Below are 46407 nucleotides of genomic sequence, written 5' to 3' on the forward strand. Positions count from 1 at the left end.
ACACGCGAAACGCTCATCCAAAGCATCGAGCGTCATCACGGTGGAGCGGATCTCGATCGTGCCCTGACCCTCGCGTGGACCCATGCTCAGGTTCATTTACGCCATCTCGATATCCAGCCTGTACAGGCAGACCTCTTTCAGAAGCTTGCCGGCTATCTTCTGTTTCCAAATTCCATTCTTCGCTCGTCTGCGGCCCGTATAAAACGAGGCGCTGGCAAACAGGCAGATCTCTGGGGACAGGGTGTTTCCGGCGATTTGCCAATCCTGTTGTTGGTCATCACAGAAAGTGAAGATTTCGACCTCGCCCGGACCCTTCTGACAGCGCATGAGTATCTGAATTTCAAAGGCCTGGCTTTTGATTTTGTTATTCTGAACGACCATCCGACGTCTTATGCGCAGGATCTACAACACGCACTGGAAGCCCTTGTTCGGTCCTCCGGGCAGCCGGGTACAGTCCGTCTTCTTCGCGGCGCGCTTATGTCAGAAACAGTCAGAGACCTTCTGTTCTCCGTGGCTTATGTGGTGCTGACCGGTAAGGCAGGAAGCCTGCAACATCAGTTGACCCGTATTGAAGTCATGCGAAGCGTAAAAGTTTTGCAGGCCGCCATACGTCCCTGCCGCGCATACCGTGGAGCAGCGGAAACCCCCATCCTCCCTCAGCTTGAACTGCCAAATGGATATGGAGGCTTCACGTCTGACGGGAGGGAGTATGCTGTCATCATCCGTGGGAAAGCGCGTCCCCCTGCCCCTTGGGTCAACGTCATCTCCAGTCCTCATTTCGGGTTTCAGGTCTCCGCAGAAGGCAGCGGTTATACCTGGTCGGAGAACAGCAAGGAGAACCAGTTGACGCCTTGGTCTAACGACCCGGTCGTGAATCCAACTGGGGAAGCTTTCTATCTGTGCGACGAGGAAAAACGGCAGTTCTGGTCTCCTTTGGCAGCCGTTTGCCCAGATGACAGTGCTGTTTATGTTTGCCGACATGGACGCGGATACAGTCAGTTTGATCGGCACACCAACGATATCGCTTCGACCTTGCTACAATATGTGCCGCTTGAAGATCCGGTAAAAATTTCCAGATTGAAACTGACCAACACATCCTCCCGGCCCCGGACTTTGAGGGTCACGACCTATACCGAGTGGGTGCTGGGACAGTCCCGCAGTACGACTGCCCCTTTTGTATTTACAGAGCAGGATAATGACACTGGCGCGCTGTTTGTCAGGAACAAGTGGGGCGAGACGTTTGGTGACCGGGTCGCCTTTGCGGATATGTCGGCTCAGCAGACATCAAGCACGGATGACAGATGCACATTCCTGGGTCGAAATGGCACTATTTCTGCCCCTCAAGCCATTGTCCGGGGCGGCCCGCTTGAAGGTATTGTCGGGGCCGGAATTGATCCGTGTGCCGCCTTGCAGACTGTCATTACGCTTGAACCCGGAGAAAGCACCGAAATTGTCTTTCTGCTAGGTCAGGGGCAAAATTCAGACCATGCTCGTCAGATTGTTCGGCGATACAGAAATGCAAATCTGGATGCCGTTCTGGATGAAGTGCATCGCAGGTGGGAGGCGATTACAGGAGTCGTACAGGTTCATACGCCTGATCGCGCCATGGATATCATGCTGAACGGCTGGCTGCTGTATCAGTCCCTTTCCAGTCGCATCTGGGCACGGGCAGGCTTTTATCAGGCTAGTGGTGCTTATGGATTTCGAGATCAGTTGCAAGACGGAATGTCGCTCGTTCTGGCCGCTCCTCAACTGGTGCGGGAGCACCTTCTGCGGGCGGCATCCCGACAGTTTCCAGAGGGAGATGTTCAACACTGGTGGCTCCCTCAGAAAGGAAACGGTGTTCGCACAAGGATTTCTGATGATTGTGCGTGGCTTGCCTACACGGTCGCACACTATGTCCGAGTTAGTAGTGACGCGACCGTTCTGGATGAAGAAATTCCGTTCCTGGAGGCGGCAGTTTTGGCTGAGGGGGAGCATGAGCGTTTCCTCCAGCCTGACATAACGGACAGAACGGCATCTCTCTATGCTCACTGCGTTCTGGCCCTCGATCACAGTCTGCAAAGAGGAGTTCACGGTCTCCCGCTGATGGGAACCGGGGACTGGAATGATGGGATGAACCGAGTGGGCGAAGCAGGACACGGAGAAAGTGTCTGGCTGGGATGGTTCGTGCACGCCACGTTGGCAGCCTTCCTGCCGCTTGCTCAGGCCCGACAGGACACAGAACATGTGGCGAAGTGGACGCGGATCATGAAGGAGCTTGAACACGCGTTGGAAGCAGCATGGGACGGCTCTTGGTACCGGCGTGCCTATTTTGATGACGGCAGCCCTTTAGGCAGCCATGCAAACCCTGAGGGACGTATTGATGCCATAGCTCAGTCCTGGGCTGTAATTTCAGGGGCAGGATCTCCCGAGCGAGCAAAACAGGCCATGCACGCTGTTCAGGAACAGCTTGTCGATCTGAACCGGGAAATCATCATGGTTTTGACCCCACCCTTTGATATCTCAGAGCCTGACCCGGGTTATATTCGGGGCTATCCGCCGGGTATCCGAGAAAATGGCGGCCAATATACGCACGCAGCTCTATGGACAGTTATGGCAACTGCCCTTCTTGGAGACGGCGATGCGGCGCATGAGATGTTTTCAACGCTCAATCCTATTCACCACGCCCGCGATCAGGATGCGGCAGACCGCTACAAGGTTGAGCCATATGTCGTCGTCGCGGACGTTTATTCCTCCAGTCCTCATGTCGGCCGCGGAGGATGGTCCTGGTACACGGGGTCGGCGGGTTGGATGCAACGCGTCGGGGTTGAGACGTTACTGGGCGTGCAGATCGAAGGAAATCGACTGTCCCTCAATCCACGCATTCCTGCGGGGTGGTCGTCATATGAAGTTCGGGTGCGCTGGAAAACATCAGAATATCATATCCAGATAAAAAACCCTGATGGTGTCTGTGAAGGAGATCTTTTTGTCATCAACGGGGAAAAGATGGTTCCGCTAAAAAGTCCAATTTATATGATGGATGACGGCCTCATGCATCGCATAGACTGCGTGCTTACACTCATAAATAATTAAATTTTGGAAGACGTTGATCTAGGCCCAGTCAGGAGATTGAGGATAAATGGCCAACAGGTATCGTTTTCTCCTCTTTTCCCGCGCGCCAGAGAGATCAGCGTGTAGAAAGGGGGCATTTTCGTGGAGCACTAGCGTAATACATCACGCGGATATGACACAAAACGCTTTATAATCTTTATAAAATCTGGGGCATGATAGGGTTTTCGAACGGTGAGAGGGTTGCAAAATCTAGATTCTAAATTATTTATTTGCGCAAATAAAAAGGATGAATATCAATAATTCATGGATGCACGTTCTATTACCTGCTTTATAATTTCGGTGGACGTAATAAATTTATTGTAATACTATTGACCTTATCCTGAAAACTATTTGTATTATACAATATTAATGGTGACCAATTGCTCGTATGAAGCGGATTGATATTAGTCGGCATTGGAGGGAGGTGAGGTTAAAATTTTCCTTCTAGATGGAAATTATGCCGGAATCATATCAGAATGAACAGGGAAAATAAAAATTCTCTAATTATACTGAAATCATGCTTTTCTGCTTTAAAGACTGATGGTTCATCGCGGTGCGCCAAGACAGATGTCCGATATATTCTCAGGATTTTTCTATATTTGTCGTTTTACTATATATCATATAATTATAATTTAAGTTATCCATTTTTTTTGGTGTGATTGTGGTAGAATTAATATCCTCTTTAAGATTTTTATCATTGATAATATTGCTTTTTATTTATATAATTCATAAGTTGTATTATAATCTAAAATGCGATCAATTTTAATGTAAAAAAGTTTTATGTAAAACCTAAAATTATCTAGCACCGATATTAATAATTTTTCTTTAATTGAGGGGGCTGATGCCTAACCTATCACAGTTGGATACTGCAAGGTTTTACTCATTATGACGGTTTACGATAGACATTTATCCTGATAATATCGCAGTAGAACATATACTGATTTCAACATCGAAGCCGATAGTTGAAGTTATTACTGGAGCCGGCAGCGCTGATTATGGTTAACTCACCTTGTTTCTTGCCTTCACCGTCAAGAACAGAAAAAAATGATCAGTCACGTTCGCGAGTGGCTCTTTTCACGATATGTTCTAATAATTACATGCCTGCAGCGCGAGTTCTTATGGAATCTGTAGCGCGACTGCACCCTGAGTTTGAACTATTTGTTGGTCTCGCGGATAAAATGGTAGATTGGGATAGTCTTTATGACCTTCCTGCATCCATTATCGAAGCGCATACGCTTGATATTCCTAATTTTAATAGTTTTTCATTCCAATACGATATTATGGAATTCAATACCGCTATTAAGCCATTCCTTATGGAGTATCTTTTGGTTGAGCGTGGATTTGATCGAGTTTTTTATTTTGATCCGGATATTCTACTCTTCAATAGGCTTGATGTGCTGCTTGATCATTTTGATGGCGGCGCATCTCTGCTGCTTACGCCGCATCTGCATCGTCCAGCTGAAGGAGATGCTGATCCTGACGATATCACGATCATGCGAGCTGGCGTTTATAATCTTGGCTTTTTGGGAGCCTCCCGATCGGCGGAGACACTCGATGTGATCCGTTGGTGGATGAGACGCCTTCATCGCACCTGCATCAATGCCCAGGAACAAGGTATCTTTGTCGATCAGAAATTTATGGATTTGGCGCCTTGTTTTGCTCCTAATACTCATATCATTCATAATCGTGGCACCAATCTCGCTTATTGGAATTTAGCTCAAGTCACTTTCCAGCAGGAGGGGCCAATGTGGACTGCGGATGGTGAACCACTGATATTTTTTCATTTCAGCGGCTTCGATCCGCGCAATCAGAATTGCCTGAGCAAACACTGCCGTCATTTCCGAAAAAATATAACGCCGGCCCTTGCTAATCTTCTTGGACATTATTCCGAACTGCTTCTTTTGGCCGGGTACGGACAAGTTCCTGCGGCCTTGTACGCGTATGGATCTTTTAATAGTGGCACCCGCATTCCTGACCATGCAAGGCGCATGTTTAGAGAATATACTCCTGACTGGCCTTATGATCCATTTGAGAGTTACGAGGAATATCTTCATCAACCTTCTCCCAAAGGTAGTGTAGACAGAAAAAATCTCGTCTTTACTAATTTTCAGCATTATCTTTGGAATTTTTTTGATAATCAGCGGCTTAATCTTGATCCTGATCGGTCAGATCATCTCGCGAGTTTGACACACTGGTATGTGAAAGACGCCCGCTCTGAGCAAGGATTAGATCATCGCCTCATTGAGCCTGTTGCGTGCCGTTTTGGGCAGACTGCACCTTCTCGTGTAGCCAATGTGTCTCTTAAATCTGTAGGTCGCCCGGACATTTCAGTGGTGGGTTATCTACAGACTACAAGCGGAGTGGGAACTGTTGCTCGGCATACCCTTCAAAGTTTTGCTCTGTCTGGCCTCTCTGTTGAAGGAGTAGACATTGCTTTCGGAGTTGTCTCAGATCGCTCCGATATAAGTTGCGTTCATTTTCTAAACGACCGGGTACGTGGTTGCATTCAGCTTTACGCTAATATCAATGCAGATCAACTTCCCGCTGTTTTGAATTATCTTCAGCCTGACACAGAGCCTGGATATAAAATTAGTATGCCAGCTTGGGAGTTGGAGAAATTTCCGGAGGAGTGGCTGAGCGCTTTTGACGAGGTTGATGAAATTTGGGCGCAGACGCGCTGGATACAGCGCATGCTTGCAGGGCGGTTAAACAAACCCGTGGTTTACATGCCTGTTACACTCACACTCGATCTTCCGGTAAGCCAACCTCGGTCTAGCTACAAACTTCCTGAAGATGCATTCCTGTTTTACTTTTCGTTTGATTTTCTCTCCTTTATTGAACGAAAAAATCCGGAAGGTATTGTTGCGTCGTTCCGACAAATGCGCCAGCGTCACGGTAGTGCAAGACGTGCAGCTCTCGTCATCAAGACCATGAACGGCAATTTTGCAAAAGACCGTGAAGCAGCTTTTTTGGAGTTGGTTGGTGACGATCCTGATGTAATTCTGATCAGCGGTGTCCTATCCAGAGCAGATAATCTATCTCTGATGACTTGCTGTGATTGCGTCATATCTCTCCATCGTTGTGAAGGGTTGGGGCTTGTCGTTGCAGAGGCCATGGCACTTGGAGTGCCGGTTATTGCAACTGACTATGCGGCTACAACAGACCTACTCTCGCCAGCTACAGGATATCCTGTGGGCTACCGCCTTGTTCCTGTCAAAAAGGGTGAATACCCCTTTGGGGAAGGGCAGAAATGGGCTGATCCTGATATCGGACATGCTGCATGGTTAATGCGGCATGTCATGAATCACCCCGAGGAAGCGCAACAAAAGGCAGTTGCCGCTCAGCAATTTATTCAAGCAAACTATAACGCCGAGACTGTTCTCCAGCGGCAGATGAAGCGTTTTGCCGAGCTGACGAAAAACACCTAAGTTCTCAAAAAGAAAAGAAGTTTTTTATGTCCACCAGCAATCATGTTTCCACCGAGAACGCTCGACGTTATGGGCAGAAGAAAAAGGCAGACGAGACTGTGGCCTCCGTAGACTTAAATGCTCTCGAATTGGCCCAGCAAGCCCGCTCTCGCGCTGAGCATGAAGTTTTATTCCTAAAAAACGAGATTGAAAGGCTTTATATTTCAATTAATCGCCTCCAGGAGCGTTGTGAAGATTATGCAATGCGTCTTGCCATGTCTCATGGAGAGCGTGAAGAGTTAGTATATCTGCGGAGTAAGCTATTCGATACGTCGCCTGAACTTGATATTCCCAAGACCCACCTTGATATCGTACCTAACAATGTTACAGATCAATTGCGGCTTCTTGTTGCAGAACGTGACGATGCCCGCATGTGGCTAGATGCTGTACGCCACTCAACGTCGTGGCGCATTACTCGTCCCTTTCGTGTGGTCATCCGCCTGCTGAAATCGCGTCTTCGCACCTGAAACCGCTCTCTTAATTTTTGTATTTTTTTCGGTCACGTCTTTTCATCGTAGTTGCCGTTCTGGGACGGAGAACGTTCTATCTGTTCTGGCTGGCATTTATCGGTCTAATAAATTGCTGCAAGGGTAGATATCACTCGAGAGAGAGGGGGGCAGATCAGTCTCATTACATTTAGGCTGTTTTTTCTTCTGCTCAATGGGCTGTCCTCTTCGACGATTAGATTGGTCTGAATCATGTTATGGGAAAATTAGTCGCGGTTCTTTTGATACTGCGCTCTACCTTCTAATTTCTCCATATTGTATCTGATCTATCTAGTTTTACTATCGAAATAAAAAATCCTATAAGTGTTTTTAAAGATCGCTAATATGATCAATGCACCAGTTTTGAAAGCTATAAGGTCCTGACCGATAAGGATCTGGAAATGCAATTTGCAGATCTTTTCTGTCCCGGTAAATCAAACGCTCCGGTTTTTCTATAAAATCGCCGTTCTCATATGTACTATAATGCCAATATTTTGACGGCACTTCGGAAGGCTGTTCTTTCTGGATTGCTTCTCGATACCACCGCAGAAGCTCGAAAAGGGCTATACTGTCACTCCCGTATCGCTCCAACATAACCTCACCGGCAGTGTCTACCTTTGTAAAATGGAAAAAGCGCAGCGGCACGTCGGCAGAAAAAATTTGGCCTTTATTATCGATGCGGATCGGCCTGCTGCTAAGGTTCCAACTCGCCACGTTATATCCAGGATTTCGTAAAATTGCCGGATTTTCAAAGAGCGCTGGTATTAGGTCGCACCATTTCTGATCTGTAAAAAGCCCATTTCCTGGATCATCACGGCAGTATATTAGCAGTCGTTCGCACCACCATTTAGCAATACGTCGCCCTTCCGGCACATTGGCAATCGCCATGAAGCCTAGGTTGTATACTCCATGCTTGAGAGAGCCGATTTCGTTATCGATAATTCCCTGTGGATGTATCTCGGGTTCAATTTGATGGGGAGTCAAAATAATTGGATGGATTTTTAATAAATCTAATACATCATTGAGTGGATTAAAAATGGCAATATCGGGATCAATATAAATTACATTAGTTGCATCAGCCCTTTCTAAAAGACGGTAAAGCATTTTTCCTTTTACTGCTGTAGAGAGCTCAATAATATTGTGCTTAAATATCCAAGAATTTAAGTCCGGAATATCTAATTTGGTGATGGAAATCACTTCGTCGAAAATGTCTTCATACTCTGATGGAACGAAACCGGGCGGCGCAACGTCGCACAAACAAAGACAAAAGACCCATTCGGGATGATGTTCACGGACGGTTTTTGCCAGGACGCGAGCGCGACCCAGATAAGAGTAGGTAGCGCTGGTAAAGCAGTAAACAGTCATTGCGACTTCTCTGAAGTCAGATACGGAAAAGTTCCAGGGCGGATTACAAGCTTTCCTACCATCCTAGCGGATTTTTCAACCAAGGATCGTAACTCACCCGTTGCAAACAGTGATATCAGTTCTTCGACGTCCCGAGCAGCATAGCCAATTTTCTCAGCCACTGAGGTGAGAAAGTCCTCAAAAATTTTGCTTTCTTTTGGAACAAGCAGAAAAGTTCCCGCAGCTACGGCCTCGTAGGCTGTAAAAGAAAATTCTTCTGGAGAGAGGGGCCAATTTACGACGATATCAATTTCGTGCCGACGAATGCACTTTTGCATACTATCACGATCATTTTGCGCTATATTTACAGATACGGACGTAATGTTTACCGCCTCTTGTGGTGAGAAGCCAAAGTAAAAAAACTCATACCTTGCATCTCCTAAAAACTGGGTGGCTAGTTTTCGATAAATCTCCCACCCTTTATAAAAAACCGGGGTTCCGACAAACCCAATTTTTAAAGTGCAAGAAAGTTGTTTTTTGACGAAGGTTTTATCTGTGATAAACGCATGCTCCTGAACGGATGCTTTGACGACAGACAAACTTGTTTTTTTCTCCCAAAATGACAGCATATGCTGTGACGGAGCAATGACCTCGGGGAGAAGTTCTTCAAAAAGTGTTTTGATTCTGGGTAGATGTCTCTGCCGCTCTACTCCGTACGCACATATTTTGCAAGCTGCGGATGTCCGTACTGGAGCATCACAGAAAGCAATGTCGTTTCTCATTAATGCATAAGACGGACAAATTGTAAAAAAATCATGTAACCATAAAATATTTTTCTGAGCATTCATCTTTCTGGCAATGATAGGGACACATTCTGTAACTGCTCCCATAAGATGATGAATAATCAAATATCTATTGGGGTAGTAGATTTTCTGTGTTTCTAAAAATGCTAAAAGCGTATTGACTGTTACTCGCCCAATATACTGTCCGTTCAGGGAGGCGACAAATTCCCCTTGCTGGAAAGGTGCGAGCGTAGAGATGGTACATGTTGGAAAAAGATGCAGGTAAGCCCACCCATGAGACGAAAACGCGAGAGCCTCATCGCGAATACAGCTATTTATATCTCCTGGCGCAGTACAGTAATCATTGTGACTGATAGAAACTATTAATCCGGCGTTGTAACCCTGTTCCTCGCGGTTGAGTTTTAGAAAAGAGATCAAATACACTTTATCGACACTCTTTTCGCTCATCGGAAGCTGCCAAAAAGGCTCTCTATCTTGAACGGATCGACAGTTTTTCAGAATAGCTCGCTCTATGGCATGCGGTTGACGATTGCGGCGGATTTCTGTTTGCGCGTGGAGCCTGTAATGTAAAAGAGGATTGATATTTGCAGCACTCACGTCAGGGTTTGCCCATAAATAATACTTCACGTCAAATTTTTGACTAGGATTTCTCCCCTCCTTCCATCCCAAAGTCATAAAATGATAAAAAAGTTCGTTATTGTTTCCTGTGAGGTCGGGGTTGCTGTGTCGATAAAATTTGGGATCGAAATCAGCTGCAACAATCTTCATATTTCGCGCCAGCGCTTTATTTTGCAGACCTGCCTCATCAACATGGAGGGGTATGCCCAAGCGGCCTTCTGCGTGACCAGACTTAACGTAATGTTCTAGTGGATTGAGTGAGGAAAAACTCACATCAGGATTGTTGTCTAAATAAAATTGAGTATCGAATTTAGTAGAAGGATTGCATCCTGAGCGCCATCCTACGGTCATAAAATGTATAAACGCATCATCGTTTGGCTGTACTACATTTGGATAGTGTGTTCGATAATAATTTTCGTCAAAAAATTCTTGAAGAATTTTCTCGTCCACTTGAAAGGCCGAGAGATCAACCTCAGGGAGAGGTTGTCGGCCTTCGCTGCAGCCTGTTTCAATAAAATGCACAAGCGGATTTATGCCTGCTTCAACAACGTCCGGATAGCTTTGTAGATAAAATTTAGTATCAAAAGCGAGGGATGGATTCCGTCCTTCCTTCCAGCCAATAGTCAAAAAATGCTCGAGAGGATCGATCTTTGCATCTCGGACGTCATGATTGTTTTCCAGATACCACGAGGCATCGAACATGTCTGTAGTAGTGAAATGCAATTGGCATCCGATCTATAAGCTGGAGAGAGCAGGAAGTGTCTGATAGTACTGATAAATAAGAAATATTGATACAAAATACAGGACTCTTCTATATAAAATATATAGCCATATATAGGTGGTTAAATATTTTATAATTGGCTAGACATCTATCGAATACGTCACGGTTTCAGGCCTAAATCTCTGTTATTTTTCCGGCGAGTGATTGGTTTGTTTATCGTTTTTTTCCGAAATAGACTCTCAGGATTGATCTTACGGAATGGAGTATTGTCGCCATTCTGCAGTATTTTATCCTAACCGTAAACGGCTTTGTAGCTATTCGTGCGGCTCTGGAGTCTAAGGGGGCTGCGAGTATAGAAGCCAATAGAACCACACTCTCTCGGAATGCCCAATACGCTCCTTGAAGGTGTTCAAAATGTTATCAGCGATATAAGCTTGCAGCACGATACAGTCGGATCCTAAAATTCGGCTGTGGTGTACATGTTATCGTTTCTTGACACAGAAACAGAAGCTCGTGCAGCAGCCTCACGGCTTGTTTCACGTTTGGATGCTTCGACGGGGAAAAGCATCCGCAATCGTTCATTGGATGCCGCGACTGCCGGAGTGCTTCGTCAAGGTGAACTCCGCGATCATGCCGATAGTGATGGGTATGTTGAAGACAATTTATGGACGGGCATTGGCCGTGCACGCTCTGGCTGCGGTGCTGCGCTGGTGGGGACGCCTGACCAGATACTGGCCAAGTTACGCGTATACCAGGACCTTGGAATGGAAGCGTTTATTCTATCTGGATATCCTCATCAGAGCGAATGTGATCTATTCGCCAGGCATGTCTTGCCGCATCTGAACCATGCGCCGTTGTCCCGATTTGACTGACCCTCGCCTCCACAATTCCGTACGTAATCAGCAAAGTTAGGAACTTCTCATGAGCTGGACACCAAACCTATCCCGTTATGAAGCGGCAGAATTTCGTCGTTGTGGCCGTTCGGGCCTTGATCTGCCGCCAATTTCTCTCGGCCTGTGGCATAATTTTGGAGGTGTCGACGTTTTTGAGACGGGGAGAGCCGTTATCAGGCGTGCCTTTGATCGAGGGGTTACTCACTTCGATCTGGCTAACAACTATGGCCCTCCTTATGGTTCTGCCGAAGAAAATTTTGGCACGATCCTGAAAAAGGATTTTGCGGCCCACCGTGATGAAATGATCATCTCGTCAAAAGCTGGTTGGGATATGTGGCCCGGCCCGTATGGAAATGGCGGATCACGTAAATATCTGTTGGCATCGCTTGACCAAAGTCTTCAAAGAATGGGGCTTGAGTACGTCGATATTTTTTACTCACATCGTCCAACGCCTGATGTGCCCCTTGAAGAAACGATGGGCGCTCTGGTGCAGATGCATCGCCAGGGTAAAGCGCTTTACGTCGGTATTTCGTCCTATGGGCCGGAGCGAACAAAGCAGGCAGCAGCTATTCTGAAATCTGAAGGCGTACCTTTACTCATCCATCAGCCGTCATATTCGATGTTAAACCGCTGGGTTGAAGTTGAACTGCTCGATACGCTTGAGAGCCTTGGTGTAGGCTGCATAGCCTTTTCTCCCCTTGCCCAAGGTCTCCTGACTAATAAGTATCTGAATGGTACGCCGGAAAACTCACGTGCGGCGGCAGGTGATTCTTTTGCGCGTGCAATGCTCTCCGATGAAAACATTGCCCATGTTCGCGCTCTGAATGATATTGCCCAAAAGCGCGGTCAATCCTTGGCACAGATGGCCATAGCGTGGATCTTGCGCGATCCGCGTGTCACGTCTGCGCTTATCGGTGCCCGTAATGTTCAGCAGCTCGATGATTCATTGGACGCTCTGAAAAATTCAGCATTCCAAGAGGAAGAACTCAAGCTTATCGACCAATATGCACGCGAAGGAAATATCGATCTCTGGCGTAATCTTTCGGACTGATGCTTGAAAATCGTCTGATTTTATAGGTATCGCGACACAGGTGGCCAAGAGAATGACTATTGGCCACCTGTCTGGGCCCTTCGCACAGGCCTGTTGCTTGCCCTAGGATTAGATAGCTCTGGCTTGTAACGTCTTCGGTAAAAAAAACTCTGGGTCGTTTCTACAGTTACGCGATGTAGTGGGGCAACTTGAACACCCGTGTATCTTATAAGAGGCACTTTCCGTCGGCTTAAAAATGCTGATCTAGCCTGATTGGGTGTGCCGGTTCCGCGGCTATTGTCAGCTACATGGATAACAGTGTGCTCTCGTTTTTCTGACATTATGCTCGCGGCTCTTGCTCCAGAACCATTGATATGCGCCGTTTGGGCAGCTCTAAAAAATCTCAACCCTAATGATGTTAATCACATCTCCTTGACGCTGATTTAACATAGTGCCGGATAATCCGAGTAAGTCATTAAAATATATCATTTTATTTATGCGGATGTAATTTTGCATATCGAAAATATATGGATAGCGCGTTTTTATGCGAATGGATGTTAAGAGTATTTTCTTCCAGACAATGCGTTAGGCAGTCCGTAAAAAAACCGGACTTATGGAATTTTGGAAGAAGCGGCTGCGGAATGGAAAAAGCCGCAACAGGAGAGTTGCAATGATTATTTCAGCAGCGACAGATTATCGAAAAGCCGCCGCTAGGAAACTTCCACCTTTCCTGTTCCATTACATTGATGGCGGATCATATGCCGAGCATACACTCAGACGAAATACTACCGACCTCGCAGATCTTGCTTTAAGGCAGCGTATTTTACGCAATGTCTCCGATCTGGATACGTCTATCGAATTGTTTGGACGTAAGCTGGCTTTTCCAGCTGCTCTCGCCCCGGTGGGCTTGACTGGCATGTATACTCGCCGAGGCGAAGTTCAGGCAGCGCGGGCAGCAAGTCGCAAGGGTATTCCGTTTACGCTGTCCACCGTATCCGTGTGTCCGATTGCGGAAGTACAGGCAGCAGTTCGAGAGCCCATCTGGTTTCAGCTTTACGTTCTCAAGGATCGCGGCTTCATGCGTGACGCTCTGGAACGTGCGAAGGCAGCAGGGGTGACCACTCTTGTCTTCACTGTGGACATGCCTACCCCAGGAGCACGTTACCGCGACGCTCATTCGGGTATGTCCGGGCCGTTCGCCAAGTGGCGTCGCTATGCTCAAGCCGTGACGCATCCACAATGGGCGTGGGATGTCGGTTTGCGCGGACGTCCGCATGATCTGGGCAATATTTCGACCTATCGTGGCACGCCAACGGCCCTCGAAGATTATATCGGATGGCTCGCTGGTAACTTCGATGCTTCGATAAGTTGGAAAGACTTGCAATGGATCCGCGATTTCTGGGACGGCCCGATGATTATCAAAGGGATTCTAGACCCCGAGGATGCAAAGGACGCAGTAAAATTCGGCGCAGATGGGATTGTGGTATCCAACCATGGTGGCCGCCAACTTGACGGTGTTCTTTCGACAATTCGCGCCCTCCCCCCGATCGCAGATGCCGTCAAAGGCGATCTGAAGATCCTTGCTGATTCAGGAATTCGTAGCGGTCTGGACATCGCACGTATGATTGCATGCGGCGCTGATTCAGTTCTTCTGGGTCGAGCGTTCGTTTACGCACTTGCCGCCGCGGGAGAGCGAGGTGTCGCAAATGTCCTGGATATCATCGAAAAAGAGCTGCGCGTCGCGATGATCCTGACCGGAGCGCGCTCAATTTCGGAGATTACATCGGACATTGTAGAGAAGCTCGCGCGAGAACGCTGACTTTATAATTACTCGGTAATACTGTCTTCAGGTATGTCGCGTGGCATATTGACTGCGCGCTTATCTGTTCATTGCGGCTTCAAGAAACACTACAAGTTTCGTTTACGGAACGTAATAGCGATGTTGCATGTTTTTTCCGAATGCTGGAGGCAGTCATTATGCGACGCTGGAAGCAGAAAATGTTTCCGAACCATCTGGTATTCAGCGGTAATGCTGTTGACCGTCTTGATTACATCCAATTCTGCGAGAAGTGCTCCTGATGGATCAGACGCTGTCAAACAGCCGCGTGCAGGAAAGAGCAGTCAGGCTGACAAGAGCGCGTCTTCCCAATCTAATGCGAGCAGAGCTGAAAGCATACACGGGGATCTTAAGCACAGTGAGCACCTTGCAGACCCTAACCAACTTGAAAGTCTTTTCAATACTGAGAGTTTGTCTGCGCTCCTCAATCATAGAGATGACGCTTTAAGGGAACGTGATCTTTCGGCGGGCTATTTCGTGCCGGCTCAGGCTTTCGGTAATCTGGTCACGCAGTTGTCCCCTGCACGGGCATGGCTCGCCAAGCGCGGTTACACGTTCCAGTTTGCCTACAAGGGAGAAGCTTTGGCTAATGTGAGCGGCGGCCTGAGCAGAGGCATGTCTTACGCTCATGAACTGACTTGGGTGAACAACTTCGATCTGGGCAAGTTGCTTGGTCTGGACGGTTGGATCTTGCATGGCGTTTTGATGGAACGCGCCGGCCGTCAGATCAGCTTTGATCACGTCGGAGAACGACGCATTCTGCTTTCGGAAGTGTACAGCCTTTCCGGCCATATGGCAGCGCATCTGGCTGATTTTTATGTGGAAAAAGCGTTTCGTCGCAACAGCATCAACATCAATCTCGGCCGCATTACGCTTACACACACCTACGGCACGTCGCTGTTGTTGTGCACCTTCATGATTCAGTGCTCGGCTCCAGTGGGCATCAAAGGGGTTCAAGGATGGAGCGTCTATCCGAAAGCAACGTGGGGCGGCACGATCCGCCTGCGCCCGACACGTGATCTGACGTTGAGAACAGGTGTCTATGCTTCTTCTGTCCTGACATCCAATCCATCAGGCTGGGCCTGGGGTAGCGAAAAACAGACGGGTGTGATGTTGCCGATCGAATTGACATGGGAACCGTTCATCGGCCCCCGAAAGCTACCCGGCCATTACAAGCTTGGCTTCGGCCACGATACCAGCGGCTTTGCAGACATGATTGGCTCCGTCGCCTCTTCCATGGCCTTGCGATACGCGGTGCAGAGACCTCAGCCACGCGACACATTTTACATTGAGGCTGACCAGATGATTTACCGCAGCCATGGTTTGCATCAGATGGCAGGAGGCTACCTGATGGCAGGCTATATTCACAATACCCCGCAAGTCTCGGTCTTTTCTGATCAATTTTATATTGGAACGTCGCTTCTCGGCATCATTCCGTTCCGTCCTCTCGATCGCTTTGGCGTGATGTACTCCTATTATCAGATCAGTAAGCGACTAACGCTTGGACAGCATCTCCTGCAGGATGCAGGTCTGCCGTTCCCAGCGGGAGTAAACAATCCCCAGACGCATACGGCGACGCTGGAAGCCTATTACGGCATCCCGGTTGTGCCCGGGGTGCTCCTTCAGCCGTCTTTTGAATATCAGATGCGACCCGGAGAGACGTCGGTCATTCCGAACGCAACAGTCATCGGCCTCAAAGTTATCGGAAATCTGTAGATCCCCGCATCCAGGGCCGGAAACCGGCATGGATAAGCATTAACGACACGACGTCAGGAGAATTGATCCATGTCCCCTTGGAAGCAGATATACGATCCCGCCGGAAACATTCTTGTTTCAAGTCTGGTCGCCCTCATCCCGATTGCATTTTTCTTCGTTGCGCTGCTGGTGCTTCGCATGAAGGGACATGTCGCCTGTACCATCACAGTCATTCTTACCGGCATCATCGCTGTGGCTTTCTATGGGATGCCGATACCGTACCTGATTGCGACGGGATTATATGGTTTTCTCTACGGTTTGTGGCCTATTGCATGGATCATCTTGGCTGCGGTCTTTCTCTATAAACTGTCAGTCAAAACCGGATACTTCGACATCATTCGCTATTCGATTGTCACAGTTTCGGACGATCAGCGTATCCAGATCCTGCTTGTTTCGTACGGCTTCGGTGCTTTCCTCGAAGGGGCTGCTGGTTTCGGTGCTCCGGTCGCGATTACCACAGCGCTCCTCGTCGGCCTCGGTGTGCCTCCACTGTATGCGGGCGGACTTTGTCTCCTTGCCAATGCTGCGCCTGGTGCTTTCGGGGCGATGGGCATTCCGGTCATTGTCGGCGGTCAGGTGATTGGAGCGGACCCGTTTTTGATCTCTCGGCTTGCGATGCCCATGCTTGCTGTTCTGGCGTTTGTCATTCCGTTCCTTCTGGTGATGATCGTGGACGGCCTGCGTGGCCTACGAGAGGTCTGGCCGATTACCCTTGTTGCGGCACTGACCTTCACTGTCACGCAGACTTTGGTGGCTGTTTTCGTGGGGCCGGAACTTCCGGATATTGCGGCGGCTCTGGCAACGCTGCTGGCTATTCCGCTTTTTTTGAAGTTTTGGAGGCCAGCAGTCAGTTTCCGGTTTTCTCAGGGAAACAAAGAGGCGTCCATCACCGGGGCAGAGAAGCATTACACCCGAAGTGACATTATCCGGGCATGGATGCCATTCGTCATTCTAACTGTGCTTGTTGCACTTTGGAGCAGCGCGCCATTCAAAAACCTCTTTAAGTCTAGCGGCCCGCTCTCTTCCACGGTCATCACCTTCCCCTTCCCATATCTTAATGATCTGATCGTTAAGATGCCGCCAGTCTCGCTAGAGCCGGCGCCTTATCACTCGGTATTCAAGCTTGATCTTCTCTCGTCAGTTGGCACGAGTATCATGCTGACTGCCATTCTCTCGACATTTGTGTTGCGCGCGCGTCCCCGTGATGCGGCACTGATCTTTCTGCAGACACTGAATGAACTGAAGATTCCGATCTATTCCATCGGCATGGTTCTCGCTTTTGCTTATTTGGCCAACTATTCCGGCTTGTCTGCGACGCTGGCTCTCCTGTTCGCAGCGACAGGTTCTGCATTTACGTTTCTGTCTCCAGTCCTCGGTTGGCTCGGTGTTTTCCTGACAGGATCGGACACGTCCTCAAACGCGCTGTTCGGGGGATTGCAGGCCGCGACTGGCCAGCAGATTCACGTCAGCGGGCCACTTCTCGTTGCCGCGAATGCCGTTGGAGGTTCAGTTGGGAAGATGATTTCCCCTCAGTCAATCGCTGTTGCCTGCGCAGCAGTTGGCCTGGTTGGCAAAGAAGGGGAAATGCTAAAATTCACGCTAAAATGGAGTGTTCTTCTTGTTCTTATGGTGAGTTGTCTTCTTACGGTGTGAGTGTATTTTTTTTGAAAAAATCTGGAGATTATTTGGTAGGATGGAATTTTTGTTTTCAGATGTTGAAATGCTAAATTGCGATTTTCGGAAGGAAGGTTATTTAATTTTTGTTAAAATAATAGTATTATCCTTCTAAATCTAGAGTTTTGGTAAGAGATTTTTTAAAGTGAATATTCATAAATTTAATCGTTCAAATTTTTCTGGTTTTTCTAATAATAAATCATATCATCGTATTTTTATTTTTTTATTCGGTGTAAGTATCACAACTGTCATTTACCTTTTAGGATACCTCCATTATCCCGCTCGCCCGACGCCTGCAGCACGTTTTCCAGAGGGATGGTGGGGGTGGTTCGATCAATCGAAATACTTGCAATCAGCGCAGGCGATCTCCCATTGGGATTTGTCTCCTGCTCAACATTGGTATCCGTTTGGATATGCATTGCTTGGGGCGCCTTTTGTCTGGATGGGGAATAACTGCTACCTGCTGCCTGATCTTCTGTGCCTTCTCGCGACGGTGGGGGCAATAATTTTTCTTGCAGAAGGTTTAGGGTTGTCTGTGTTTGCAGGCATGTTGATTGCCATCGGCACGACCGTGTTTCCCGCGCCAATTTTGAGTGTTTGGGTCGTACCCTGGAACACAACGCTCTCTGTTCCCCTGATCTGGTGGGCATTGGCACTCGCGACGCGTTTAGTGCTGTTGAAGGATGCCGGCAGGCTTTCGATTTCTCGTCTACCGTTATTTGTCCTGCTGGGGGCCTTACTGGCGTTCATCCCCGTTACCCGTCCGACTGATCTTCTCATTTCAGGAGGTGTAGCCGCGACCTGCTTTCTGACAGCATTGTGGGAACGTGAGATACGTTGGAAGGAGCTTCTGGCCGCTGTTGCTGGTGCTACGGTCGTGTTGGGCATCGCTGGTGCTCTTTACGTCCAGATTTATGGATTCCATGCATCGGAATACATGGTTCATTCAAAAGAGCTAGGCTTCCGTACCGATCTTTTGTGGTGGAAAACCTATCTGCTTCTTTTAACCCCGCGCCCCTGGTTTCCTGATGGCGAAGGCTTGATGGAGCAAATCAATTGGCTGTTTTTCGGTATCGCGGGCATCGCAATGTTACCGTGGACTGCTCGCAGCCGAAAAGATATTCCCTATATTCTGCTGGCATGCCTCTGCATCGGATACAGTCTTCTGTTCTTTTCCTACATTGATCTGATCCCAAGTGGTCTATGGCGTTACAACAATGTCCACTATTTCAAGTGGGTTCTGCCTGCGATGGGTCTGCTGGCATGGCGTTGTTTGACGGCTTTGTTTTCTCCAGGGTGGAGGGTGGCTCTTGGCACAATAGCTGCGGTGTTCGTGCTGTCATGCATCAGATTGTTGCCCGTACAGGTGCCAAATAGCAGTTCCGGCGTCTGGATGCTTACACTCCACGAGGCGCCTCCCTCATGGCCAGACAGCTACTTTCGAGATATGACTGTCGCCGATCAGGATGGGAAACTTGCAAATATTACAGGCTTTAGATCTTTGCCGGACACGCAGGGAGAACGATGGATCGCCCTCGCCCGTCCGTTTGATGGTGTGGTGCGCAATCTCACCATGCAGGATCAGAACTCCTTACCCGTGACATCCTGGGGCATGAAGCTTACATTGAGGCCCAATCCATGTTGGCTCCCCCCATATGCTTGCCACTATAAAGCGCCGGCGCCTTAAGATTGGTGGTCTAGGATCAGACTGCGGTAGAAAACAGGTTTATCGTCGCGGTCTGTCCACGCCTATGTGCCGTCAACCATGATAACTCTTGGCGGCATCGCACGTTTTGGGAAATAGAGAGCTTCAAAGCCTCCGAATGTCGCAGTCAATGGACATCACGTGATTTGATCGCGATGGGCTCAGAGAGTGCCTCGCGCGAATGTTTGCCAGAGTCCTGCAAAGATCAGTTTGGAGCGCCAGCCAGCATTTTCGACAAGTCGTAGATTTTCCTGTCTACTAGATGGACGACCTCCCCTTCTTTCTGAAGAATACCTTTCGCATTGAGCATGTTCTTGCCCAAAACTATCCGCTGATAGACCTCGAAAATATTCGGCCGCATGATGATGTTTATATTCGCGCTTTTGTCCTTTCACATCACAGACTGCCCCAGCCGACCCAGTTTCTGGCGCACCAGAAGCAATCCTGCGACCGCTAGGCTTGTCGCCTTTTGAAGACAAAGCCCTCCGACAAGTTGCGATGCTCTGCGTGTTCAGCACTGCTGGTGGCAAGGCCGGTGTATGATTGCGCAGGGTTACAATCCCCTACAACTCGGGCTCCCTACAGCACCATAGTAACCAAAATCACCGAGCCACTAAGATTGTAGGAAGCAAGAGCTGGTATCTCAGCATTAGAGCTTTCTGGTGCTGAGCCATCTGACTTTCTCCGGATCGCGGTGATCGAAGAAACTGCTGGCTTTCTGATCAAGCGTGGTAATCGCCTCCACATCAGCATCCTCCAACGTAAAGTCGAAAATAGCGAAGTTTTCGGCCATACGCTCTTTACGAACTGACTTGGGGATCGTGACAATCCCACGCTGGTTCAACCAACGCAGCACAACCTGAGCGATGGTCTTGCCATGCTTCTGCGCAATTGACTGAAGCAGATCATTCGAGAACAGCCCGTTTCGTCCTTCTGCAAACGGTCCCCAGGCTTCCGCCTGAACATCGTATTGCTTCAGGATTTTCAGCGCATCGTTCTGCTGGTGAAAAGGATGGAGCTCAATCTGATTGATCGCTGGTGTGATTTGGTTGTGCAGGACAAAATCCACCATTCGGTCAGGATAGAAGTTGCTGACGCCGATCGCCCGGATACGGCCCGCACGATACAGTTCTTCCATTGCGCGCCATGCTCCATAGACGTCACCGTAAGGCTGGTGGATCAACCAGAGATCGAGATAGTCCGTCTGGAGTTTGTTCAACGAGCGCTCAAAAGCAGCCTTGGCTCCCTCATAGCTCGCATCTTCAATCCAGAGTTTGGTAGTGACGAATAAATCCCTGCGGTCGATCCCGTGGTTGCGGATCGCATGTCCAACTGCTTCCTCGTTGCCGTAGGACGTTGCTGTGTCCAGAAGCCGGTAGCCGACATCAATAGCGTCCCGAACACTTCGTTCACACTCGACAGGATCAGGGACCTGGAACACACCAAAGCCAAGAGACGGCATCTGAACGCCATTGTTCAGCATGACTGCAGCCGGGGTGAGTGTCATGATTATTCTCTCCGAGACTGTGGCTTAGCGATTGATCAGGTTCTGATATGAGGCAGGATAACGGTCCCCTTGCAGGGTGATCCCGTTGAGCGCCTGTTCAATGCGGGTCAGATCATCAACCGTCAGACTGACATCAGCCCCTCCCAGATTTTCTTTGAGACGATCAAGTTTCGTCGTACCGGGAATGGGAACAATCCACGGCTTCTGGGCCAGAAGCCACGCCAATGCGATCTGTGCAGGCGTGCAGGATTTTTCAGATGCAATGGCTTTGACAAGATCAACAAGGGCCTGGTTCGCGGCCAGTGCATCAGCCTGGAAACGGGGAACAGAGCTTCGGAAATCATCTTTGGCGAACACGACCTTTGGGTCGAGTTTTCCAGTCAGAAACCCTTTGCCAAGAGGCGCAAATGGCACGAAGCCGATACCTAGTTCTTCAAGGAGCGGCAGGATTTCCAATTCAGGCTCGCGCCAGAACATCGAATATTCACTCTGGAGAGCTGCAACCGGCTGTACGGCATGTGCACGACGGATCGAATCCGTCCCCGCTTCAGACATGCCAAAATGCTTGACCTTGCCCGCTGCGATAAGGTCTTTCACCGTTCCGGCAACATCTTCGACCGGCACGTTCGGGTCGACGCGATGCTGGTAAAAGAGATCAATCCTGTCAGTCCGCAGGCGCTTCAGGGCTTCATCCGCAACCTGTCGAATACGCTCCGGCCGACTATCCAATCCCTGTGCTGGCACGCCGTTTACGAAACCAAACTTGGTGGCAATCACCACCTGATTGCGAACCGGCTCTAGTGCCTCCCCAACGACTTCTTCATTAATGCCTGGCCCATAAGCTTCGGCAGTATCGAAGAAAGTGACCCCACGCTCATATGCTGCGCGGATCAGGGCAATAGCATCCTTGCGATCGGTGGCAGGGCCATAGCCATAGCTCAGGCCCATGCAGCCGAACCCAAGCGCTGATACTTCCAGACCACTCTGGCCTAACAGACGTTTCTGCATGTTTCTTGATCCCGCGTGTTTATCCTTGGGCGTCTGCCAAGGCTCTGAACACGCAAATCATAAGCCCGGACTCATCAATCGATTAGACAAGGTAAATTTCTTGGGTCTATGACTTCTAGTCATGAAACCTGTGAGAAGGCTTGAGCATAATGCGGCGTGAAGAGCTTGGAAGTCTGGCTATGTTCATGGCAGTTGCTGATGAAGGCAGTTTTACCAAGGCTGCAGGCAAGCTTGGGATTTCACAATCTGCGCTCAGCCATTCTCTTCGGCGGCTTGAAGCCAGACTGGGCCTACGGCTCCTTACACGTACAACCAGGAGTGTCGCACCTACACTGGCTGGTGAACGCCTTATAGAAACACTCCGTCCTGCCTTGGAGGATATTGATCAGAAGCTTGCCGCACTGACCGAGTTGCGTGACCGCCCTGCTGGCACTGTTCGGATCACGACAAGTTCTCACGCGGCGTACACGGTGCTGTGGCCAGCTATTGATCGTCTCACAGCCGAAAATCCTGACATCAACGTGGAAATCAATATTGAGGGAGGCCTCGTCGATATCGTGGCTGAGCGATATGACGCTGGAATAAGGCTTGGAGAAAGACTGGAGCAGGACATGATTGCGGTGCCAATCAGCCCACGCCTTCGGATGGCTGCTGTGGCTTCGCCATCGTACCTGAGCGGAAAGACTATCCCGGAAACGCCTTACGATCTTACGCAACATAACTGCATCAATCTGCGCTTGCCGACTTCCGGTGGATTATATGCTTGGGAGTTTGAGCGCGATGGCAAAGAGATCCGGGTTAAAACGCAAGGACAGCTTGTGTTCAACGATATCAATCTGATTGTGGAAGCCGCCCTCACCGGGCACGGCATTGCTTTCATGCTTGAAGATCACGTCAAAGATCACCTTTCTTCCGGAACTTTGGTGCGAATGCTGGAAGAATGGTGCGAGCCATTCAATGGCTATTATCTGTACTATCCAAGCAGGCGGCAGCCCTCTCCGGTGTTCACCCTTGTTCTGGACGCTTTGCGTTACCGAGGCGGATAAATTTTAGGGCTGGATGAATGTTCGAAAACTAGATTGACGCTTGAATGGATTGCTCTGCTTCTCGGCGATACCTTCTGGGAGTGACCCCTTTTTCTTCCAAAAATGCTCGGTTGAAATTGGATAGATTACTGAAGCCAGATTCTGCGCTTATGACGGAAATGGGGTCTTTCGTTGTCATTAGAAGGTTGCATGCACGACTGATCCGCAATCGGCGCACAAAACTGGTGAAAGTGCCCCCTGTTGCTTGCTGGAACAGACGCGAGAAAGCAGAAGGACTCATTTTAACGCGATGGGCGATCTCTGCCTGTTTGATCATCTTTAAATCTGAAGACAACAAGCACCGCATGACCTGATCGATCACCCTGGACTCTTCTGCTTTCGAAGAGCGGGGGTTCCAAGACTGGCATAGAACGTGTCGAGGCACTTGAGCCAAATTTACAAGAAGCGCAATCAGTTTCGAGACCCGCTCTGCTGGGTTAGAGAGCTCTAGGTCTTCCATTTGGTGGCAGAGCATTTCCAGCGATGGCCCATGAAATTCCACCCCGTTGGCCGCGTCCTCAATTAGGTGCAGGATTTCCCCAAATTCCGGGCATAGTTGAATCAATCCCTGAAGCCATGCTGGCTGGATCTGTACAATCAGATCGCGCCCATGACAGACCTGTTCTTGCCCCAGATTGCTTAACCAGTTGTGAGGTAAGTTGGGCCCTATCAGAAACATGCTTCTGGCGTAGAAGGTACCGACATGGTCACCCACGACATACCGCCCACTCCCCGCTGTAATCAGGTGCAGTTCATACTCGGGATGGTAATTCCACTTAGCGCAGTCAGCGGGGTAGTCATGCCTGGACAGAGTAAAACTGTGCGCTGGCTTGGCCGTAATGAGCTCGTAAACGGGTTGAAGGGGCTGCGTGGCAAAGGGTTTTCGGCGATGGGGCATGCAATGCCTAATATAACGCTGCCCTAGGGCAAGGTTCTAAAAACTACGGATGATATGAGGATCTGCATTCGGGATCATGGCTTCCAGTAAGGTCTGATTCGTCGCAGTATCATCAGGAATTTTCCTGTTAGCATCTAGCGTTTGATTTTTATTTTTTCGATACTTTTTTGCAGTTTCGTTCAGCGATAAGAGCGGCTCGTCCTGCAGTCTTTTTGCGGGCCTGAAGCAGAAATTTTCCCATAACCGTTACGTTATAATAACATTATAACTACTATTAGTTTTGAATTACTGCGTCCCAGCATTGCTCTCACGGTTTTTTGTGGTCTATCGCGCCTCGCTCACTTTCTTGAAATTCTTCCTCAAAGAGACCGCATGACCATCGCAGTGCCGCCCGAGAACTCGTCTTTGACGAACGTTCCTTCCCCCCGCACATCTCTCATTTTCTTTGTGCTCGCTCTGGGCGCTTTTGCTATAGGAACTGCTGAATTTACAGCCATGAGTCTGGTGCCTCTAATCGCACGGGAACTTCAGGTTACGGTTCCTCAGGCCGGGCACGCGATTGTTGCTTACGCGATGGGTGTTGGCATTGGCGCACCGCTCATTGCTGTTCTCAGCGCACGTTTGAGCCATAAAAAAACACTCATTGGGCTCACTGCCCTCTATATGGTTGGAAATGGGCTCACAGCCTTTGTCCCATCTTATGGCTACCTTTTGATATGCCGATTTGTAAGCGGCCTTCCCCATGGCGCCTATTTTGGAATAGCTGGCATCATCGCTTCGTCACTCGTTCCTCCAAGTCGCAGGACACAAGCAGTTTCGCGTGTCGTGCTTGGTCTTACTGTTGCAACAGTTGCAGGCGTGCCTCTCGCCAGTATCATCGGAAGTGCCCTGGGATGGCGCTGGTCCTTCGGTTTGATCGCGGCTCTGGCACTCATCACAACTGTCCTTGTCAGTGTGGTTGTTCCCACAGACCCTTCACGTCCTCATGCAAATGCAATGGCGCAGCTCAGAGGCCTTAAAAACCGACAGGTGTGGCTCACCCTTGGAATTAGTGCCGTAGGGTTTGGTGGAATTTTTTGTGTTTATACTTACCTGACGGCCATTATGCAGGAAGTTCTACATGCATCGTCCACGATGATTGCTATTATGCTGGCTGTCTTCGGAGCGGGAATGACCACAGGAACGGTTGTTTGCGCCTGGGCTGCTGACCGGAAGATGATGTTGACCATGGGCGGTATCTTGCTCGTCAATGCATCAGCCCTCGCCGGTTTCGCAGGATCTGCGCATAACGTCTGGGAGCTGATGCCTGTTGTGTTTATGATCGGGTGTGGCGGAGGGCTGGGAACGGTGATTCAGTCGCGCCTCCTTGAAGTCGCGGTAGGTGCAGAAGCTATGGCTGCGGCCTTGAATCAGAGCGCTTTTAATCTGTCTAATGCCGTTGGTCCCGCACTAGGAGGGCTTGCCATTGCAGCCGGTTTTGGATGGACGTCCGTAGGCTGGGTTGGAAGCAGCTTGGCTTTTGGTGGTTTCATGATCTGGCTGCTGACTTTGGGTGATATCAAGGCAAAACAACAGCGACCGATCTAAACGGATCTCCTAATCCTTTGTTATGATCACCGGAGCCTGACGCACACTCCTATGAACGAGGAACAGATGCTTTGTCAGGTTCAGGATTTCAAATAAGCGGGCTAGAACGCTTGGGCGAAAGACCGGCTTCTATTCCGGCGTCTTGCTCGGAGAGGTTACTTGGAGAAGCGCCAGGGCATAATTTCTCACATCCGTGGGCCACGCCTCCATGCGGTGAGCGAAGGTATCCGTATCGCCCGCAAACAGGGCTCTGGTTACCTCTTCAAAGTCGGGTAAATCGCCTGCCAGCGCCGACAGGAAGCGGTAAGTGCGCTCGCGTGCGACTTTGATCTGCGTTTGGCCGCCATCTGAGCGACGCGCATCGTCAATAAGGCGTCTTAAGGCTTGAGATGCTCCGCCTGTTTGTGATGCCAGCCATTCCCAATGCCGCGGAAGAAGTGTCACTTCGCGAGCCACCACTCCCAGTTTGGGGCGTCCACGAGGCTTAGGGGCCTCTCCCTCCATACGCGGGCGGGGGTTACGGGCGGCCAAAGCCTCTTTTTCTCCCCGTTGTGTCAACCGTGTGACGATTTCAGCCGTGGTTCCGCGAAGATCGAGGTCGATCACCGCACCCGTTGCATCATCGAATGTGAGAATGGGCGCATGCGTCTTTGTGTGTTTGATGGCGAGAGCAACGTCTATCAGCGCTGCGCTGGCGATTTGTTGAGTGCCGGCAAAGGCGGTGCAAGGCCTGGAAAGATAATTTGTCATATTTATTTTATCCGGAATAAAAAAATAAATGTCAATTTACCCGGGTGATATTGAAAAGCTTTTTCTGCTCGTCTACTCAAATCGTACCAACTGAGGATATGACGCATGCAACGTGAGACAAGAAAAGCTGTTACCGCAGCCTATAAAGAGCGGACGGTAACAAGCGGAATTTACGTGGTTCGGTGCGTAACCTCTGACCAGATATGGGTGGGTAGCACCCCTGATCTTTCTAAAATTCAGAACCACCTATGGTTCACGCTTCGACTGGGCAGTCATCCGCATCGCTCACTACAGGACGCGTGGACAGCCCATGAGGGTGATACATTCTCATTCGAGGTTATCGAGGAACTGAAGGGTGAAGATAACGCTTATGTCCGAAGTGCTACGCTGAAGGAACTTCTCGCTAAATGGACTGCAGAACTCAAAGCAGTACGCCTCTAATATTTGATAAGGTGTCATTCACGAGACGCGAAAATCGGAATCTTACGTCAGATCACCAGACATTTATTATGCTGCCACCTCGAAGGGGGCTTCTCCACAGGCGTTGGCTTCATCAATCGTGAGTAGAAGCCTTATGCGCTCCTTGACAGGGCGATGAGAGAGTGGCGGCGAGCGATGGAGGACCTTCTCCGCATGGTCCCACTGCGGAAAGTGTTTCCCTTTCAGAAGAACAATTGCCCCAGTAGAGGCTTCCTGAATGGTTGACCCGTTGTCGGTTGTCCATTGAACTCCCGGCCCGACATAAGAGCGAAGCAAACGGAGATCGACGCAATCGACATGAAATTTCCTGCAACTATCCGTCGTTATTTTTTCCAAACGAACGCGGAGTGCCTGATGCCGGGACATATCGCCGTAAAGAGTAGCGATCTCCAGGATGTCTTTCTGTAGAGGCAATGTACCTTCCGGAAATGAGGCTTGTAGCTGGGAAGCAATGTCCCCCAGTTGCCCCCGCGCTATCCATGATCGAGGCGCGGATTTCAGATAGTCTTTCGCCACCTGTGTCAGTGTTTCCGACAAGCCGGCCTGATGAAGACTGATGCTACAGTGAGGCAACAGAATGTCTTTGAGCAACGACTGACGAGCCAGACGGGTACGGGTGGAACACTGCGGCATGGAAAACGCTTCCTTGCTATTGATATGTTATAACATAACTATTATTGACGCCTGTATCAATCCCCTCTTCTCTTCAGGTGCTTGCCTCATGTCGGACAATCGATTGCCTGTGACCGTTCTTTCCGGTTTTTTGGGAGCTGGAAAAACTACCCTTCTCAATCATGTTCTGAATAATCGCGACGGTTTGAAAGTTGCGATCATTGTCAATGATATGAGTGACGTGAACATTGATGCCGAGCTGATCCGCAATGGCGGCAGTAATTTGTCCCGGACAAATGAAAAGCTCGTGGAAATGACGAATGGCTGCATCTGTTGTACGTTGCGGGATGACCTTCTGACTGAGGTGACACGGCTGGCAGAAGAAAAAAGATTCGATTACCTCCTGATTGAATCAACCGGGATTGCAGAGCCCCTGCCCGTCGCAGCTACTTTCGAGTTTCGAGACGAAGAAGGTCGCAGTTTGAGTGACGTCGCTCGGCTCGATACGATGGTAACTGTTGTGGATGCCGTGAACCTGCTCAAAGACTACGGATCAACCGATTTCCTTCGGGATCGAGGTGAGGTTGCGGGAGAAGAGGACGAACGCGCGCTGGTAGACCTCTTCGTTGATCAGATCGAATTTGCGGACGTCATCGTTCTGAACAAAATCGATACGGCCACTCCCGAGCAGGCAGAGGCAGCAAGATTGATTATTCGTTCTCTCAATGCTGACGCAACTGTGGTTGAAACAAGCCAAAGTCAGGTTCCCATAAACCAGCTTTTGAACACTGGCCGATTTGATTTTGAGCGTGCACACCAGAATCCCTTGTGGTTCAAGGAGTTGTACGGGCATTCTGAACATCGGCCGGAAACAGAAGAATACGGAATTTCCAGCTTTGTCTACCGTGCCCATCGGCCTTTCAGACCGGAAGCTTTTGCAGACTTCATCGCGCAGTCATGGCACGGCGTGGTACGAGTAAAAGGCTATTTCTGGCTTGCAACCCGCCCGGATTGGGTTGGAGATCTGAGTATTGCGGGGGCTTTAGCGCGTCATCAGGCGGCTGGGCGGTGGTGGGCAAGTGTCCCGCATGACAATTGGCCTGATGACGAAGGTTGGCGAGCGACATTGGCCAAATACTGGGACGATGTTTACGGAGACCGACGCCAAGAACTGGTCTTTATTGGAACCGGAATGGACGAGGCTGCAATTCGTACCGCGCTTGACAATTGCCTTGTTCCACCATCACAGGACGAAATTTTCATGCCCTGGCACTACGACAATCTTCCTGATCCATTTCCTCAGTGGTCGTAAATATTTGAGTTATTTTGACTTGCGCGCCCATATTTTATGCCATCTGGCCCTGGCGAATAGGATAGCAATTGGAGGGGCTTTCTTCTCAGCCCCTCCCGAACACTCACGGGCCCGTAAAATAACCATTCGCTCTGATGCATATCTCAGCAACTATTCTCTCGAAAGATGCAGTGAAACTCAGAAGTCCGATGAGACCGTTCCCGTCATTGAAAATCTTGGAAGCACATAGAAGGAAGCCCCGCTGCTGCCTGCTAGGGTACTGCCATCGAGCAGTGTCACATTGTGGTAGTTGTTGGTAATGCCCGTTGTTCCGACACGAATAATAGATCCCGTCAGATTGGAGAAATTCAAACGGAACGTAGGGGTTTTCAGGAAATAGAGCGGTTTGAAATGATACCCAAGGGCAAGGGTATTGGTAACAAACCCTGGCATTCTCTGATCGCCCACAAGCGTTACTGACTGAGGGCCGGTATAGTGAAGGCTGAAGTTTCCAAAGAACCCTGCATTGCTGTAGGTCAGTCCAAAATTTGCAAGCACTCGTGGCGTGAGAATGGATTGTTTTCCTTTGGTGGGAAGGTACGTGTCACCATAAGGAATATTTGAGTCAAAAGTGCCATGTAGGTACTCTACTGACGCGTACGGGCTGAAATGGTGGAAATCCCTTCCCGCAATCATGGCATCAAATCCGCGGATCGTCTGGTTTCCAGCATTGGAAACTGCGTAAGCGGTATTGGGCAGATAGGTGGTGAGAAGACGGTTGGTGATATTGGAATTGAATGCCGAAATATCGAACGTCAGGTACCGGTTGTTATAGCGATATCCAATCTGTTCCGTGATGGAATACTGGTTTTTTGGAAGTGACGTCGAACCCGACAGCTGTGACGGAGACGGCTGGCGGAAATCACCTTCGGCATTCATGTAAACCTGACTGTGAGAGTCGATTTTATACGAGACAGAAAGATGCGGAAGCGGCGCGGTTGAATTCGCTCCGATCGTAAACTGGCTGAGCCCGGAAGCTCGATCCCAATAGTTGGACATGATATATTTGAAGCCACCGTTTATGGTCAGGCGATCATTAAAATATTTGGCGGTATCTTCGATAAAGAAAGAATTCAGCTCGTAGCCCGCATTGTACCTGTAAATCGCTTCCTGACCATCTGCTGTATAGAGCTTATAGGCATTGTCATTTGTTTTGGCATTTCGTCCGCCGGGTTGTGTTGCCATGGTGGGAAAGAAATAGTCGACGGCGTTGTTCTCATACCAGTATCCGAAAGACAGATGGTTATGACGATCAATGTCGTAACCCAGTTTGGCGACAAGCCCGACTTGCGGGGACCAGTGCTGCGCCCAGTATGTGCTCAACGGTGTAGAAGGATCTGCTTTTTGCCCGTTCCCATAGAAATATGTGGCCCCCGTCGAGGCTGGCGTGCCAGCGGTTGAGCCGTCCCATCCGAAGCCTGTCGCAAAATAGGGAGATAGGTCGAAGGTCAGGCGTTTGTTGATAATGATATGCGCTTGTGTTGTGACGAAAAACTGGTTCCAGGAATCAATATTGCCTTGCCAGTAATTTCCGGCGGACGTGGAATTCCTGTCCCAGACATTTGTACGGTTATATCCCTGTCCCGTATGCTTATAATTATAAAATGTTTGAGCATCTGGATATGCATCAATTGTGAACATGGAATTGTTCCATGAACCAAAGAATTTTACAGTTGAGCCGTTGGTAAATTCTTTAAAAAGTCCAACGTCTACATGTGTCCGGCGGTTTGTACCTGCGCCCATCCATTGTCTCGAATGGGTATTTGAGACTGAGATGTAAGACCGAATACCGGAATTTCCGATTTCTCCGGATTCCAGCCGGACGAATTCCCGGGACATGTTGTTGGTGCCGTAAGAAAAATCCATGCTGCCCCCAGCTTTCTTCCCGGGGGTTAGTGTGCGCTCATCAAGCGTACCTGCCGTAGCATTGGATGCAGGCGCATCGATGGGAGAGCTCCCAGGCGTCATGGTGACGCTTTCGATGTTCTCTGCGTCAACGTTTTGCTGAAGATACGCTGCAAGAGATGCAGGAGCCCCATCCAAAAGCAAAGCCGTATCGGCATCAGTAAAACCGCGCATATACAGGGCACCACCTTTGATGCCAGACGTATCTGGCATGGCAATGCTGACGCTCGGAAGATTTTGGACAACATCAAGGCCGGTTGATGTCGGGCTTCTCATCTCAATATATTGGCGCCCCACAGACTGCACGGCATAAGGTGCAGTTTCGACGCGCATCATGCCTCCCCCAGAGTTGCGCGCGCTTCTCGACCCACGAACACCAACGTTCTCTTCGCTGGCTGCCATCATGGACGTTCTACGGGAACGCGGCTTTGCAGGTGTGCCAGATGTCGCATGATGAGAGCTTGTCACATGACGAGGATGGTGGGTCGGAGCAGCACTGGAGCGTCCAGTCTCTGCGGAGAGGAGTACGGAACTCAGAATAGTACCGAGGAACAGACGAGAAGCCAGTGTCTTCACTTTTTTTCTCCGAAAGCTCAGTTGGTGTAACTGAATAATATGCACTCAAACATATTTCGTTTTAATAATGAAATACTAAATAATCTTTGGAGAAAATAAATATACGAATTTAGTATTTTGGATTAATTCCAGCGCATTTAGCCGAATGATGCTTCCATCATTCGGCTTTCTGAATCTTATTTCTGAATTCGGAAACTAAAATGAATATTTAGAAGTCTTTTTCGCAGCTTATAATCACCTTTCTAACTTGAGCTATCATTTCTCTGATTTGGTGTGGAGTCGAAATAAATGGAGGGCCAAAAGAAATCGTGTCTCCTGTGACGCGAAGTAGAACGCCCTCTTCAAGCCCTCGCTCAAAAAGCTGAACGCTTCGAAGGGCAGATTTGTCAGAGAGAGGATTGAGTTCGATCGCGGCGGTAAGGCCGATGTTCCGTAAATCTTTTACGGACTTCAGGTCCTGCAGTGCATGGACCTCTTCTTCTAGGATGGGTTCCAGTGCCCTGACGGCCGCATTGGTCCCTTCTTCTTCCATAATGTCGAGCACCGTATGGGCCACGGCCGCCGCCATCGGATGCCCTGAGTAGGTGTAGCCGTGAGCGAACTCTATGGCTGCGTCCGGGCCGTTCATGAAAGTTTTGTAGATTTCTGAAGTGACGATAACGCCGCCCATGGGAATGATCCCATTCGTGACCGCCTTGGCGAAGGTAATCATATCCGGTGTGACGCCAAATCTTTGGGAGGCAAAGTTTTCTCCCATACGACCAAAGCCCGTGATGACTTCGTCGAAAATGAGGAGAATACCGTGTTTCGTACAGATCTCCCTCAGCTTCTGAAGATATCCGACGGGAGGGACAAGAACGCCGGTCGATCCCTGCACTGGCTCGACTATGACAGCCGCGATTGTGGAGGCATCATGGAGTGCCACCAGTCTCTCGAGATCGTCCGCCAGATGGGCACCCCACTCAGGCTGCCCTTTTGAAAAGGCGACATGGGCGTGATCGTAAGGGTGTCGGATGTGGTCCACGCCAGGGACCATCACCGTGGCGAACATCTTGCGGTTCGGAACAATGCCGCCGACGGACATGCCCCCAAACCCTACACCGTGATAACCTCGTTCGCGTCCAATGAGACGAAAACGGCCGCCCTCACCTTTAAGCTTGTGAAAGCCGATCGCAATTTTTAGTGCAGTATCAACAGCTTCTGAGCCTGAATTCGCAAAGAAAACATGCTCCAAGCCTTCGGGGGCCATTTTTGCGATGCGTGCTGCCAGCGTTACAGCCGGTGCATGCGTCATCTGGAATCCGGGTGCAAAGTCCAGCGTTTCTGCCTGCTGACGAAGCGCGTCCGCAATGCGTGGATTTCCATGGCCTAAAGGCGTACACCACAGCCCAGACAGAGTATCGAACACCGTTTTGCCATCGGCCATCGTATAGTAAGGCCCTTTGGCAGAGGCCACAACGCGATGATCGCCCCGACCGTTAACCAACCTGTTGGCTGTAAAGGGCATCCAGTTGCGTCCCTCACTCATGGCAAGGGCGCACAGGCTTTCGTTCGTCAATGTAGTCACGATACTGCCTCCGTTAGGCTGTCAGATGTTTTTTTCTTAAAAGGTGCTCTCTCGACATACCGGCCCTGCCCGCGCTCGGCACGCAGTGTACCGTCATCCCAAAGGATACGGCTCTGGCTGATTGTCTTTTTTGCCGCGCCTGTAACGGTCATACCTTCATAAATATTGTAATCGACATTCTGATGATGTGTGGCGGCAGAAATGGTTCGTGAGGTCGATGGATCCCAAAGCACAATATCCGCGTCTGCACCCTCAACAATCATACCTTTCCGGCTATGGATATTGAAGATACGGGCCGTATTGGTGGACGTGAGGGCAACAAACTGCTCCGGAGTTATCTTGCCCCCGACAACGCCGTGATGCCACAGAATGCTCATGCGATCCTCAATGCCGGGAACACCGTTGGGGATGCGCGTAAAATTGGTGAGGCCCATTTCTTTCTGGGAGCGGCAGAAGCAGCAGTGATCCGTTGCGGTGGTGTGGAGCTGGCCGGAAGAAAGGCCGCCCCAGAGCGCTTGCTGATGCGATTTTTCGCGGAAAGGTGGGCTCATGACATAGCGCGATGCCTTCAGCCAGTCTGAAGACTGGTAAACGCTTTCATCGAAAACCAGATGCTGTGGAAGAACTTCGCCATAAACCTGTAGTCCGCGAAGGCGGGCAGTTGCGATGGCTTCGGTCGCCTCGCGTGTCGACACATGCACGATATAAAGCGGGGTATTGCTGACGGCCGCCAGCGTAATGGCGCGCTGGGTAGCCTCACCTTCCACGCTGGATGGACGGGAGAGCGGATGCGCCGCAGGGCCTGTGTTTCCTGCTTTCAGGAGAGTCTCCTGAAGGAACGAGACGGCATCTCCATTTTCGGCATGTACGGTGCATAAAGCGCCCAACTCTCCCGCTCGACGCATGGAGTTGAGGAATGTCTCATCATCCACCATCAGGGCGTTCTTGTAGGCCATGAAGTGTTTGAAGGAATTAACGCCGCAGTCCCGTACCAGTGTTTCCATATCCTGGTGAACCTGGTCGTCCCAGTGCGTCACTGCGACATGGAAACCATAGTCAGCAGACGCTTTTTCGGCTTTGCTCCGCCATGTCTTCCACGCGTCATGTAACGACTGCCCGTGTTCGGGAATGACGAAATCAATAATGCTCGTTGTGCCTCCGGCGAGCCCGGCGGCTGTGCCTGTATAGAAATCGTCACTGGCCGTCGTGCCCATAAAGGGCATTTCCATATGCGTGTGGGGATCTATCCCCCCTGGCATGACAAGCAGCCCATCTGCATCAACGATGGTACAGCCGGTCGGTGCTTCCATATCCGCCTGAACAGCCGCGATTTTCCCGTCATCGTCACATAGGACGTCCGCTCTGAAACGCCGCTCAGACGTAACAACTGTTCCACCCTTGATCAGGAGCATGACATCCCTTCCCTTCAGGAAAAGTGGTTGGCATTATGTCGTTGTCTTACCGAAACTGTATGGTTAATCTGACCAGCCGGTCAACATAACGATTGCGCTTCCGGAATTTTTTCGAGAACGAGGATCACCAGAATGACACAGTCACCGGACGCGTACGCTACAGGGCGCCTGACCAATGCGGATCTTGCGCCTGTTCAGGACCGGAGCTGGGCATGGAAGGACTTTCTCTTCCTCTGGATGTCTGATGTCCACAGTGTCGCCGGGTACATGACGGTTGGTACGCTGTTCATGATGGGATTGCCGGTCAGCAGTGTGCTCATCGGACTGCTTGTTGCAATCGTCGCCGTGCAGCTTCTCTGCAATCTGATCGCGGTTCCGAGCCTGAAGTCCGGCGCCCCTTTTCCGGTCATTATCCGAAGTGTCTTTGGCGTGTACGGCGCGGTCGTCCCGGCACTTGTTCGTGGGATCATTGCCGTCGGCTGGTATGGAATCCAGACATGGCTGGCATCCAATGCCGTGGTTCTGTTTGTTCTTCGAATGATGCCGTCGCTGGCAGACTATAGCGATGTTCATCACCATGGACTGATGGGGCTGTCGCTTCTCGGCTGGTTGGCCTTTCTGCTCATCTGGGCTTTACAGTTGGCGGTATTCTGGCGCGGAATGGAGTCCATCCGGCATTTCATAGACTGGGCCGGGCCGGCCATTTACGTCATGATGGTCCTGCTTGACGGCGTGCTTCTGTGGAAGACGCATGGAAAGATCAGCTTTTCCGTCCTTCCCCAGTCTGCTCTTTCTATCGGGCAGCATCTGACCGGCGTGCTGAATGTGATCTCTCTGACGATCGCATTCTTTTCTCCGATTATCCTGAATTTTGGCGATTTTGCCCGCTACGGCATTAGCCTGAGTGCGGTACGACGCGGTAATTTCTGGGGCCTACCAATCAATTTCATGGCGTTCTGCGCGCTTGCACTTACAACAGTAACCCTCACCCAGCCTGTTCTGGGACAGATCCTCGTTGATCCGGTGGACACTGTGACGCGTCTGGATAGTCAGACGATCATGATTGTGGGAATTTTAACTTTCGTTCTCGCGACCATTGGGATCAACATTTCCGCCAATTTTGTCTCAGCGGCGTTTGATTTTTCTAATATAGCCCCGGCATCCATTTCATGGCGTGGCGGTGGTGTCATTGCGGCGATTGGTGCCATTGCTCTCACGCCCTGGAACCTCTATGCCCGTCCGGATCTGATCCACCTGACACTCGACATACTGGGTCTGTTCATCGCTCCTGTGACAGGAATTCTTCTGGCGGATTACTATTTTGTTCAGCGGGAAACTCTGGACGTGCCCGCGCTGTACAGTACAGACCCATCGGCAACTTACTGGTACCGAAGTGGCGTAAACCATACTGCAATCTGGGCCTTGGGTCTGGCTGTGCTGGTGGGGCTCGCAAACGTCTTCCTGCCAGCATTAGCCGTATTCCAGAATTTCGCGTGGTTTACAGGCTTCTTTTCAGGGTTTTGTTTTCATTTGCTTCTGACGCGCCTGAGACGACCGGTTGGGAGAACAGCGGACGGACAAGCGTCATGAGAGTGGTGACGGCAGTTTCATAATCCCCGTCAGTAAGAGGTGTACGGTCCAGAATAGCCTCATACTGGACCTGCATATCCGCATATGCCTGCGTGCCCGACCATAAGAGAAACAACAAATGCGTCGGGTCGATAGCCGCCATGATGCCTTTTGCCTGCCATTCCAGGAAGATTGCGACATGTCGGGCCACATGGGCTCGCAGTTCTCCCCGCAGGAAGTCCTGAACCATGTGGCCGCCTGAGAGCACTTCCTGTGCGAAGAGGCGCGATCCTTCCGGGCGCGCGCGGGAGAATGCAATCTTGGCTTCTATGTATCCCCTGAGCCCGTCCAGCGGGTCCTTGTCAGAAGAAAGCCAGTGATCGGCATCTGTCAGCCATACATCCAGCAGGCGTGACAGTGTGGCGTTGTACAGGTCTTCCTTAGAGCCAAAATAGTAGAGAATATTGCCCTTGGGGATGTCGCAGACCTTGGCAATATCTTCAAGGCGCGTTCCCTTAAGGCCGCGGGTGCCAAAGGTCCATTCCGCAGCATTCAGGATTTGCGGAACGGTGGCGCGCCGTGGCGCACCGGCACGAGTTCTTTTTCTGGGGCTGGGAGCCGCCTCCAGACTGTCTTGTGGCATTGTCTTTCTCCCAGCCTGCTTTGCGGGAGGCGATTTTTGACAGCAGACAGGCTGGACGACAAGCCCCTGATTGGCAGAACCTTAGAGCGTGCTGTCTGCCCGCAAAACAGCACCAAGCAGAACATTGGCTCCGGCTTCGGCCTCGCTTTCCGTAATGCTTTCTTCCTCGTTATGGCTCAGGCCATCTCTGCAGGGCACAAAAATCATGGCCGTTGGTGCAACGCGTGCAAGATACGCAGCATCATGCCCCGGGCCTGAGACAATCGAAAGGGGATCGTAGCCCATCTGGCGCGCAGAATCCGCGACCATCTCTACGCACCGCGTATCAAAATGAACTGCGGGAGCATCCCAGATGGAGACGATCTCCAGCGTCACGCCGCCAGCTTCAGCAATGCTGTGGAAGCGATCCATGAACTCCCGCTCCATGGTCGCGACGACGGTATCATCCGGGTGACGGATATCCACCGTGAAGAATGTCTCGCCAGGTACGACATTATTGCTGTTCGGGCGATTTTCAATCAGACCCACTGTACCCACGGCCCCCGGAGCATGGCCCAGTGCTATCTCTGAAAGAGCAACAACCATTCGGGACGTTGCCAGCAGGGCATCGTGACGCATCGGCATGGGGGTGGAGCCAGCATGGGCGTCCTTGCCCTTTACGGTCACATCGTACCACCGCATTCCCTGAACGCCAGAAACTGCCCCGATAACGTGGTCTTTGACTTCAAGAATGGGGCCCTGCTCGATATGAAGCTCGAAATAGGCCGCGACGGGATGATCGCCACAGATCTCTTCACCGCGGTACCCTATAGAAACAAGTTCATCCCCAAAGCGTGCCCCCGCACGATCTCGCTTGTCCAGAACCTCCTGTTCCGTAAAAATGCCTGCGAAAACGCCTGAGCACATCATCGGAGGCGTAAAACGAGACCCTTCCTCGTTTGTCCAGTTAATTAGTTCGATGGGGTGGCGCGTTGTATGCCCGGCTTCATGAAGCGCCCGTAGAACTGCCAGGCCGCCTAGAACCCCCAGAATACCATCAAATTTCCCGCCGGTTGGCTGGGTATCCAGATGGCTGCCCATCGTGATGGGAGGCAGGCTGTTATCAAGTCCCGGGCGGCGGGCAAACATGTTGCCCATCGTATCGACCGTGATGGTGCAGCCTAGGCTTTCACAGGTCGAGGCGAACCACTCGCGAACCTGTTTATCTTCTGGGGTCAGTGTTAACCGACGGATACCGCCTTTTGGTGTTCCACCAAACCGGGCTGTATCCATCAGATCAGCCCAGAGAGCGTTCCCATCAATCCGCATATTGCTATGAAACATGCCAGTCCTCTTTCATCCGTCCGTCTGGTGACCCTCTGGCCGCCGCGTCATGCCTCTCAGGCGGGAATACGATTGGGGTTGGAAGGATGATGGGGCCACGTCAGTTCCCCATCTACGGGTTGTGGAACCATTGTGATGCAATCATCCACCGGGCAGACATGCGCACAAAGATTGCAGCCCACGCACTCCTCTTCGATCACTTCGTAATGTCGGCGATCAGCCGTGTTTTTCTTGGAAATCGCCTGATGGGACGTATCCTCGCAGGCAATATGACAGAGACCACACCCGACACAGGCATCCTGATCGATATTGGCGAGGGTCTTGAACTTCATATTGAGCTGGTTCCACGGCACGAACTGCGAAACAGCCCGGCCTGTCAGATCCTCCAGCCGCTCATAGCCTTTCTGGTCCATCCAGTTTGACAGGCCATCAATCATGTCTTCCACGATGCGGAACCCATAATGCATCGCCGCGGTACAGACCTGAAGCGATCCTGAGCCCATTGCAAGAAATTCGGCAGAATCCCGCCAGTTGCTGATTCCACCAATTCCGGAGATGGGAATTCCAGCCATAATAGGATCTCTGGCAATCTCTCCGATCATGCGTAGCGCAATTGGCTTCACGGCAGGTCCGCAGTAGCCACCATGCGTCCCTTTCCCGCCGACAACGGGCATGGGCGCCATGGCATCCAGATCCACGCCAATGACCGACTGGATGGTGTTGATCAGGGAAACTGCATCTGCGCCACCTGCACGCGCGGCGCGTGCAGGCATCAGGATGTTAGTCACATTTGGCGTCAGCTTGACGATCACCGGCATCCGCGTGTTCTGCTTGCACCAGCGTGTCACCATTTCAACGTATTCCGGGACCTGCCCGACCGCAGCACCCATATTGCGCTCGGACATACCATGCGGGCATCCGAAGTTCAGTTCGATCCCGTCTGCGCCCGTCTCCTCAACGATCGGCAGAATGGCTTTCCATTTATCTTCCTCGCAGGGCACCATGAGGCTGACGATAAGGGCGCGATCCGGAAATTCGCGTTTGACGCGCTTGATTTCCGCGATGTTGGTCGCAAGCGGACGGTCCGAAATTAACTCGATGTTGTTGAGGCCAATCAGCCGACGTCCCTCAAAGCCCAGGGCTCCATAGCGGGAGCTTAGATTGACGACCGGTGGATCTTCCCCAAGCGTTTTCCAGACGACGCCGCCCCACCCGGCCTGAAAGGCCCGGCGAACGTTGTATTCCTTGTCAGTCGGCGGTGCAGAAGCAAGCCAGAATGGATTGGGAGATTTGATTCCAGCAAAAACCGTGCGCAGGTCAGCCATTGTGGTTGGCCCTTTTCATGTTGGATGCCATCAGTTCATCATGAAGCGCTTCAGCCGCGTTCCGTCCGTCCCGGACAGCTGCAACGGTAAGATCTTCTCCTGCCGTACAGTCGCCACCCGCATAAACTCCCGGCATGGAGGTGCGTCCTGTTTCATTCACAACGATGCGCCCGTTTTCCACGAGGATCTGGTCGTTTCGCACTGGGTCTGGGACAAAAACCTGCCCGATTGCTTTAAGGACCATGTCGGCTGCGAGTGTGAAGGCATTCTGCGGATCGTAACCGCCATCAGGCGTTCCTCGAAGGAATGTGATGCTCCTGATGGCCCCGTCTTCGACATTGAGTTGACTGGGAGACGCCCAGAATCTGACCGTAACGCCGTTTGTCTGGGCCCATTCCCGTTCAACTTCCGTGGCTGACATGTGCTCAGCCCCGCGGCGATAAACCAGCGTTACCTCTTCCGCACCCAGACGTTTTGCCTGCACTGCTGCGTCAACTGCCGTGTTACCGCCCCCAATCACGACAACCCGCCTGCCAACTACAACTTCCGAGAGATTCCGAGAGCGCAGGGTCTCGATGAAATCGACCGCGTGCAGAACGCCCTCTGCAAATTCGCTTTCCAAGCCGAGAGCACGGACACCTGCCAGACCCAGCCCCAGGAAAACGCCGTCATAGGTCTCGCGAAGGCCTGCAAGCGTGATGTTCTCCCCGAGCGTCGCGTTACCCTGGAAAGTGATCCCCCCAATCTCCAGGAGGAAATCGATTTCTTTCTGGGCGAAATTGTCAGCAAGTTTATAGGCCGCGACACCATACTGGTTGAGGCCACCGGGTGCATCGTGTCGATCAAAGATCGTGACATCATGCCCATGGATGGCCAGTCGATGTGCGCAGGCCAGCCCAGCAGGTCCTGCTCCTACGACGGCCACGCGCTTTCCGGTGCTTGCAGCCCGCTGGAACGGGTGGGTCTTCTGCTGCATTTGCCAGTCTGTAGCAAACCGCTGAAGTGCGCCTATTCGAACGGCATGATGAGCTTCAATCGCGGTGTGAACACATTTCTGCTCACACAGAATTTCGGTCGGACAAACCCTTGCACACGATCCGCCCAAGATGTTGGACTGAAGAATGGTGCGCGAAGCGCCGGCCAGATTGTCAGATGCAATGGCTTTGATGAACCGTGGGATATCAATGTCTGTCGGACAGGCCTCAACGCATGGAGCGTCGTAGCAGTAGAAACATCGATCAGCTTCCAGCGCTGCCTGTTCGGGCGACAGACCGGGATGAGCATCGGCGAAGTTCAGTTCCAGAGCGGTTTCCGGCAATCGGCCACATGCAATATCGAGTCGCATACTCGTCTCCTGCCTGACTTGGTTCGTAATCGGAATGGTATGAGTTCGAAATACTCTCTGGCAAGGGTTTTCTGACCAAACGTTCAGTTTATGCGAGACTATGGGTTCTAGGTGAGAACCTGCGGCGATTGAGGAAACGCCTAGCCATGAGAAATCGCGCCGACAAGATCTTAGATCAGGAGGTACGTTTTCTTCCCCTCAGGCCTTTTCCGATGAAGGCAAATCCATCATTCACGGGAAGTCTAATCAAGGCGCCCATCATCGTTCGCTCCGTAAATCAATGCATCCAAGTTCAAACACTTAGCCACGCGATACGGAGTAGCCTTTGAAGTGGAATGTGGTAGGCTGGCACTCTGTTTGTTAGACGCAGAAAGCTTTGACACCTCTCATGCGATTTACCCGCCTGCGTTTTCTCATTCCTGTCTCGTGTTTATTGGCGAGTGAGGGATGTACCCTCCAGGGCGCCCCGTCTTTCCCAGTTGTAGGCGCTTACTTTCCGGACTGGATGGTCTGTGGCCTCGTTGGTGTTGCGGTTGCTGTTGGATTACGAGTGATATTCCTTCTAACCGGCCTTGATGCCATCCTCAGTTTTCGTCTCTTCACCTATGTAGCGCTGGGCGTTATCGCCGCGCTGACTGTGTGGACGCTGGTGTTTGGGCCTTGATGATGCAGCGCGTTCAAGTTTCCGGCAAAAAGCCGATTGGTATTATCGTTGCAATCGTCTGCGTTGGGGCAGCCATTCTCTTCGGCGTCCATGTCTCGCATGAGGATAGCACTCATCCGTCTTCTGACAGCGGAAGTATTGACGCAGAAATGGTGCACGTCGCCTCCACCGTTGGTGGACGGTTGAAAGAGCTCCGAGTTGTCGTCAATCAGCATGTTCATAAGGGTGATGTTCTTTACCAGCTTGATCCTGAGCCCTACGAATTGATTGTCCGACAAGCTCAGGCCAATCTGGATCTTGCGAATGCGGAGGTCGAGAACCAGACACGGCTGCTCAGCATCAAGACATCCAACGCCGCCACGGCAGATGATCAGGTTGTTCGTGCCAGAACCAATCGTGATTTGGCCGCACGTACGGTGGAGCGCCTGAAGCCGCTTGCTGGACAGTCCTATATTCCGTGGCAACAGTATGATCAGGCTCGTGTGGCACTCCATGACGCTGAAGTGTCGCTTTCACAGTCGAAAAACCAATCTGTCGCAGCGACAACAGCGATCGGAGATTTGAAAAGCTCTCTTGCCGCACGGGATGCCAGTCAGGCAGCCCTGGACCACGCAAAATACGAGCTACGCCAGACTATGGTTACAGCTCCTGCGGATGGTTATGTCACGAGTTTGCGGGTTAAAGCTGGTGAGATTCTCGCGCCGTCTCAGGTCCTGTTCACGCTCATTGCCGATGACGAGTGGTACGCGACTGCCAATATCCGTGAGATCAATCTCTCTTCCGTTCAGATTGGCGACTGCGTGACTGTTCACTCAATGATTGATCGCCACAGTCCTCTACGCGGACACGTCGAAAGTATTGGTTGGGGCGTTTTGTCTGTAGATTCTGCTGGCATTGCCCGCTCACTGCCCATCGTGCCGCGCCAAATGGACTGGGTTCATGTCGCCCAACGTTTTCCGGTGCGCATCAAGCTTGAGAGGGCAAACCCGCTTTTGCTAAGACTTGGCGCCACAGCAACCGTTGAGATCCGGCATGGCGCTGCCTGTCCCTGACACTCTGGCGGAGGCCTCTTCGTCTTCCAGCATGAAGGGGCCGGGGTTGGGATTGGCACGGATCTGGCGGCTGGTCTGTGACCCTGCCCCGGGGCGATTGGGATATGCGCTTCGCATGGCGGCCGCATGCACAACGACCGTGCTGATTGGGGAAATCTGGCAGGTTCCGGAGTTGGCCGTGCCTGCCCTTGTGACCATGGCGCTGTGGCAGAAAGACCGCGTGACAAATGCTCTGGCTGGGGTTGCTGTAAATGTCCTCATCCTCATTCTGCTTCTGATTATTTACGCGCTCATCCGCCTGACGCTCGATCATCCTATGGGACTGGTGATCGTCATTGCCCTGCTGTCGTTCAGTTTTTTCTTTCTGGGCTCAGCCAGCAAGCTAAAGCCTGTGGCTTATATGCTGGGTCTGATTACGGTTTATGGACTGATTGCGATTGATCAGGTCCCGGTTGGAGAAGTCGTGACACGCGCCCTCCTCTATACGGATCTGTTTCTGGCCGTGCCGGGGGCGGTCATGATTGTGCTGGGGTTGTTGATTTGCCCATCCCCTAAAAAGATCCTGACGGATAGCATCGCTGCTCGGCTCTACATGGCTGTTCGCCTTCTCCAAACTCCTGATGCGCTAACACAGGAACGAGCGACAGATATGCTTCGGGAAGGCACGGCGGGCATGATGAAGTCCGCCAAGATGGCCTCACTTGAAAAGATCTGGTCCATCCACGATTTGGCCTGCTTGCGGCAGGCTGCCAACAGCAGTGTCGCTGTTCTTGCGCTTGCTGATGAGGCTAGCAGGGTAAGACTGCCACAGGAGCAGTTGTCTCGCCTGACTGAAACGCTTGAAGGCATGGCAAGGATTTTTTCGGAGGGTGACTATCCCACAGCCATCGAAAGCCCTGTGATCGCTTCGGAGCATCCGTCTTTACAGGTGATAACCGCTCTCCTGCCGAATTTCACAACCCCACCTGCCCTTGTTGCTGGAAAATCGCCAGAAAAGAAAAAATCAGGTTTCTTTTCTGAGGATGCCTTTACCAATCCAGACCATGTGCGCTTCGCAGTGAAAGGGGCTGCTGCAGTGATGCTGAGTTATCTGACCTTCAAGGTTCTGGATTGGCCAGGCATCCACACTTGCATCATCACTTGCTTCATCGTCGCGTTGCCTACGATGGGCGAGATGATTTCAAAGCTGACACTGCGCATCACGGGCGCTCTCATAGGCGGAACGCTGGGGATCGCCTCTATTATCGTCGTGATGCCACACCTGAATGGTATCACCGGATTTCTGGCGCTTGTCTTTGTTGTTTCCCTGATCGCGGCGTGGGTCAAGACAGGCGACGAACGTATTGCGTATGCTGGCTTTCAGATCGGTCTGGCATTTTATCTGACAGATCTGAAGGGTTATGGCCCCACAGCAGACATGGCCACCGCGCGGGACCGTATTGTCGGCATCATGCTTGGTAACCTCCTTACATATGCCATGTTCACAAGCTTCTGGCCGGCAAGTGCCTACGATCATTTGGGGGCCAGTCTTCGCAAACTGACAGATTGCCTGAAGCGGCAGGGAAAGGCTCAGAGCTCTGAAGATCAGCTTCAGGCGGCCGCTCTTAGTCAATCCGCGTTACTGGAAAGCGAACGAACACTGGAATATGCGATGTCTGAGCCAGCACATATGCGCGCTGACCAGCCCCGTCTTCAGGCGGCCCGAAATGCCTTGATCGATGCCTCGAGGCTGACTGAAGAATTGCTTGCAACTCCCAAGCGGCCAGACCTTGCCGATCGCACGGCACGACTGGAACAGATTGCTTCATGATTCATTTCAAAAGAACCTTTTTGCTACCGCTCCTGCTATCGGGCTGTGCGACCCAGGCACTTGAAACGGCGCCAGCCAGCGCTGATCGGCCATGGCAACCGAATGTCGCTGCAAATGGAGAACTGGTGCCCGGTAAGCCCGGACCGCATGCACTGGCCGTCCCTGCTGGATACACATTGCCTTCCAATAGTCGGATCCATGTCCGGCCTCCTGCCCCTGAATTGGCGCCACAGGCTGGCCATGCCTATTCCCTGCCTGAATTGATCGATATTGCGCAGTCCGCCAATCCTGAAACCAGACGTGCCTGGAATCTTGCGCGCGATGCCGCTCTGGCTGTGGGAATTACGAAGAGTGCATACTTGCCCCGCCTGACCGCGACAGTTGTAGGCGGATATAATCATAGCCGTAATGACGGTGCGAACCCGTCGGTCAGCAATGCGGGCATTGCTGAAGACGCAATCAACTCAGGCCTGAGCGGATTAAACAGTGCTTTGGGCGGTGTTCGCAATAGCAGGTCGGGCGCTGGCGAAATCCAAACTCTGGGTATGGAATGGCTGCTGTTCGACTTCGGCAAACGTGAGGCCGTTATTGCCGCCACAAAGCAGGCACAGATTGCAACCAATGTGCTCTTCACTGCGGCTCATCAGAAAATCATCTACGGGGTAACAACGGCCTATTACACCCATGCCGCAGCCCAAAGCCGTGTCGTATTGCTGCGTAAGGCACGGGACAATGCACGCTTCGTGGAAGCGGCCGCAGTCGCAAAGCTACATCAGGGGCAAGGCACCATAGTGGATGTCACGCAGGCTCGGCAGGCTACGGCACAGACTGAACTGCGACTTGTACAGGCAGAGGGCGACGAACAGAATACGGCCCTTGAACTTCTGAATGCCATTGGTATTTCCCCGAACACGAAACTTGAGACACTCGATATTTCTGGTCGCCCGCTCGGGCTGGACGATATTCGCCTGACTGACGCATTCGTCCAACAGGCCGTTTCACGCAGACCGGACGTTCTTGCAGCATACGCAAATGCGAAAGCGGCAAAAAGTAGGGTTCGCGCAGCGAAAAGCGAATTTCTGCCCAAGATCTTCATGACAGGAAATGTGGCCTACACCACGGGGCGTCTGGCACTCTCATCCGTGCCGGGAGTGGGAAGTGAGGCTCCCCCCACCCTTAACTTATCGAGCAATGCCTTCAGCAGTTTGATCCTTGGTGGGATTACTGTCCCCATCTTCGACGGGGGAACTCGAGCTGCGTTGCTGAAGCAGGCCCAGGATCAGTCTGACAGTGCGGATGCGACATTGCAGCAAACAGTCGACAGTTCTGTGAAGCAGATTGTAGTCGCAGAAAATGCGCTCCGTACTAGCCTGAGTGCCTATACCGCATCAGCAAAGCTGGAGACGGCAGCGATGACAAGTTTTGAGGCGTCCTCGACCGCATATCGTAGTGGCGTAGGCTCCATGACGCAGACGAGTATCGCGCAGAATGCGTATCTTGATGCGACACTGAGCCATTCAGATGCCTATTATGCTGCGTTAATCGCCGCGGCCGGGCTTGCGTTCGGCACTGGCTCCCTTAATCAGAATTAGAAGTAACACCCGCCCTTGCTACGAAGGTTTTGAGTGGTTCGAAACTCTCGGCGTTCAGGGACATGCTAATGCATTATTTTCCAGGTCAAATTTGTTCTTATTGAGCCAGTGCCGAAAAGCTGGATAAGCGGCCTGTGAGAGGGCAAAGGGCTTACCGTCTATTTCTCCCGAAATAGACGCCACGTTTGTGAAGGGCTTATCAAAAAACAATTTATGGACGTCTTTTCCATTGGAATCTTTAAGATAGATGGCATTCCAGATATCATGTGACGGGTATTCTTGATTGTCTGAAATTTTATATGATAAAATTATTTTCAAAAGGCTATCATTTTCACCGTTTATTTTATGTGTATATGCATTCGCATATGTTGAAAGCGTATCTTCATTGACACTGAATCTTGACGTGGAGAGAGGCGGGCGCATGAATATTTTTTCAATGTAGCAATTTTCATGTACATCCGATGCAAGCGTCGCATTTATTGGTATCAATAAAGAAAAAATTAATATTATATAATTATATTTTCTCATTTTTTCCTCATTAATATAGACTTCTCTAAATATAAAATGGATTTCGAAATTTTTTCATGATGCTTCAATGAAATTCGATTGGAACTACAAGATAAAAATTTCGTAAAGTAAATTTAAAAACTAGCCTTTCACGAACTTTCTTGAATGGGGTTTAGTTCGTTATATTCATATCGATTAAGATGTATTTTGAGGCGGATGGGTAGTGCCCCATTACTCAGTGATCAGACGCTAAGGCGAATCATAAACTAGTACGTGACAGCGATTTTTTTTCATATAAGGCCAAACGTGCAACACCAAAAAATTATAAAATGATAAAGAAAAATAACCATCTTCCGGTATATCTTTATCGTTATAGAAAATATAGAAATAAATATAAAATAATAAAAGGATAAA

The 46407-nt window shown here is 50.8% G+C and carries 33 protein-coding genes (1 of these 33 cut by a window edge); 18 read left to right on the forward strand and 15 right to left on the reverse strand.

The genetic code is table 11. From position 1 onward, the window contains the following. The 3 genes from R5H23_RS02555 to R5H23_RS02565 all read left to right on the forward strand — a co-directional run. Positions 1–3075: the end of a GH36-type glycosyl hydrolase domain-containing protein gene (locus tag R5H23_RS02555; RefSeq protein ID WP_317214221.1), read on the forward strand. The gene continues 4185 nt to the left of window position 1, outside the view; only the last 3075 of its 7260 coding nucleotides appear in the window; its start codon lies off the left edge, out of view; it ends in the stop codon at positions 3073–3075. 980 nt (positions 3076–4055) lie between these two features. After that, the gene (locus R5H23_RS02560; RefSeq protein WP_317214222.1) at positions 4056–6521 is read left to right on the forward strand and encodes a glycosyltransferase; all 2466 of its coding nucleotides are present in this window, start codon (positions 4056–4058) and stop codon (positions 6519–6521) included. 26 nt (positions 6522–6547) lie between these two features. Then, positions 6548–7027 carry a hypothetical protein gene (locus tag R5H23_RS02565; protein ID WP_317214223.1) on the forward strand — a complete coding sequence of 160 codons (480 nt, stop codon included), beginning with the start codon at positions 6548–6550 and terminating at the stop codon, positions 7025–7027. A 348-nt stretch (positions 7028–7375) separates the two neighbouring features. Here the strand turns inward: R5H23_RS02565 and R5H23_RS02570 are convergent, their stop codons facing one another. Then, complete coding sequence (locus tag R5H23_RS02570) at positions 7376–8410, reverse strand: hypothetical protein (protein ID WP_317214224.1); 1035 nt, start codon at positions 8408–8410, stop codon at positions 7376–7378. Then, a complete protein-coding gene (locus R5H23_RS02575; protein ID WP_317214225.1) occupies positions 8407–10512 on the reverse strand; it encodes a hypothetical protein in 2106 nt (701 codons plus the stop codon). Before R5H23_RS02575 ends, R5H23_RS02570 begins: the two co-directional genes overlap by 4 nt. 498 nt (positions 10513–11010) lie before the next feature. Here R5H23_RS02575 and R5H23_RS02580 point away from each other — a divergent pair, with 498 nt between their 5' ends. The 6 genes from R5H23_RS02580 to R5H23_RS02605 all read left to right on the forward strand — a co-directional run bounded on the left by R5H23_RS02580 (position 11011) and on the right by R5H23_RS02605 (position 19407). Continuing rightward, the gene (locus R5H23_RS02580; RefSeq protein WP_317214226.1) at positions 11011–11403 is read left to right on the forward strand and encodes a hypothetical protein; all 393 of its coding nucleotides are present in this window, start codon (positions 11011–11013) and stop codon (positions 11401–11403) included. Between the two features lie 49 nt (positions 11404–11452). Then, positions 11453–12475: an L-glyceraldehyde 3-phosphate reductase gene (gene mgrA / locus R5H23_RS02585; protein WP_317214227.1), complete on the forward strand. Its 1023-nt coding sequence runs from the start codon at positions 11453–11455 to the stop codon at positions 12473–12475. 649 nt (positions 12476–13124) lie between these two features. After that, positions 13125–14273 carry an FMN-dependent L-lactate dehydrogenase LldD gene (gene lldD / locus R5H23_RS02590; protein WP_317214228.1) on the forward strand — a complete coding sequence of 383 codons (1149 nt, stop codon included), beginning with the start codon at positions 13125–13127 and terminating at the stop codon, positions 14271–14273. A gap of 120 nt (positions 14274–14393) precedes the next feature. Beyond that, the gene (locus R5H23_RS02595; protein WP_408874321.1) at positions 14394–16007 is read left to right on the forward strand and encodes a carbohydrate porin; all 1614 of its coding nucleotides are present in this window, start codon (positions 14394–14396) and stop codon (positions 16005–16007) included. A 69-nt stretch (positions 16008–16076) separates the two neighbouring features. Further along, complete coding sequence (locus R5H23_RS02600) at positions 16077–17699, forward strand: lactate permease LctP family transporter (RefSeq protein WP_317214229.1); 1623 nt, start codon at positions 16077–16079, stop codon at positions 17697–17699. Positions 17700–17865: 166 nt separating this feature from the next. Next, the gene (locus R5H23_RS02605) at positions 17866–19407 is read left to right on the forward strand and encodes a hypothetical protein (protein WP_317214230.1); all 1542 of its coding nucleotides are present in this window, start codon (positions 17866–17868) and stop codon (positions 19405–19407) included. A gap of 667 nt (positions 19408–20074) precedes the next feature. Here R5H23_RS02605 and R5H23_RS02610 read toward each other — a convergent pair. Together R5H23_RS02610 and R5H23_RS02615 are read right to left on the reverse strand one after the other, a co-directional pair. Beyond that, positions 20075–20932 (reverse strand): aldo/keto reductase, encoded by an 858-nt coding sequence (locus R5H23_RS02610; protein ID WP_317214232.1) that lies wholly within the window; start codon positions 20930–20932, stop codon positions 20075–20077. A gap of 24 nt (positions 20933–20956) precedes the next feature. Next, positions 20957–21940 carry an aldo/keto reductase gene (locus tag R5H23_RS02615; RefSeq protein WP_317214233.1) on the reverse strand — a complete coding sequence of 328 codons (984 nt, stop codon included), beginning with the start codon at positions 21938–21940 and terminating at the stop codon, positions 20957–20959. Positions 21941–22089: 149 nt separating this feature from the next. Here R5H23_RS02615 and R5H23_RS02620 point away from each other — a divergent pair, with 149 nt between their 5' ends. Next, positions 22090–22986, forward strand: coding sequence for a LysR family transcriptional regulator (locus tag R5H23_RS02620; protein WP_317214234.1), 897 nt, complete (start codon positions 22090–22092; stop codon positions 22984–22986). 28 nt (positions 22987–23014) lie between these two features. Here R5H23_RS02620 and R5H23_RS02625 read toward each other — a convergent pair whose 3' ends face one another. Then, positions 23015–23923, reverse strand: a complete 909-nt coding sequence (locus tag R5H23_RS02625; protein ID WP_408874322.1) for an AraC family transcriptional regulator — start codon at positions 23921–23923, stop codon at positions 23015–23017. A 372-nt stretch (positions 23924–24295) separates the two neighbouring features. On the opposite strand from R5H23_RS02625, the gene R5H23_RS02630 reads away from it, so the two are divergent. Continuing rightward, positions 24296–25510, forward strand: coding sequence for an MFS transporter (locus R5H23_RS02630; RefSeq protein ID WP_317214236.1), 1215 nt, complete (start codon positions 24296–24298; stop codon positions 25508–25510). A 129-nt stretch (positions 25511–25639) separates the two neighbouring features. Here the strand turns inward: R5H23_RS02630 and R5H23_RS02635 are convergent, their stop codons facing one another. Next, entirely contained in the window at positions 25640–26260 is a 621-nt protein-coding gene (locus tag R5H23_RS02635) for a DUF2239 family protein (protein WP_317214237.1), read from the reverse strand. A gap of 105 nt (positions 26261–26365) precedes the next feature. On the opposite strand from R5H23_RS02635, the gene R5H23_RS02640 reads away from it, so the two are divergent. Then, positions 26366–26701, forward strand: a complete 336-nt coding sequence (locus R5H23_RS02640; protein ID WP_317214238.1) for a GIY-YIG nuclease family protein — start codon at positions 26366–26368, stop codon at positions 26699–26701. Positions 26702–26767: 66 nt separating this feature from the next. On the opposite strand, the gene R5H23_RS02645 is transcribed toward R5H23_RS02640, so the two are convergent. Further along, the gene (locus tag R5H23_RS02645) at positions 26768–27373 is read right to left on the reverse strand and encodes a DUF1826 domain-containing protein (protein ID WP_317214239.1); all 606 of its coding nucleotides are present in this window, start codon (positions 27371–27373) and stop codon (positions 26768–26770) included. An 88-nt stretch (positions 27374–27461) separates the two neighbouring features. Between R5H23_RS02645 and zigA the strand changes: the two genes are divergently transcribed. Beyond that, positions 27462–28664, forward strand: a complete 1203-nt coding sequence (gene zigA / locus R5H23_RS02650; RefSeq protein WP_317214240.1) for a zinc metallochaperone GTPase ZigA — start codon at positions 27462–27464, stop codon at positions 28662–28664. A gap of 177 nt (positions 28665–28841) precedes the next feature. Here zigA and R5H23_RS02655 read toward each other — a convergent pair whose 3' ends face one another. The 3 genes from R5H23_RS02655 to hydA form a co-directional block, all read right to left on the reverse strand. Continuing rightward, entirely contained in the window at positions 28842–31184 is a 2343-nt protein-coding gene (locus tag R5H23_RS02655) for a TonB-dependent receptor domain-containing protein (protein ID WP_317214241.1), read from the reverse strand. Between the two features lie 208 nt (positions 31185–31392). Continuing rightward, a complete protein-coding gene (locus tag R5H23_RS02660) occupies positions 31393–32712 on the reverse strand; it encodes an aspartate aminotransferase family protein (protein WP_211512404.1) in 1320 nt (439 codons plus the stop codon). 35 nt (positions 32713–32747) lie between these two features. Next, positions 32748–34163 (reverse strand): dihydropyrimidinase, encoded by a 1416-nt coding sequence (hydA, locus tag R5H23_RS02665; protein ID WP_317214242.1) that lies wholly within the window; start codon positions 34161–34163, stop codon positions 32748–32750. 132 nt (positions 34164–34295) lie between these two features. Between hydA and R5H23_RS02670 the strand changes: the two genes are divergently transcribed. Continuing rightward, positions 34296–35753 (forward strand): NCS1 family nucleobase:cation symporter-1, encoded by a 1458-nt coding sequence (locus R5H23_RS02670; protein WP_317214243.1) that lies wholly within the window; start codon positions 34296–34298, stop codon positions 35751–35753. Here R5H23_RS02670 and R5H23_RS02675 read toward each other — a convergent pair. The 4 genes from R5H23_RS02675 to R5H23_RS02690 form a co-directional block, all read right to left on the reverse strand. Next, positions 35662–36375 carry a TetR family transcriptional regulator C-terminal domain-containing protein gene (locus R5H23_RS02675; RefSeq protein WP_317214244.1) on the reverse strand — a complete coding sequence of 238 codons (714 nt, stop codon included), beginning with the start codon at positions 36373–36375 and terminating at the stop codon, positions 35662–35664. The two genes, R5H23_RS02670 and R5H23_RS02675, sit on opposite strands and share 92 nt — an antisense overlap. A gap of 81 nt (positions 36376–36456) precedes the next feature. Then, positions 36457–37698, reverse strand: a complete 1242-nt coding sequence (locus R5H23_RS02680) for a Zn-dependent hydrolase (protein WP_317214245.1) — start codon at positions 37696–37698, stop codon at positions 36457–36459. A gap of 56 nt (positions 37699–37754) precedes the next feature. Then, positions 37755–39023 carry an NAD-dependent dihydropyrimidine dehydrogenase subunit PreA gene (preA, locus tag R5H23_RS02685; protein ID WP_064274843.1) on the reverse strand — a complete coding sequence of 423 codons (1269 nt, stop codon included), beginning with the start codon at positions 39021–39023 and terminating at the stop codon, positions 37755–37757. Continuing rightward, entirely contained in the window at positions 39016–40368 is a 1353-nt protein-coding gene (locus tag R5H23_RS02690; RefSeq protein WP_317214246.1) for an NAD(P)-dependent oxidoreductase, read from the reverse strand. The genes preA and R5H23_RS02690 overlap by 8 nt, the downstream gene beginning before the upstream one ends. Positions 40369–40756: 388 nt before the next feature. Between R5H23_RS02690 and R5H23_RS02695 the strand changes: the two genes are divergently transcribed. Genes R5H23_RS02695 through R5H23_RS02710 form a run of 4 tightly spaced genes read left to right on the forward strand, consistent with a single transcriptional unit; the run spans position 40757 to position 45486 of the window. After that, positions 40757–41032, forward strand: a complete 276-nt coding sequence (locus tag R5H23_RS02695; RefSeq protein ID WP_099213009.1) for a YtcA family lipoprotein — start codon at positions 40757–40759, stop codon at positions 41030–41032. A 2-nt stretch (positions 41033–41034) separates the two neighbouring features. Continuing rightward, positions 41035–42084, forward strand: coding sequence for a multidrug transporter subunit MdtN (gene mdtN, locus R5H23_RS02700; RefSeq protein ID WP_317214595.1), 1050 nt, complete (start codon positions 41035–41037; stop codon positions 42082–42084). Next, on the forward strand, positions 42065–43894 hold the full coding sequence (locus tag R5H23_RS02705) for an FUSC family protein (protein WP_408874323.1): 1830 nt from the start codon (positions 42065–42067) through the stop codon (positions 43892–43894). Before mdtN ends, R5H23_RS02705 begins: the two co-directional genes overlap by 20 nt. Continuing rightward, on the forward strand, positions 43891–45486 hold the full coding sequence (locus tag R5H23_RS02710) for a TolC family protein (protein ID WP_317214247.1): 1596 nt from the start codon (positions 43891–43893) through the stop codon (positions 45484–45486). The genes R5H23_RS02705 and R5H23_RS02710 overlap by 4 nt, the downstream gene beginning before the upstream one ends. 54 nt (positions 45487–45540) lie before the next feature. Here R5H23_RS02710 and R5H23_RS02715 read toward each other — a convergent pair whose 3' ends face one another. Beyond that, entirely contained in the window at positions 45541–46014 is a 474-nt protein-coding gene (locus tag R5H23_RS02715; protein ID WP_317214248.1) for a hypothetical protein, read from the reverse strand. Between the last annotated feature and the right edge of the window lie 393 nt (positions 46015–46407).

The sequence above is a fragment of the Gluconobacter sp. GP1 genome (genome assembly GCF_032913585.1).
GTDB lineage: Bacteria > Pseudomonadota > Alphaproteobacteria > Acetobacterales > Acetobacteraceae > Gluconobacter > Gluconobacter cerinus.

Coding starts and splice junctions, on each gene's coding strand:
- R5H23_RS02625 (WP_408874322.1), bottom strand. CDS start 23,923: ATGCCCCATCGCCGAAAACCCTTTGCCACGCAGCCCCTTCAACCCGTT.
- preA (WP_064274843.1), bottom strand. CDS start 39,023: ATGGCTGACCTGCGCACGGTTTTTGCTGGAATCAAATCTCCCAATCCA.
- mdtN (WP_317214595.1), top strand. CDS start 41,035: ATGCAGCGCGTTCAAGTTTCCGGCAAAAAGCCGATTGGTATTATCGTT.
- R5H23_RS02640 (WP_317214238.1), top strand. CDS start 26,366: ATGCAACGTGAGACAAGAAAAGCTGTTACCGCAGCCTATAAAGAGCGG.
- R5H23_RS02610 (WP_317214232.1), bottom strand. CDS start 20,932: ATGACACTCACCCCGGCTGCAGTCATGCTGAACAATGGCGTTCAGATG.
- R5H23_RS02565 (WP_317214223.1), top strand. CDS start 6,548: ATGTCCACCAGCAATCATGTTTCCACCGAGAACGCTCGACGTTATGGG.
- R5H23_RS02600 (WP_317214229.1), top strand. CDS start 16,077: ATGTCCCCTTGGAAGCAGATATACGATCCCGCCGGAAACATTCTTGTT.
- R5H23_RS02620 (WP_317214234.1), top strand. CDS start 22,090: ATGCGGCGTGAAGAGCTTGGAAGTCTGGCTATGTTCATGGCAGTTGCT.
- R5H23_RS02630 (WP_317214236.1), top strand. CDS start 24,296: ATGACCATCGCAGTGCCGCCCGAGAACTCGTCTTTGACGAACGTTCCT.
- R5H23_RS02675 (WP_317214244.1), bottom strand. CDS start 36,375: ATGCCACAAGACAGTCTGGAGGCGGCTCCCAGCCCCAGAAAAAGAACT.
- R5H23_RS02635 (WP_317214237.1), bottom strand. CDS start 26,260: ATGACAAATTATCTTTCCAGGCCTTGCACCGCCTTTGCCGGCACTCAA.
- R5H23_RS02695 (WP_099213009.1), top strand. CDS start 40,757: ATGCGATTTACCCGCCTGCGTTTTCTCATTCCTGTCTCGTGTTTATTG.
- R5H23_RS02670 (WP_317214243.1), top strand. CDS start 34,296: ATGACACAGTCACCGGACGCGTACGCTACAGGGCGCCTGACCAATGCG.
- R5H23_RS02570 (WP_317214224.1), bottom strand. CDS start 8,410: ATGACTGTTTACTGCTTTACCAGCGCTACCTACTCTTATCTGGGTCGC.
- zigA (WP_317214240.1), top strand. CDS start 27,462: ATGTCGGACAATCGATTGCCTGTGACCGTTCTTTCCGGTTTTTTGGGA.
- R5H23_RS02715 (WP_317214248.1), bottom strand. CDS start 46,014: ATGAGAAAATATAATTATATAATATTAATTTTTTCTTTATTGATACCA.
- R5H23_RS02595 (WP_408874321.1), top strand. CDS start 14,394: ATGTTGCATGTTTTTTCCGAATGCTGGAGGCAGTCATTATGCGACGCT.
- mgrA (WP_317214227.1), top strand. CDS start 11,453: ATGAGCTGGACACCAAACCTATCCCGTTATGAAGCGGCAGAATTTCGT.
- R5H23_RS02580 (WP_317214226.1), top strand. CDS start 11,011: ATGTTATCGTTTCTTGACACAGAAACAGAAGCTCGTGCAGCAGCCTCA.
- lldD (WP_317214228.1), top strand. CDS start 13,125: ATGATTATTTCAGCAGCGACAGATTATCGAAAAGCCGCCGCTAGGAAA.
- R5H23_RS02645 (WP_317214239.1), bottom strand. CDS start 27,373: ATGCCGCAGTGTTCCACCCGTACCCGTCTGGCTCGTCAGTCGTTGCTC.
- R5H23_RS02705 (WP_408874323.1), top strand. CDS start 42,065: ATGGCGCTGCCTGTCCCTGACACTCTGGCGGAGGCCTCTTCGTCTTCC.
- R5H23_RS02710 (WP_317214247.1), top strand. CDS start 43,891: ATGATTCATTTCAAAAGAACCTTTTTGCTACCGCTCCTGCTATCGGGC.
- R5H23_RS02690 (WP_317214246.1), bottom strand. CDS start 40,368: ATGCGACTCGATATTGCATGTGGCCGATTGCCGGAAACCGCTCTGGAA.
- R5H23_RS02575 (WP_317214225.1), bottom strand. CDS start 10,512: ATGTTCGATGCCTCGTGGTATCTGGAAAACAATCATGACGTCCGAGAT.
- R5H23_RS02680 (WP_317214245.1), bottom strand. CDS start 37,698: ATGTTTCATAGCAATATGCGGATTGATGGGAACGCTCTCTGGGCTGAT.
- R5H23_RS02660 (WP_211512404.1), bottom strand. CDS start 32,712: ATGAGTGAGGGACGCAACTGGATGCCCTTTACAGCCAACAGGTTGGTT.
- hydA (WP_317214242.1), bottom strand. CDS start 34,163: ATGCTCCTGATCAAGGGTGGAACAGTTGTTACGTCTGAGCGGCGTTTC.
- R5H23_RS02615 (WP_317214233.1), bottom strand. CDS start 21,940: ATGCAGAAACGTCTGTTAGGCCAGAGTGGTCTGGAAGTATCAGCGCTT.